Source organism: Sphingobacterium anhuiense (assembly GCF_042686355.1).
Taxonomy (GTDB): Bacteria; Bacteroidota; Bacteroidia; order Sphingobacteriales; family Sphingobacteriaceae; genus Sphingobacterium; species Sphingobacterium anhuiense.
Window position 1 is genome coordinate 1 of record NZ_JBHUPE010000003.1, and the last position, 57,671, is coordinate 57,671.

Sequence of the window (57,671 nt, forward strand, 5' to 3'; positions counted from 1 at the left end):
TGTTCTTTAGTTCTTTTTTCATAATAAGCTGAGTTAGATGTCAACTTATTTCAGGACGGGACATACCCATAAAAAAAGGCATCAATTCAAATTGATGCCTTTTTTATGGGTATTGAATGTGATTAATATACTTTCACCATGTAGATATAATCTTGCATTCTTTTTATTTGCTCTGTTCTTGAAAGACCAGAGAGCATATTTTTCTTATTTAATTTTACTTGCCCTTGCAATGAATCGGCAGGTATTTCATCTAATGCTTTCAATATCGATTTTGTTTTGATTGCAAAACCGGCACCATCAATCCCTCTTTGTTTACCGGAGATAATACCGATAACATTTCCTTTGGTGTCCATTACTGGACCACCGCTGTTTCCTGGGTTAACAGGGATTGAAATTTGATAAGCGATTGTATCACCCGCATATCCTGTCGATGAACTTAAATATCCTTGACCGTAAACAGCTTCATCTCTAGGGAAACCTATTGTATAAATATCTTCTCCTAAATCAGATGCCGTAGTTTTGAAAGTATATGGTAATGTTTTACCTCTTTTAAAATTCGTATCTTCAATTAACAATATCGCTAAATCATTGGCCGCGTCAGAATGAATTACTTGTGCTTTATAAGATTCACCTTTATTATTTTGCAAATAAATAGAATCGGCACCACTTACAACATGGTAGTTGGTCACGACATAACCATTATTTGAAACCATAAACCCTGTAGCTCCATATTGACTGACAGAAGATTCACTTGCTTTGGTTGATTTATTATTAATACTCTTCAGCGCAGCATTATGTTCGTTGACATCTTTCTTTACATTATTCATGTCACGCTTCAATGCACTGTAATCTGTATTTGCTTTATCAATATTCTTATAATATCCTGAAATCCATAAGGTGGAAAATACGGCAACTACGGCTACCGAAGCAGCTACTAATGAACTTGCTTTCAATTTTTCCCACAAAGAGATTACTTTTGTTTGCTTCATCGGAATCACTTTCGCCTGCTGATGCGATTGGTGATAACTTTTAGCGGACTGTGCGAGTTGCTGTTTGAAATCAATACGTGACTGTGTATCTTTAAGATTGTCAAGAAATTGACGGTGTTGTGTTAGCTGTGCCGAGAAAGAAGGGTTTTCTGCACAGAAAGATTCGAAAGAAGCACGCTCTTCTTTTATCATTTCATCCCTGAGATAGCGATCTGCTAATTCAAAAAACTCTTGTTGGCTCATCATACTCATTGTTTGTTATACTAATTTTTTTACTGCATGAAAAATAGTTTTTTCAATCTTTGCAGGCATTTGTATTTTTGAGTTTTGGCATTGTCTGTATTGGTATATCCAAACTTCTCGCAGATCTCCTGCATGGAATGGTTCTGGATATAGAAATCGTGGAGAATGGTTTTACAAGGTTCTCCTAAAAGAGACATTGCATGTTCCATTTGTTCAAATTTTTTGTCAAGCTCCTGATGTCGCTCGATATCATCGTTATCCGGCAACGAATCTTCATAACCGCGGATATCTACTGATCCAAAACCTGCACGATTTAACTGCTTAAGCCAAAGTCTTCTGCAAATCGAATATAGATAGGTTTTAAGTTTACTGCTTAATTCAAAATTACCTTTAGAAACCTTGTCATAAAGAACAATCACGGCCTCTTGGAAGATATCTTTTGCCTCATCTTCGCTTCCGTTATTTTGAGAAATCATATGGGCAATAGATGGATAGTATAATTCATATATTGCATCCAATGCAATACTACTACCCGATTTAATACCGGCTATGATTTGCTCATCATTCTCGAGCTTATTTGATTTACTGATCTTACTCACCTATTAATACCTTAATATAACTAATAGTAACCCAACGAGTTTAATATTTGTGTTGTTTGGTAGAAAAAACCATTCTACGTAGGGCCAAACCTACTCTTTTTTTTTGATAAGCGTAAATTTTTTAAACGAAAAAAATAGCTGTTTCGTGTGCATCAAGTTTATTTTTGATTTTGGCCACTCAGCCGTTTATGAAGCTTTCCTGATTAACTTTTTGAACAGAATGGAACTTATCCATCTTTATATATATAAATTTTACGCAATCGAATGATTAATTGTAGCTACTTGTATTTCATTATATTGCTTATATTTTTGTGGACAACCTCTATTTAATAAATGAATATGATCAAATCATTATCTATGCGAATAAGCTGTGTCATGGCAGTTTTATTAGCATCGGCCTTTCAGGCGAATGCACAAATCGGTGATCCGATTGCAGGCTTTCGTTATGGGGTCGAAACGATTCCAACAGGTAAAGAGTGGGAGTCTCCCCAAGACCTCGCGCTCAATAAGGAGCAACCCCATGCTTATTTTTTCTCTTTTAAAGATGCTGATAAGGCTCGTAAAGTATTACCGGAAAATAGTGAGTATTGGAAGTCTTTAAACGGTACCTGGAAATTTAATTGGGTAAAAACTCCTGATGAAAGACCGAAGAATTTTTTTGATCCTCAAGCAGATGTAACAGCGTGGGATAATGTTGGTGTTCCAATGAGCTGGAATATAGCGGGCATTCAAAAAGACGGTACGCTAAAATATGGTGTGCCGATTTATGTTAACCAACCTGTTATTTTTCAACATCAGGTAAAAGTGGATGACTGGCGCGGAGGTGTTATGCGTACCCCACCAAAGCATTGGACAACGTATATCTACCGAAATGAAGTTGGATCTTATAGACGCTCATTCGAAGTGCCAACTAATTGGGACGGCCGTGATATCTATATTAATTTTGATGGGGTAGATTCATTTTTTTATCTATGGATCAATGGGAAGTATGTTGGTTTCTCAAAAAATTCACGTAATGTCGCTTCTTTTAATATCACTGATTATTTGAATAAGAAAGGTGAAAATGTTGTCGCCGTAGAAGTGTACAGGAATTCAGATGCTTCTTTTATTGAGGCTCAGGATATGTTCCGTCTTCCGGGGATATTTAGAACTGTCGCTTTAACAGCAAAGCCGAAGGTTCAGATTCGTGATGTTGTCGCTATTCCAGATCTGGATGAAAAGTATCAAAATGGAACTTTAAGTATTAAAGCTGAAATCTTAAATAAAGATAAAAAAGTTGCTAAAGGTCATCAGATTAAATATAGTCTTTATGCGAATGAACTTTATAGCGATGTTAATACAGCTGTAAAATCTATTTTGGTATCGAGTGATGTGGTAGATGTTAATCCGAATACCTCATCTATCGTGAAAGCTTCTCTTCAAGTTGAAAACCCCAATAAATGGTCAGCAGAGCGTCCGTACCGGTACACACTTGTTGCTGAATTAAAAGATAGTAAAAACCGTACAATAGAAACATCTTCTCTTTATGTTGGTTTCCGTAAAGTGGAAATTAAAGATACAAAGGCTACTGATGATGAGTTTGGTTTGGCAGGACGTTATTTCTTTGTAAATGGCAAAACTGTAAAATTGAAAGGGGTAAATCGCCATGAATCAAATCCTGAGAAAGGAAAAGTGGTGACACATGAGCAGATGGAGCAAGAAATCATCTTGATGAAGAAAGCGAATATCAATCATGTTCGTAATTCACATTATCCAGATGATCCATATTGGTATTACTTATGTGATAAATACGGAATCTATTTAGAAGATGAGGCTAATATTGAAAGTCATGAATATTACTATGGCGATGCTTCTCTTTCACACCCTCCGGAATGGAAGAATGCACACGTAGCACGTAACTTGGAGATGGTTCATGCAAATGTAAATCATCCTGCTATTGTTCTCTGGTCATTGGGTAACGAGGCCGGCCCGGGAAACAACTTTGTAGCGGCATATGATGCGATTAAGAAATTTGATACCTCTCGTCCTGTTCAGTATGAACGTAATAATAATATCGTGGATATGGGGTCGAACCAATATCCTTCAATCGAATGGGTTCGTCAAGCTGTAAAAGGGCAGTTTAAGATGAAATACCCGTTCCATATTTCCGAATATGCACACTCTATGGGGAATGCATCAGGTAACCTGATTGACTATTGGGAAGCAATTGAATCGACAAATTTCTTTATGGGCGGAGCTACTTGGGATTGGATCGATCAGGCCATGTATTATTATGATAAACAGTCTGGTGAAAAGTTCTTTGCTTATGGAGGTGATTTTGGTGATAAACCTAATGATGGAACATTTGTTAATAATGGTTTGATTTTCGCAGATATGAAGCCAAAGCCACAATATTACGAGGTAAAGAAAGTTTACCAGAATGTGGGCGTTAAGGCTGTTGATATTGCACAGGGTAAAATAGAAATCTTTAATAAGAACTATTTTGTTTCTTTAGCGGATTACGATATCGTTTGGTCTCTATATGAAAATGGTGTGGAGATACAGAAGCCTGTCTCAGTAGTAAAGGGTGAAACAGTTGGAGCACGTGAGAAGAAAGTGGTTACATTACCTTTGGATTTTCAAAAATTAAATAAACAATCGGAATACTTTGTTAAAGTACAGTTCTTATTAGCTAAAGATCAATTATGGGCAGCTAAAGGATATTTACAGATGGAGGAACAGTTGTTTGTTAAAGCTGCAAGTGAAAAACCTACTATAGCTGCTGTTCAGACAAACGCTAAACTAAGCATCGTTGATGAACAAAAGTTAAAAGTAATTAAAGGTTCAGATTTCATTATTAAGTTTGATACGGAAAATGGTAGTATTTATAGCCTAAACTATGCTGGTAAACAGGTTATTCGTGACGGTGAGGGACCTAAATTAGATGCTTTCCGTGCACCAGTAGATAATGATAACTGGGCTTATCAGCAATGGTTTCAAAAGGGCTTACATAATCTGAAGCACAAAGCATTATCCAGCTCGATCTACACGAGACAAGATGGAGCAATCATTCTATCATTTATGGTCGAATCGCAAGCGCCTAATGCAGCGACTATTCATGGTGGTACTTCTGGAACATATACGATTGAAGAACATAAAGACAAACCTTTTGGCGCTAATGACTTCAAGTTTACAACAAATCAGGTCTGGACAGTGTACCAAGATGGTTCGCTCGAATTAGCCGCTAATGTAACATCTAATGATGAAACGTTAGCTTTAGCCCGATTAGGTTATGGTTTGCAGCTACCAGAACAATATACCAACTATACGTATTACGGAAGAGGACCGATCAATAACTATGCAGACCGTAAAACTGCACAGAATATAGAGTTACATACGAGTACGGTTAAAGACCAATTTGTTCCATGGCCCAATCCTCAAAGTATGAGTAATAATGAAGAGGTGCGTTGGACAGCTTTAACGGATGAGTTTGGGTCTGGTGTGGTCTTTATTGCCAAAGATCATATGTCGACATCTGCATTACCGTGGAGCGAGATGGAAGTTACCTTAGCAAGTCATCCCTATAAATTACCAAAAAGCTCAGGTACACATTTACATGTGGATGCGGCAGTTACCGGTTTGGGTGGAAATAGCTGTGGGCAAGGACCTCCATTGGAACAAGATCGTGTGAAAGCAAAATCAACTTCGTTTGGCTTTATTATCCGTCCTGTTGCTAATCAGGATTATCGTCAGAAGTCTCAGGTATCTCTAGCGGGTGATGTGCCGATCTCGGTGTCAAGAAGCCGTAACGGTGATGTGCATATCGCAAGTGAGCAGGTAGGTGCGGAACTATATTATACCATTGGTAAAGGAAAGCCACAAATATACAAAGCTCCTGTTAACTTACGTGAAGGTGGTATTGTGACAGCATGGGCAAAGGGCAATGAGAAATTGAAAGCTTCCTTCCAATTTCCTAAAATAGAAAGTATCCCGATGCAAGTTGTATTTGCTTCGAGTGAAGAAACAGGGGAAGGTGAAGCTTCTAATTTATTAGATGGTGATCCAAGTACAATTTGGCATTCGATGTATTCAGTTACTGTGGCACAATATCCGCATTGGGTAGATTTTGATGCGAATGCAATTAAAACCATTAAAGCTTTTACCTATACCCCACGTCAAGGTGGTGGTAATGGTACCATTAAAAGCTATAAATTGCAAGTGAGTACAGATGGTAAGAATTGGAGCGAGCCAGTTGCTGAAGGTAATTTCGAAAATAACGGAAAACCGAAGACAGTAACTTTGGCTAAGCCAGTAAAAGGTCGTTTTATTCGTTTTACAGCATTAAGTTCGCAAAATGGACAAGACTTTGCTGCAGCAGCGGAATTCTCTGTGAGCGCAGAATAATAGCTTTATAATAAAGCAAAAGAGAAGCCTTCGTATGCCTTGCATATTAAGGCTTCTTTTTTTTGTCAGTATCTATATATTGATCGGAATTTTAGATTGTACGTTTAATTTGGACAGTTAGCCAATGATAAGCTTGTCTTGCGCTATTATGAGTCAAAAATGATATTTAGGGACGAGTTACCACAATAATCTGCTAGATCTATCTCTGAGCTTGAAAAATAGATTAAAAGCGTTAAAATAATAGGGTATTTAGATGTTCAAGATGTTGAACATGTTTTGCGTTATGCATATTTCGTATAGCTATACTAAAAAGCTATCTATAGAAAATGTAATAAAAAAAGAACAGGTGAATTAGAGAGAAATCGTAATAAACAAAAAAAGCTTTCAATTTGCATTGAAAGCTTTTTTATTCCAGCGGTCCGGACGGGACTCGAACCCGCGACCCCATGCGTGACAGGCATGTATTCTAACCAGCTGAACTACCGGACCGTTTTTACTTTTTTTGGCGGTCTGGACGGGACTCGAACCCGCGACCCCATGCGTGACAGGCATGTATTCTAACCAGCTGAACTACCAGACCGAAAAATGTAAAATGTTATTTAAAATTGGCGGTCCGGACGGGACTCGAACCCGCGACCCCATGCGTGACAGGCATGTATTCTAACCAGCTGAACTACCGGACCAAATTTTAAATGTTGTTAAAGAACTATTCGAGATTACTCTCTTATTTCTGGCGGTCTGGACGGGACTCGAACCCGCGACCCCATGCGTGACAGGCATGTATTCTAACCAGCTGAACTACCAGACCGTTTACCTTCTCTCTTGAAGGTGTGCAAATATAGCGTTTATTTCTTTATTTGCTAATATTATTTTAAAAAAAACTAGTCTACGGCTCCGTCTTTCATCTTTTCTGCATTCTCAGCAAACTGTAATGCATCGATAATTGGCTGAATATCACCGTCCAAAATAGCTGGTAAATTGTATGTTGTCATTCCAATACGGTGCTCTGTAAATCTTCCCTGAGGGTAGTTATAAGTACGAATTTTTGCAGAACGGTCACCGGTTGAGACTAAAGTTTTTCTTTTTGCAGCAATATCGCCGTTCTTTTTGTTCAATTCGATCTCGTAAAGTTTAGTACGAAGCATTTCCATTGCCAATTCACGGTTCGCTAATTGAGAACGTTCTACTTGACATACCACTACAATACCAGAAGGTTTGTGAGTCAACTGTACTTTTGTTTCTACCTTATTGACGTTCTGACCACCGGCACCACCTGAACGTGACGTATGCATCTCAACATCTCCTGGGTTGATGTCAACATCCACTTCTTCAGCTTCTGGAAGAACAGCAACAGATGCCGCAGAAGTATGGACACGACCTTGCGTTTCTGTATCAGGAACACGTTGTACACGGTGTACACCTGATTCATATTTCAATTGCCCGTAAGTATCTTCACCCATTACTTTCAAGATTACTTCTTTATAGCCACCAGAAGTTCCTTCCGTCACATCCATAACCTCAACTTTCCAGCCTTTGGTTTCAAAGAAACGGGTATACATACGGTATAAATCTCCGGCAAATAATGCCGCTTCATCACCACCAGTACCACCACGAATCTCTAAAATTGCATTTTTGTCATCTTCCGGATCTTTCGGGATAAGCATCATGCGGATTTCATCTTCCTTCTCTTCTTTTGCAACTAATAATTCATCAAGTTCTTCTTTCGCCATATCGCGAAGTTCTTGATCTTTCTCATTGCTGATAATATCTTTATTGGTATCGATATTGCTTACCATATTTCTGTAAATATGGTACTGATCTACGATTTTGCCCAAATCTTTGTACTCTTTATTTAATTTGGCAAAACGCTTCATATCTTTGATGGTCTCTGGATTGCTTAATTCAGCCTCCACTTCTTCCCATCTTTCTTTTATCGCCTGTAATTTTTCTAACATAATTCACATTATTCAAACCCTGCGACATGCGCAAGAGCTTTTAAGCTTACAAAAGTAAAGAAATTTTGTCGATTTAATAATAGTTCTATTGCTTAATGTGAAGAAACTGCCTTCAAGCCTACAATAGATGCGATAAGAGTGAAAATGAAGAATATGCGCCAAAAATCTGCAGGTTCTTTAAAGAAGAAGATTCCGATCAAAACTGTTCCTACGGCACCAATTCCTGTCCAAACTGCATACGCAGTACCGAGCGGTAATGTTTGCGTTGCTTTGATTAGTAAACCCATGCTTAAAAACAGGGAAAGGACAAATCCGAAATACCAAAGATACATGGCAGAACCTTCGCTTTGTTTTGCCTTTCCTAAGCAGGTGGTAAATCCAATTTCAAATAACCCACCTAAAATTAATAATATCCAATTCATAGCCTTTTTTTGCAAAGATGGATACAATTAGCGTAATTATTTTTTACTAATGTTAAAAAATTACCGAATGTTGGCGCGGATACGGCTTAGGGTGACTTGGGAAATTCCTAAATAGGAGGCAATGTAACCTAATTTGATACGGTTGATATAAGTGGGGTATTTGTCTAGCAGATCCATATATCTACTTTGTGCAGTATTGAAAAGTTTGGACATCGCTCTCTGTTCAATTTTAATAAACTCGTACTCTGCAATTTTTCTACCTAAGTTAGCAATGCGAATATTTTCTTCATACAACCTGAAAAGGGCGGGAGAGTTTATTTTAAATAAAGTAGCATCTTCTACAATAGCAATGTTTTCATATCCAGGCTCATTTCGGGCGTAGGTATTGATCGACATCAGCATACAGCCTGCATCATTAAAATCAAGTGTGATTTCTCTATTAGGAACTTCATAATAGACGCGTGCTAATCCTGATGATAGTATGTAGATATCATGTTGCAGTTTGTCCTGTTGTATAATGATGGTATTCCGAGGGATATGGACTTCGGTCGTAATAGCTTCTATAGCCTCAATGTCATCTGCTTCTAAGGGGTAGTAACTCAAAAGGCAATCGCGTAAACTTTTTTTTATTTCGACCATTTTTCAAGTTTTAGTTTATGACCATCCCAGACTGCATAGGTCTGGTAATTCATCCATTCACCTAAGTTTATCACTCGGCTCTGATCCGAAAGTTTGATGTCATAAGGTAAATGACGATGTCCGAAAATGTAGAAATCATGGTGCTGCTTGGCTTCCATTTCTTTTGCATAACCAATGAGCCATTCCTGATCTTCACCTAAAAAATGCTCATCTTCATTATTAGCAAGTCGACTGTGTTTTGACCAGCGTGTGGCAATGCCGATTCCTAAATTTGGGTGCAATCTTGCAAATAGCCATTGACAGGTCTTACTTCGGAAGAATTTTTTTAAGATTTTATATTTACGATCTCCCGCACCTAAGCCATCACCATGATGGAGATAAAAAGATTTTTGATCTCGGTTTATGAGTAGTTCGTCATCGACAATAGTTGCTTGCAGTTCGTTTTTAAAATAATCGAACATCCACATGTCATGATTTCCTTTAAAGATGGTTAATTTGACTCCCTTATCCACCAATTCTGCCAGTTTTCCGAGAAAACGAATATATCCTTTTGGTACAACGGTACTGTATTCAAACCAAAAGTCAAAAATATCACCGACTAAATATAATTCAGCAACATCATCTTTAATATGATCAAGCCAAGATATAATTAGACGTTCCCTTTCTTTGGATTTACTTTGTGGATAAGATCCCAAATGAAAATCCGAAGCGAAATAGATATTTTTTCCTGTTGACATGTGGTCAAAACTACCTAAATCACTTCGGATTTCAAACTTCGATAAATTTGTTTTTCACAATTCTAATTTTTAATGGATATAACATCCATCAAAAATTACCATCAGCGTTTTTCTTTAAGCTGTTTGATGAATGGTGCTAAATATGCTTTTGCTTCGGAATCCAATGATTCAATTGATTTATTCAATTTTGAAGGAACGATTTTTTGTATGGCCAGCAATGATGCACTTAATACAGCATAGGATTGTTCTTTTAGACCTTTTTCAATAATAGGTAAGTATTTATGATTACCGCTATTTCCTAATGCGACCAATGCTGAAGCTCTTACTTTCGTTTTGGGATCCTGTTGCGCCATGGAGATAATTTTTGCTTCAACACTATTTTTAACGGATGGGTCTGTTAAATCCAATCCTTGAATTGCAGCAGCTCTAAGATCTTCTTCTTTGTCGTTTAATGCTTCTATTAACAATTTTGTTGTTTCCGTATTTTTATTGTGTAAGGCATATCCAATAGCTTTAATACGGTTATAATAGGTCGGTACATTTTGATATTGATACGTATAGTCGGACATTGTTTTATTATCGATAACCTCACCAACCAATATTTTAGCAGGATCAAAATCGATAAAATCAGGCTTTTGTTCAAAAGGAAAACTAAATTCCTGTGCTCGCTGATTAATAAGAATACTTTTAGTTTCTTTTCCATTTGCCGTATAAAAATCGATGCTTAAAGGTAAAGTGAACGTTTGTACGCTGACATCCTGCATCTGCTTAATGGCTAATTTCTGCGCTCCGTTTTCATAACTATATTGGATATTTAAAATAGGATGACCGCCTTGATAATACCATTGATTGAAATATGGACTCCAATCTTTACCTGTTATTTCTTCCATAGCAAGTCGAAGCTGGTGCGTTTCTCCTGTTTTATGGGCATTGTCTGTTAAATATTTTTGTAATGATTTATAGAAAGCGGCATCTCCCATCTGATTTTTTAATGCATAGAGAATGACCGATCCTTTTGAATAGGAGATATTATCAAACATATCTTCTTTATCGTTATAATGAAAGCGTGCTAAGGTAGGGCTTATTCCATTTTTGGTCGATCTTAAATAACTTTGCAGTTTTTCAAACCGAGATTTATCTTCTTTATCTTGTCCGCCATCATGACCGCGCCATATCACCTCTCCAAATGTTGCAAAAGATTCATTCATGGTCAGATTTGACCATGATTCGGCTGTTACTAAATCACCGAACCATTGATGAAATAGTTCATGGGCAATAGTTCCTTCCTCATTATCATCCAGTAATTCGCGTGTTGTCTTTTGTACCGGTTCACCATGTAAAGTTGCGGTTGTATTTTCCATAGCTCCCGATACATAGTCTCGCGCAACTACTTGGGCATATTTATTCCATGGATATTCTACGCCTAAAATTTGACTGTAGTAAGCCATCATTGCTGGTGTTTTGCCGAATATATCTTTCGCATATGGAGCGTATTTTGGTTCGAGGTAATAATCTACCGGAATGGATTTGTAGTGATCATTTGTTATTTTGAAATCACCAACGGCCATCATAAATAAGTATGGAGCATGAGCTTGGGTCATTTCCCAAGTATCTGTTCGGGTACCATCCGTATTTTTATGCTGTGTTGTTAACGCTCCATTAGAAAGTGTTGTATACTGGTCCTGGACCGTAATGGAAATTTCAGAAGTAGTTTTTTGATTTGGTTTATCTATGGTAGGAAACCAGGCCGAAGAGGCCTCCGTTTCACCCTGTGTCCATATCTGGATCGGTTTATTTGGAACTTTTCCATCCGGGTTGATAAAATACAATCCTTTTGCATCGGAAATTGCCGCACTGCCTTTGGCTTTTAATTCATCTGGTTTAGAAGTGTAGGCTATATAAATGGTGTATTTCTCGGTCCCTTGAAATGGTTTTCCTAAGTTAATGAATAGCGATTCGCCATCATAATCATATTTGAGTGGTGTTTTTTGATTACCTTCTTGTAATGCAATCTCTTTTATGTCCATCCCTTTGGCATCTAAGCGTAAAGAGTCGGTCGGATAGAAGTGAGGTTTTAGCGTCAACCATTCTTCTCCATATAGGTAGCGTTTACCGTAATCAAATTTTACATTCAGTTTAGTATGTACCAAATCATTGATTTTAGTTTCTGTGACCCGGTATTGATTGATCGGTAACGCTTGATTAGATTGTGCAAATACTGTTGTTAAGCTGGCAGCAGTTAGTACACTTAGCGTTAAAAATATTTTATGAATCATTGGATGTTAATTTATACTTAGGCAATTTGCGATATTTTCTGTAGTAAACGAATTTTGTTGAAAAAATGTTTGCCTAATCTAATTATTAAAGCGACGCTGAAACACGTTATAATTTATTAAATTTGTTTATAACCTCATTTGAAAAAAACATGAATAAAAAACTGAGTTTAATTTTAACAGTAATAGCTATGTCGTCCGTACATCTTGGAAACGCACAAGAATTGAAATATCCAGAAACAAAAAAAGGTCAGGTAGTTGATCAGTTCTTTGGCGAATCAGTGCCAGATCCTTACCGTTGGTTGGAAAATGACCTAGCAGCGGATACAAAATCTTGGGTTGTTGCGCAAAATAAAGTGACGTATGATTATTTATCTCAGATTCCATATCGCGATCAGCTGAAACAACAATTGACAGATATTTGGAATTATGAGAAAGTTGGAACTCCTTTTATAGAGGGTGCTTATACTTATTTTTATAAAAATGATGGTTTGCAGCAACACGCCGTTCTATATAGAAAATCAAATAAAGGTGGAAAGGAAGAGGTCTTTTTAGACCCAAATACGTTTTCTAAAGATGGATCAACTTCTTTGTCAGATGTAAGTTTTTCAAAAGACGGTAGTTTGATGGCTTATTCTATTTCAGAAGGTGGCTCGGATTGGAGAAAAGTAATTATCCTGAATACTGCTGATAAAAAACAAATTGGTGAGACGTTAATTGATATCAAATTCTCAGGTATTGCCTGGAAGGGGAATACTGGATTTTATTACTCCAGCTATGATAAACCGAAAGGTTCAGAATTATCGGAGAAAACAGATCAACATAAAGTTTATTTTCATCAACTAGGTACCGCTCAGGCAAAAGATAAAATGATTTTTGGTGGAGCTGCTGTTCAACGCCGTTATATCGGTGCCAACTTAACGGATGATGAGCGGTTTTTAATCATTTCTGCCGCAAATACAACGACCGGCAATGAATTGTATGTACAGGATTTATCTAAGCCTGGAAGTAAGATCATCAACATCTTAAGTGGATTTGACAGTAACACAAGTATCATTGATAATGATGGCGATACTTTTTATGTGCAAACAAATTTAAATGCACCAAATAATAAATTGGTGAAGATGAACATTCGTCAACCTGAATCGAAGAACTGGATTGATGTTATTCCTCAAACGGAAAATGTTCTTGAAGTTTCGACTGGTGGCGGTTATTTATTTGCTAATTATCTTAAAGATGCAATCTCAGTTATTGAGCAATACGATTATACAGGAAAAAAAATCCGTGAGATTAAATTACCGGGTGTAGGAACTGCTGCGGGTTTCTCCGGGAAGAAAAAGGAAAAAACAATCTATTACGGTTTTTCAAATTACATCACCCCATCTACAAGTTTTACATTTAATGTAGACAATGGACAATCTGAGGTTTATATTAAACCTAAAGTGAAGTTTAATTCAGATGAGTTTGAATCTAAACAGGTTTTCTACACATCAAAAGATGGAACAAAAGTTCCAATGATCATCACGCACAAAAAGGGATTGAAGCTGGATGGTAAAAATCCGACTATTGTTTATGGTTATGGTGGCTTTAATATCAGTTTGACTCCTGGTTTTAGTGTATCTACAGCCAATTGGATTCAAAATGGTGGCGTATATGCTGTCGCAAACTTAAGAGGTGGAGGCGAATATGGTCAAAAATGGCATGATGGTGGCCGTCAGTTTAATAAGCTGAATGTGTTTAACGATTTTATTGCCGCAGCAAAGTATTTACAGAGCAATGGCTATACTTCTCCTGATTATACTGCACTATCTGGAGGTTCAAATGGAGGATTGCTCGTTGGGGCAACCATTACGTTAGATCCAACTATTGCAAAAGTAGCTTTACCAGCAGTAGGAGTGCTGGATATGTTACGTTATCATACGTTTACAGCTGGAGCAGGTTGGGGATATGATTATGGTACTGCTAATGACAGCAAAGAGATGTTTGATTATCTGAAGGGATATTCACCTGTACATAATGTTAAAGAAGGTGTTTGCTATCCTGCGACTTTGGTTACCACCGGAGATCATGATGACCGTGTAGTGCCGGCACATTCTTATAAGTTTGTTTCAGAACTACAGGCAAAACAGAAGTGTGATCGTCCTGTTCTCATTCGGATTGAAACAAAAGCTGGTCATGGGGCAGGCCGTTCTACAGAAGTGGTGATTAATGAAACAGCTGATAAATATGCTTTTACCCTGTGGAATATGGGAATTAAAGCACTAAAATAAATATCATTTCAAAGTAAATCCACTCCCGACAAGAGTGGATTTTTTATTAAAAGAGCTACTTTTACTTAAAACAAACTAAGATGAGTACAAAAGCATATGCAGCCTTTTCGGAGGCCGAAGATTTAAAACCACATCAGATTCAACGCCGGGATTTGCAGGATAAGGATGTTTTTATTGATATTGAATATTGTGGTGTTTGCCATAGTGACATTCATACAGCAAGAGCAGAATGGGGACAGCCTCATTACCCCGTAGTTCCTGGTCATGAAATTATTGGACGTGTGTTGGCCGTAGGGCCAAATGTGACAAAGTATAAGGTCGGTGACCTTGTTGGTGTAGGCTGTATGGTCGAATCATGCAAGCACTGTAATCCTTGTGATGAAGGGTTGGAGCAGTACTGCGAAAGTGGGATGATCGGCACTTATAACAGTGCTAAATCTAAACATGGTGGTATTACTTATGGTGGCTACTCGGAGAATATCGTTGTAGAGGAAGATTTTGTCTTGAGTATCCCGACAACAATTGATGTGAAAGCAGCTGCTCCTTTATTGTGTGCCGGTATTACAACATGGTCGCCTTTGCGTCACTGGAATGTGAAAAAAGGTGATAAAGTTGGTGTTATTGGCCTTGGAGGATTAGGGCATATGGGTGTTAAATTTGCGAAAGCGATGGGTGCACATGTTGTCATGATTACAACTTCTCCAGAAAAGGGTGAAGATGCAAAGAAATTAGGTGCTGATGAAGTTTTGATTTCTAAAGATGCGTTACAATTGCAGGCACATGCAAATTCGTTTGATTTTTTATTGAATACGATTCCAGTAGGTCACGATGTTAATCCATATCTAAGTCTTTTAAAATTGGATAAAACAATGTGTATTGTAGGAGCTGTAGAGCCATTGCCTGGAGTTCATGGTGGTTTGCTGATCGGTAAGCGTAGACACTTAGCGGGATCGTTGATCGGTGGTATCAAAGAGACGCAAGAAATGTTAGATTTCTGTGGTGAACACCAGATCGTTTCAGATGTTGAGGTTATCAATATTCAAGATATCAATAATGCATACGAACGTATGATTAAATCAGACGTGAAGTACCGTTTTGTAATCGATATGAAATCATTGAAAAACAGTTAATAATTTCTGCGATATCGAAAAGGGTTGAAAATAAATAATTTTCAACCCTTTTTCTATTTAATAATTATGTTCAAGAGTATTATAAATTCCAGGTTGGGATATCGCTTTTCATTTTAGCTAGTGTATCCTGATAGTTATCTTGTTCGCCTTCTGTCGCCAGAGATAATGCTTCTTCTTGCCATTTTATAGCATTTATCTTATCTCCTTTTTTATACAATAAATTGGCATAAGTGTCTAAATATGCACTTTTTACATCTTGCTCTACAGCTCTTTTGCTCCATTTTAAAGCTGCGTCTAAACACGCCGCATCGGTACTATTTTCAAAAATTTCCCAAGCATAACTATTTAATTGATTTGAATTTAGATCTTCTGATGTTAAATAGCTGTCAACAATATTTGTTAAAGAAGACCAATTACGCGATTGTACATAATACTGTGCCTTCATCAATTTGAAGATTGGGTCAAAATTGATATTTGTGTATTTGTCGGAAATTTCTGATTTTAAAGCTTCCCAATTAGGTTCTGTATTGAAATCAATTTTAGTTCCTAATACTTCATTGATGGCCACAGTGGCAAGTACACGATTTGCTGCGCCATTTTTTTCTAATAAAGCATCAATTTTTTCAGGATTATCCCGTAGTAGCTCGAAAGCTTTAGATCGGGATGTGCGTGTGTTTGCCACGAGATAGGCTGCACATTCTTTCGTTAAATTTTCAGGTTTGGTATGGGAGATAATGATATCTTCAGCTTGTGTCACAGTAGCTTCATCATAAGCTGTGTTCGCAGCTCTAACCATACGGTGCGCTAAGGATAAATCTGTTGGATTCTCGTTAAACGCTTTTAACAGGGCGTAATACTGTGTTTCAGGTTTTAAAGCATCTTTACTCCGCTCAATAAATTCATCAGCATCGCCACCTCCGACCATACGGTGCACAAGTTCACCTTGAGGATTGAAAATTAAAAAGGTAGGATATGCGGCAATTTTGTAGTCTTTACCGAACCGTTCGGCTTCTTCATACCATGCTTTTACTTCTTCACTGTCCTTGTCCGTTTTATCCATTTGGATTTTAGTATTAACAAATTTAGAATTGAAGAAATCTCCCACTTTTGTTTGTGGAAATACAGTAGCACTCATGTATTTACAAGGACCGCACCAGGTAGTAAACAAATCCACAAAGATAAATTTGTTTTCTTTTTTTGCTTTTTCTTTAATTTGGCTCCAGTTCAATCCGTGCTCAAATGTTATTCCTTTTTCTTGACCTATAACGGCAAAGGGTAAAATAAGGAGGAATAATAATATCTTTTTCATAACCAGTCTCTAAGAAGTTGCTCACTTAATCATTTCTTGAAATTAAAGTTATGTAATAAAATTGTAAAAAAAATAGGTTACAGAAATTTATTTCTGTAACCTATTTGTAGAATGGTGCTTTTTATAAGCCTAGATCTTCATTTTGGACTTTAAACCTTTTTGAATTCCGTCTTTATGAACTAAAAGTGATGTTGTTTTGTAACGAACAAACTCTTTTGTTACATACAAGTAACCTTTATAATCGTTTGTAACACCCCAAGAGTTTTTAACGATATAATACTCTTTACCTGTTTGATCTTTGGCTAATCCAACGATGTGCATACCGTGATCATCAGTTGTTTGGTAGTTGTCGAAAGCAGTCTGTCTTTGTTCAGCTGTAATTTTAGCCTCAGGTTTTGGTCCAACAAACATTTCTTGTTGTTCTTGTGGAGTCATTTGCTCGAATGGTTTTGCAGGGACATAAGCCACACCATTTTTCCAACTAAAGCTTTTCTCAGAAACATCTGTTGCCCAAGCTACTGTATAACCATTATTCAATGCATTATCAATGATATCAGTTAGGTCATTGATTTGAACATTATAAAAATTATCAAATGACCAGTTATCAGGAATCAATAATACAAATTTATTGTAGTAAGGTTGATCTGTAACAGAGGCAATACCGACATATTCATCCGGGTTGATACCAATTACTTGATCAGCAAATGTACGTGGTGTATAGCTTTTACCTTTGTATTGGAAGTTTTTAGGGACTTCACCTAGGTACGAATCCATTGCTGCAGTGTATGCTTTTTCCCAGTTTGGAGTTAACGTTTTGCTTTTTACAAAAGTAGCTAACATGGCATCCAACATATTGGTCATTTCACCAAAGTTGTTTTTATCAGATCCATAGTGTAGGCCTGTGTACTCTGTTTGTGGCAAAGCACCATAGTGGCGGAACGCATTTAAAACATCATGAAATTGTCCACCTTCGCCTAAAGATAATCCGCCGTGTAAACGCACGTAGTTTTTTGCTTTTCCTAAATAAGTATTACGAGCAGAGAAAATCTGTGAAATTTCTACAGGTTCTTTTCCCATACGGATCATTTCAGACTCGAGGAATGAATTCCCAGAATATGACCAGCAAGTACCGGAAGAACCTTGGTTTTTGATCGAAGTATTTTTTAGATTAATGATTTCGGTAAAAGTGAAGCCAGCCTTACTGTTATCATTTTGATTTGTTTTTAAGGCATTGATTAAATTATCCTGAGCCTGTACTACTTGTAATGAAGCTGCAAATAGTGATGCTGCCAATACGAGTGATTTATTCCAATTCATTTTTTAAAAGTTAATGATTTTATGATGCTAAATTAAAAATAAATTCATTTACCATCATGACATTCTTACAATTTGATTGTAATAAAATTGTGCTTAACAAAAAAACGGGGCTTTTAAAGCCCCGTTTTTTATTATTTTTCTATTTTGAGATCTGGTTTTTTAGGAAATACCAATGACGCGACGACACTGATCACCAAAATACTGACGATAATAATCAATGAATGTGATGTTGAAAAACCAATTTGTACCAACCAGTGATGCAGTAACATTTTTAATCCAATGAAAATTAGTAAAAATGCTAATCCTACCTTCAAGTAATGGAATTTGTGAATGATATTAACCAATAAGAAGAACATAGAACGCAATCCTAATACCGCGAAGATATTTGAGAAAAATACGACGTATGCATCTTTTGTTACCGAGAAGATCGCTGGAATAGAATCTACAGCAAAAATTAAATCGGTAAATTCAATGACCAACAGAACCAAGAATAAAGGTGTCATATATTTGACACCATTTTCAATATGGAAAAAGTGACCACCATCTAATTTAGGCGTTACCTTAAAATATTTAGATGCAAATTTTACCACAGGATGGTTTTGTGGATCTACTTCTTCCTCTTGATTTCTATTTAAGAACATCTTAATACCGGTAATCAATAAGAATCCACCGAAGATGTATAAGATCCACCCGAATTTTGTAATCAATGCTGCTCCTAAGAAGATGAATATGAAACGCATTAATACAGCTCCAATTACGCCCCATACCAATACTTTATGGTAGTAACGTTCTGGAATACCAAAAGATGAAAATAAGAGCACCATAACGAAGATATTATCGACAGATAGGGCATATTCTACTACATAGCCTGTTATAAATTCTAGAGCTAGGTTATTATTGTATAACGCAATACTTCCTTCCAGATCTCCAGGTATGATTTTAACGTCATGCAGATGAGCTTTGATGACTTGTTGCAGATGATCTAGATCTTGAATGTTGTGTAATTCATGGCCATAGTGACGTAATACCCAGTAGAAGCCTAATGCTAATAATACCCAGATTATACTCATGATGGCGGCACTTTTTAGGGATACAGTTTTGTCTCCTTTTGAAAACACTCCTAAATCGATTGCTAACATTAAAATAATGAAGATTAAAAATCCTCCAAAAAACATGATCTCGTGACTCATTTTCTATTTTTTTCTTTCAGTTGTAAATTTGACAAGTTGTAGTAACCCTGTTTTATATTCATTATCAGGAAATTCATCTAATATTTTAAAAGCATCTTTTTGGTAATCCAACATTTTTTCTGTTGCATATTCCAATCCACCACTTTGTCTTACAAACGCGATGACTTCTGCTACTTTTTTATTGTCATCATTATGGTTTTTTACCAGATTGATGATTCTTCTTTTTTCTGATTTATCCGCTTGACTCAATGCATATATTAGTGGTAGAGTCATTTTTTTCTCTTTGATATCATTACCGAGTGGCTTGCCCACATCGTCGACTCCAAAATCAAATAAATCATCTTTTATCTGAAAAGCGATACCGATTTTTTCGCCAAATGCATGTAGTTTCTGAACGGTCGCCGCATCGGCACCCGAAGATGATGCTCCACAAGCACAACAGGAAGCAATCAATGAAGCTGTCTTCTGACGGATGACTTCAAAATAGATTGATTCTTCGATATCCAGTTTCCGCGCTTTTTCAATCTGTAATAATTCACCTTCACTCATTTGTTCAACGGCCTCTGAAACAATTTTCAGTAAGTCGTATTCATGATGCTTTACTGAAAGAAGTAATCCTTTGGAAAGTAAAAAATCTCCGACTAGAACGGATACTTTATTTTTCCAGAGTGCGTTCACAGAAAAGAAACCTCTTCGTTCATTTGCATTATCTACAACATCATCATGGACCAATGACGCTGTATGAAGCAACTCAACTAAGGAAGCGCCACGATAGGTGGATTCTTTTATACCGTTGCACAGGCCTGCCGAAAAGAAAACAAACATTGGACGCATCTGTTTTCCTTTGGTTTTCACAATATATCCTGTAATACGATCTAATAGAGGAATTGAGCTTTTCATTGAAGCTTTAAATTCAGTTTCAAAAGTTGCCAATTCCTTGAGGATGGGACGTTGTATTTCTTTTAATTTCAGCATGCAAGATGGTTAAAAACCACTATAATCTCCTTAAATGTCTATAAATATAAGCAATAGATTATAATGAATCTACCGCATTCTCTAATTTTTGGTACCATTCGTCACCATATTCCCGAATCAACGGGTCTTTTAGAAACTTGTATACGGGAACCTGTAGTTCTTTTCCAAAAGTACATGCATCTTTGCAGATGTGCCATCTGTCGTAATGAAGCACATCAAATTCAGGATAATTTGTCGTACGGATAGGGTATAGGTGACAGGAAATTGGCTTTTTCCAGTTGATATCTCCAAGCTCATATGCTTTCTCAATGGCACATTTTGTGATACCATTTTCCCAGGTAACATATGCACATTCTTTATTGCCATCGACACATGGGGTTGTTAAATCTCCGTCCATATCAATCACATGTGTACCTTGATCTTCTATGGCTTCTATACCCTTAGCTGTCATGTAAGGTTTCACTTTTGGATATATCTCCGCAAGTATGGCCAGCTCATTTTGTTTTAATGGAGCGCCGGAATCTCCTTCTATACAGCAAATGCCTTTGCATTTGGAAAGATTGCATACGAAATCATTGTTAATCAAATCTTCGTGCACTAATACATTTCCTACTTCTATCATGATATTTTTTTATTTTGAATAACTCGCACGCTGTCCGAGTTTATGTCTCAAGCCTTCGGCTTTTAAGAGTTCTAATGTCACAGAACCAATTAAAATGTCTACGTTAGCTTTTACTGGGATACGATTCCCATCATTGGTTACCCAAAGATATAACTTACTGTTTTTCTTGAAAATTCGACCTGGCTTTATTTCAGGACTGAATTTAAGACATTCTAAAGATCCTAAATCTGTTTTTATGGTTTCTACACCAATATATTTAATGCCTAATGTGGCGATTTCGTCGTTTAAGAAATAAGTCAATTTAAATGACTCTCCTGGCTTGACAGACGAAAGGTCCAAATTGCGCGCAAAATAGTATGCTGATAGTAAATCAAATGTTTGAGATACTACACTTTTAAAGTCTCCTTTGTTTCCGCTTACTGATCTTGTCTTTTGGTCGAAAGTAACCTTATCATTCCTTCTGTAGCCTCCTTCTCTGATGTTTTCAGTGTAATAATAAGGAAGATAAGTCTTACCATCTATATAGGAGTTGTATTCGTTCTTTACTGTATATAAAGCAAATGCTCCGGCAGTTTTCCCAGTTGCATATAACCGAAATGCAGGTGCCCCGCTACCTGATTTAGTATCTGTTACCGTCAATAGGCCAGTTGCCGCAGATAGAAAACCATACTTTAATTTGTACTCTAATTTTTCTCCGCCTTTAAAAGCGGATTCTTTCAAATGAGGAAGTTCTTGAGCAAATATCTGACCGCAGAAACTGAGCACTAAGAGTATTAACGAGACTAGCTTTTTCATATACGTAAGAATACAAAAATATTTTGAAATTACGAATACCGCTATTTACGTTTAAAGACAGGAACAGTAGAACAAGGTTCTCCATACATGATACTTTTCGCAACTTTTGCCAAGGCAGTTGTGAACTGAACGAAAGCCGATTCTGGAATTTTGATATCTCCACATCCTTTTACAACTACGCGTTGATCTGTATATTCAGACATGTCAATTTCGGCTATAGTTTGGGCGTATAGTATACGTTCTAGTTCAACAAGATCTCCAAATACAACAGTCTTTGCAAATGGTTCTAATTTGGTCGCTAAGAGCATATATGCCCATGTCTGGACAATAGCATCAGTCGAACATGTAATTGCGACATGTTTGCCCGCATATGCTGACCAGTCATGTGTTTTTATAAAATCTCTAAAGTCTTTCTCTTTCAAGATCAGGCCATGAAATAGATTGTCTTTAATATCATATTCAACAAGTTCACCTGTTGGCTTGAACTTCGCAAGATCTACAGTGATAATACCACTCTGAGTAACTTTATTTACAATGTCGGTTTGAATATCCATATCAAATAATAAAAAAGCCGGACGATATACTCGTCCGGCTACAAAGTTAATTAAAATTATCTTAAAAGAATTTCACGCGATTGTCAGTGATTTCTGATTTATCTTGTAAAGCTTTGAAAATTGAAGCCCAAGAACGTTGCAGTTTTCCGGCTAAAATTTGTTTTTTCTGAGCATTTAAATCAGGAATCGCAGCAGGGTTAACAAAGCCATTCACTTGAACAGCGTATACACCTTGTGCACCTTCAATTGCTTTAGATGGCTTGTTAGGTTGTAAACCAAATACAGTACCTACCACTTTGTTTTCTAAAGAAACTCCAGGGATAACTGGATTTGCCAATACGATATTTTCAACCGCTACTGGAGTTTTACCTAATTTCTGTCCTACCTGATCAAGAGATCCAGCACCGCTTAAAGCAGCATTCATTTTCTCTGTCAATAGTTTCGCTTTAACTGCATTTTTTACAGCAGGCTCAATATCTTTTTTCACAGTTGCTAAAGGCAGGATACCTTTAGGTTGTACATCTACAAGACGTGCTAATATATACGATTGTTCTGTTTCAAATACACGATCAGAAATATCATCTTTTTTAGCTTCGAATGCCCATTTGATCAATTCTCTTGGAGCTTCATTACCGTCCAATGTATTGTCCATTGCTAAAACACGAGTTGCTGTAGTTGCTTTCAATCCTAATTTTTGAGCTTCTTGAGCAAAGTTTTGTGCTGTAGCTGCAGTTAAGAAAGCATTTGCTTTGCTATGTGCCGTGTTTAGTGTTTCTTTACCACTGATTATCGCTTTATCTACGATGGCAGCTTTAACATATTTTGCAGAGCCAATTTGATTCTCGATTTTGATGATATGTACACCAAATTGTGATTCCACAATTTTAATATCACCTGTTTTTCCATTGAATACAGCGTTATCAAAAACAGGAACCATTTGTCCACGAGGGAATGTTCCAAGTTCGCCGCCATTTACTTTACTACCTTGGTCAGTACTGAATTGGACAGCTAGTGAAGAGAAGCTTTCTCCTTTCGCTAATAAACCTTTGATTGAGTCTGCTTTTGCTAATGCTTTCTGAACACCACCTTCAGCAGTTGCATTCAATAAAATGTGACTAGCTTTTACGGAGTCAGGTCCAACAGTAGTTTGTGCTACTTTAGCAATTTCAAATAAACCGTTAGATTCGTAAGGACCAACAATAGTTCCAGCCGGAACATTGAAAAGTACTGAATCCAATGCTGGGCTTAATTGACCTTTTTTAACAAAAGTGTAAGGGTATTTATTGTCGGAGTTGATCGAAGCAAATAAAGAATCGTTTGTTGAAGCTGCTAATTCAGTTTTCAATCTATTGATGGTCTCTTTTGCATAATCGATATCTTTTGCAGTAGGACGTGCATCTACAACAACATACTCGATAGAGCGAGTTTCTTCTTGATTTTTAAATGAGTTTTTATGCTCATCGTAATATGCTTGATAGTCAGCATCCGTGATTTTAATTTCACTATCCTTAACGCCAGCATAATCCAATAATACATATTTGAAATTTGCTAATTTATTGCGTTGTTGATATTCATCATTAGCTTCTAAAGATGTAACATAAACACTGTTGTTTAATAAGCTTGAGTATTTATTGTTCAAACGTTCTTCCTTTACAGCTGCTAATAACATTTCCCACTGTTGTGCCGCCTGAGGATTACCTGCAGTGTTTAATTGTGAAATGAATGTTAACAATTGGTTACGATTAAATTGACCTGTCTGTGGATCAGTAAAAGCTTGAACGATTTGATTAGAAGGGCGGTTACCAGTTACTAAATCATTTAATTCATTCTTACCAACCTCTAAGCCGATTTTTTCAATTTCGCTTTTTAGGATTTCTTTTTGCAACAATTGATTCCATACCTGTTGTACAGCATATGATTTCATTTGAGGAGTCAAGTTACCACCCATTTGTTGCTTAAACATTTCTGCTGTTTGATCAACTTGTTGGTTGAATTCTTGGAAATCGATTTTCTCTCCATTTATTTCTGCTACGCGATTTTGGTTTTTAGCCCAAAACGGAGTTCCAGATTTGACAACATCTCCTAATAAAAATGCTAGAATTGCCACAGCCATAGCTCCAGTTAAAATGAAACCAGCTCGGTTGCGCAAAAAGCTCATTAATCCCATAGTCTGTTTATTGTGTTTATTATTGTTTAAATACTTAAAATACCATTATTTAGGAAATAGTATGCCTAAATGCGGTGCAAGATACAATTTTTATAAAAAAAAGAGTAATTATTTCTGATTAAGGGAAACTTATTTCATTCAAATTTGTTTTGAACAAATTTTATTGGCCAAATGAAGGGAACATACTATTGTCTTTTACCAGCATGACACCTGTTGAATTTTGAATGTTTATTTTTTTAAAATCCTTATCAGAAGTAAAGGAAGATCCCTGCAGGTTACCTCTATTATCTTTGAAATAGGCCGTTATAGGCATATTATTATAGAAAGATTCTTTGCCTTCATCGTAGATGATTTCATCTGTTTTAATGATTGACCCGTCTGCCATCGTTACGACAACATTCTTTTTGAAAGTTGTTGTTTTAGCCGCTTCATGCTGAATGGCATAATCCGAGATAATACGTTGTGTTTCTTTAACATCTTTATCATAGAATATGATCTGGATGCCTTTAGGAAATTCATACACTTGCGTACTATCATGTTTAATGCGCATTTCAGGAGCTGTCATCCGTGCTTTTACGATCGTTGAATCGCTATAGATGACGTCCACGTGACGAGAGATATCAACGGCTTCTTCTTTTTTAAGATTAGCGATCCGATCTACTTCTTTTAAATCGGGTTCACAAGCTGTAAAGAAGATTGCCCCTACTGCAATGAGGAGCAGTAGAGGCAATGTATAATGCTTTTTTGAGGCAATTGTATATGTTGCCATATCAGTCTCTTGATTAATCAATGGAGTTTCTTCTAAACCAACGGTCATTTAAAGTAAAACCAACATTCAAGTTGACGTATCTCTCTCTGATCAGGCTATTGTTCATGGTTCCCATTTGTCCAAGTTCTGCAGAGATATTGATTTTAGAAAATGCACCTGAATAAGGATTTCTTGCTAATGGAAGGCCAACCCCAAAGGTAATAGCCATATCATTGATATCCTGTTTGTTGATGAAGTATTGCGTTCTGTTATAACGGAAGCCGATACGGTAATCCATTAAGCTTGTGTATTTAAAAGAAGTTGGATCTGGTGTGATTTGTCCACCGATTGCAAAACCATAATTTGTTTTTAAGTTTTCTTCGCCTTTTCTTACCTGAAATTTAGACCAGTCTGCATATTTAAATTCTGCACCTACCAACCAACGGTTTGTTCTGGCAAAAGTAATACCGACATTATGTTTTAATGGAAGGTTTAAATCTCTTCTTGTTCGGTCAGTTTGACTTACTGTATCCAAAGCGATGTTTGTGTCGTCACTATTGTTTGAGGGTAGCGTACGTGTCACAAATGATGTTGTACGGTCATGGATTGCATTATTCAATGATCCCGAATAACCAACTGTTATAGAATATTCTTTATTGATTGTTTTGTAATATTGAGCCCCGTAGTCAAAGCTTACGCCTTGGATTTCACGTTTATCTTGTTGTTGTACGTTCAGACCATAATTAAATGGTAATTCAAGTCGGCTAAAATCATTTAACGTACCAAATAAGTAAGAAATATTAGCTCCGACACTGAAATTCTTGGTGATATTGACACCGTATCCGAAATAAGCTTTTGTTAACCCACCTTCTCCAGTAAATGTTTTTCTGTAATTAACAGTATCTATTTTTTGTGTACTGTTTGAGTTGTAACCTAAATCTGAGTATGGTAAAAGACCGATACTGATACCCCCCGCTTTTTTCATTGGGAAAGTCATTGTGATATGACTGAAAGCAAAATCTGCTGTATTATCCGACTTATTTTTCGAACTCAATTGCGTGAAATTTCCATATAGACCAGCATCAAAAGTACTGAATTGAGCGGCAGAGTATGAAGCTGGATTACTAGGATTAGTATTATAAACTGAACCGAAGTAACGGACACCCGTGGATAAGCCACCCATCGCGCGATGTTGAGGTAGTAGATCTTCTCGCATTTGACCCAAGCCAAATTGTGAATAAGGTGATGCAGACGTCGACTTCTGCGCAAATGCTGCTGACGAGCTGTATAATAAGCCTAAAGTCAATAACACTTGAGGTACTTTACTTGTAATGGAGCTTAAAAAGCGTTTCTGCATGATTATAGATTAAAGTTGCGAAACTTTTATTTTATATAAATAATATATTAAAGTTTTGTGTTTCAAAGATTCTAAAAATATGCGAAAAGATCGGTATAACGGGTTAAAAATCTGTTCAAATTTATATTTTAAGATGATCCTATCAGCATACAAAACTATTTAATTTTTGCGACCTTGTAGAGTTGATTTTGTTAAAAAAGGTTAAACTCCTGATAGTTAAAATTTTAGAAAAACTGAAAATACAGTATTGTTAAAATAATGATTGCATATACACTCTCAAAAAGCCATTTTTTCTTTGCATGTGTGAAATAATAAGCCATATAAATTGCCAATGGAGGAGCGCATAGTAGAAAGTGCGTTTCGGTTATTTGCTTGTTCCAATAAAAGGAACCAACTGCTAATAACAACATGAAAAATAAGAGCTGAAATGATTTTCGAATATGTACTACGCTCTTAAAAAAATTATCTTTTAGAATGATGAGAAAAAGTATCAAATTAAATAAGATGGGTATAAGTACAAAGTAATCATGAATTTCCATCGTTACTGTCGTTGGAAATGTTTTCGTCAGCGGTAGCCAGATGCTATAGAAATCCTTAAATCTCCCTAACCAGAGGTAGATTACTGCAAGAATAAAATAGATGGTTGCAAAACCCAACAACGGTGAAATCCATTCTCTCCAGTTAAATGGTCTGAAAATAATAAGACTGATCCAAAGCAAAAGAAACATGATGATGAAAGGGAAGTAAATCAAGCTACCAATTGCTACGATCATGCCCAGGTCAAACATTAGCGCCTTGATATCTTGCTGGCGGTATAGGCTTAATAATTTGCTCAGCATCCAAACGGATATGAAATTACAGATCAGGGTAGGTGATATAACCAGAAATGGTAAAAACAAACTGGCTAAAGTCAAATACATCAATGCAACAAGAAAGCTTGGTTTACCCAATAAGTTGAAATGACCGATGATTCGATTTAGGATGGTCGCTTGAATAATGGTTAATCCTAATGTCACCAGCACATTCATTTGCGGTGATAAGGTATTGATACCGTCCTTTCCGAGTAAATTGCCCAGTGCGGGCTCAAATAGGATAGGAGTTAGGCTTTCGGGCAGATGAATGAATACACCAAAACATAAGAAAAATCCTATAAGTATAAGAAGAACGATATTAATGGGCGTGAATTTCCTAAATTGACTGATAATCATGTATGCCTTGTTACAAGTTGTTCTCTACAATATTACTATTTAATTCCGAATTAGGTTGATTAAAACCAACAATGCCATCACATTCTTGATATGATAGCATTGCCTTTTATAAGATTATTTTGTAAAATTATTTTTGATTTTGTTTCTTCTCTAATCTTGTTATTTTCCTATCCAGGATAAACAAATAACCAGCTATAGCTAAGAACAAAACAAGCATAACCAAAACAACCACATATATTTTACCTGAACTTCTTAGTCCAGTCGCCATATCAATTTCGCTTTGTGCAAAGATGTTTAATGTTGTCATGAAGACTAAAGCGATCGATAGTGATAACTTTTTCATATCAAGTGTAATAAGATTTTTCAAAAAATTAATTAATTTCATTTTGCTTCTGTTCGATGATACGTAAGCGATAGCGTAAGGTAAACATCCAAGTACCGATCAAAATCCAGCCAATGACAGCTGTATAAAATACCGGTCGTATTTGATTGTTCATATCCAGGCTACTGAATGCGTTATTTCCTCCGCTTCCTGGGTGCAGTGAATCAGTCAGTTTTGGTAAGATATAAAGCAAAACAATCATGATAGGAAAAGCAAAAATATTATATACCGCGGATATTTTAGCTCTTTTCTGTTCCTCTTCAAGCGCATTTCTTAAGACCAAGTAGGCCAAGTACATCAATGTCGCAATTGCAGATCCATTCAATTTAGGATCATTGGGCCATGCTTCTCCCCAGGTAATATTTGCCCATAGCATACCTGTCGCTAATCCCATAAAACAAAATGTAATTCCTGTGTTTACAGCTTCTACTGCCATTAAATCATACTCTTGCTTGCCCGTATTCAAGTACTTGATACTGTAGATAACAGATATTGTATAAAGGAATAGCATTGCAAACCACATCGGGACATGGAAATAAATATTTCGGATGGTTTCATGAAGAAGGAATAAAGCAGGTACTGGACCTAGTAGCCCTGCAATGATGACCAATGAAATTAAGACTACTGCCAAAATTTTCCACCAACTTTTTCTCATTTTTATGAATATTTAAAAACTGTAATTGTGCAATTAATCACGCCAAAGGTAAGGAAATAACAATAAAGAAACAGTGATTGTGATGATATTAATTGCAATTAAAACGACGATTTCATTCAAACTTTCTGCTCTATCCATGCCCTGCATTGCATTCTGTGACAGCTTAATCAGTACGATAAGCAACGGAATAATAACAGGAAAACTCAGGATAGCCATTAAGGTGCTGTTATTTCCAGCTTTTGAAGTAATACCCGAAACCATAGTGAAAACAGAAGCAAAGCTGACACTGCCCAAGATGACCGCAAAAAAGTATAAAGCGGGATCACCTAATGGGTTTTTGAAAATTACGGAGTAGGTTATATATGCAACAACGGCCAAGAATGCCATTAAACACATATTATAAAAAATTTTAGCGAGTATAACTGCTTTGGGATTTACGATGGAGTAGTAATAAAGTTGGCGTTGTTGGTTTTCTTGTGTGAAACTTTTATTGATGGCATTCACCGATGCGAAGAGCATGATAATCCAAAATAAAGCGTTCCATATCGTAGCATCTACAGATTTGAATGCTTGATAGCAAACAAATACTGTAGATATTACATATAGTAAAATGCTATTGATGGCATATTTGGATCGCCACTCTAGAATAGCATCTTTATAGACTAAAGTTTTTACTTGTTGTAGTAAATTCATACAGCGCAAAGATACAAATGAAATGTAATAAGCTGAATGAATAGTGCAACGAGGAAGTAAATTTTAAAAGGTTTTAGGCTTTATCAACTTTGCTTTTTGCTGTATCGACAGCATCGTCAACATGATCTGCTAATTTGTGAGCAGCGCTATTGGTATTATTCAATGCTTCTCTGCCTACTTCTTTTGCTTTATTTTTTAAAGCATCCACTTCATCAGAAGCTTTATCTTTCAATGATCCAAATCCTTCAGCAGCTTTATTTTTTAAAGCATGTAGTTCTTCGGAAGCCTGGTTTGCTAATTTCCGAGCTCTTTTTGCTTCTCTTTTTGATACATCTTTTAGAGAACGAGTCAGATCTTTAATTCCGTCATTAGCACGACTTAATTGTTTCTTGCCATCATCAGTACCTAATAAATACCATGCTGCAGCACCTGCTGCTAAACCTATTAACGCAAATGCAACTAATCCATTTTTATTTTTCATATCGCTCATATTTTTAATATACTTCTTTCAACTATGATACCAATTAAACAGTTGATACAGAGAAAAGTTTTAAATGGGTTTATGAATTAACATTTTTTTACACTTGAATCTTATGTTTGGATTGCAATGAGTACAGATGATGATATAGGCCGCTACCTTTGCTCATTAATTCGATATGATTTCCTGATTCGGACACCACGCCGTTTTCGATGACCATAATTTGATCGGAGTCTACAATAGTAGACAATCGATGTGCGATGATAATGGAAGTTCTTCCTTTCATTAATTCTTCAAGTGCTAATTGTACTTGTCTTTCTGATTCGGAATCCAATGAAGATGTTGCTTCATCCAAGATAAGGATCGCAGGATCTTTCAATAAAGCGCGCGCAATTGCGATACGTTGACGTTGACCTCCGGATAATTTAACACCTCGTTCACCTACCAGTGTATCATAGCCCTCAGGGAAATTCATAATAAAATCATGTGCATTTGCACGTTTTGAAGCTGTAATGATATGATCAGCATCAGCATCTAAGCGCCCATAAGCAATATTTTCACGGATAGTACCGCCAAAAAGTAAGACATCTTGTGGAACAATGGCGACTTGATTACGGATGTCAGACAATAAATACTCAGCGCTGCTCATCCCATCATATAGAATCTCTCCGCTGTCAGGTTTGTAAAATTGCAATACCAAAGAAGCAATAGTTGACTTACCAATGCCACTCGGACCTACGATCGCAATTTTTTGTCCAGCTTTCGCATGGAAGGTAATGTCTTTTAATATTTTAATATCAGGTCTGCTTGGATAAGAGAAAGATACATGGTTGAAAGTCAGATCACCATGAAAATGTTTACGGATCTCTTTAGAAGATTCATCGATTGTGATACTTTCCTGTTCTTCCTGCAAGATTTCAAGTACGCGTTCGCTTGCTCCCAGAGCTTTCTGAATATTGGCATAGAGTTCTGGAAAACTACCCATAGATCCAGCAACGAACATCGAATATAGAATGTAAGTGGTCAAATCTCCAACAGACATTTCTCCTAAAAACACTAGCGTAGAACCATACCAGATCACTGCAATGACAGCACCAAAGATACAGAAGATGATAAAGGAAGCAAATGCACCACGATATGTAGCACCTTTTACCGCTAAGCCTACAACAGCATCTAGTTTATTGGAATATCTGTTTGATTCATAATATTCATTGACAAAAGCTTTAACATTACTGATTCCCTGTAATGTCTCTTGAACGATGGTGTTAGATTCTGCCAATTTATCTTGAGCCTGACGTGATAGGTTTCTGATGAATTTACCAAATACAATAGCTGTTACAACGAGTACTGGCAAAATGCATAAGTTCATTAAAGCTAGCTTTGGTGATACAAAAACTAATAATGCAACACCAAATGCTAAGCTGATACACTGTCTCAAGATTTCAGCTAAAGTAGTTGTCATGGTGTCTTGTATCTGAGCTAAATCTGCAGATAACCTACTGTTGAGTTCACCAACGCGACGATTGGCAAAATACTCCATGGGAAGTGATATCAATTTCTGGTATGAATCTCGGCGAATTGATGCGAGAGATTTTTCTGCAATCTCCACAAATAAGCGAATTCTAAAAAAAGAGACAATGGAAGTAAAAGTGAGGATAACAAAAGCGATGGATCCTATTTCAAAAACATCGGCTGGGAGCCATGTGTACGTTTGTTTTCCTTCGGAAGCATCAATCATTGCACCTAAAAGTGCTGGGAAAGTCAGCATCGCCAAACTTGAAAGTATCAAGAAAAGCATTCCTAACAAAAACTTGGTTCTAAATGGTTTTAGATACGCTAGTATTTGTGCCGCTCTTTTTAATAATTCCTTATTAAGTTTCGGTTTTGGTAGTTCTTCTTCTTGCTTATTTCCGCTGTTAAATCCTCTTGCCATAGCACCAATCAATTTAATATTGAGACCTGCAAAAGTAACTACTCTTCATTAATCACTTATCATCCTTTAGTAATTTTTTGATTTCGGTATATTAAATAACTCAGAACAGCTATGATAGCGAGGGCGATATAAAGTAAAATATTTGAACTATTATCACTTCCTTCTAGGTTTTCTATGTCTTTTTTGAGTTTCTCATTCTCTTTTTGCAACTTATTGATGGTGCCCATGTAAGCAGAAACCTGTTTGTCATATTCCGAAGCTAGATTCTGGAACTTCTGTTTTTCATCATCTTTGATGCTGATGAGTCGACGCGTTTCCAAAAAAATATTGTTGTCGGTGATGACGATATTTTTTAAAATATCTATGGTGCGCTGCATATCGTCTTTCGATTTAAAAAGCCCAAAAATGGCTGATTTCTTTTCCAGACTTAGATCGTATTCTCCAAATTTTACTTTACGATCTTCAATAAGTTTATTGACACGCATACGTTGTGCCTCAAAGGAAGTTGAATCTGCATTTTGTGCGCTAACAGCAAAACCTGTCAGAAAGAATAGAAGAAAAGAAAGACTTTTTATAAACTGCATATTCAAATGATATTTTTTTTAAAATCTTGGATAAGACAAAAAAAAGGAATAAAAGTTTAATTGCTCGTTTTGTTATTAATTGTGGAATTCGATTCTGATGATATGAGATTCATCATCAAATAATCCTAAGAGCTGACTTGCGTTTGCTTTATTCATAGCGATCTCCAGATAATTACTGATTCCGAACAAACATAGTTTTTCTCCCTCCGTTACCTCATTGTAGTTCCATGATAAATTGGTGATGGTTTCATTTCTTTTAAAATAGAGTGTGAAGCTTCTACCTTTTTGTACACGGTTAAATAATTCCTTGGAGATATTGGTAATCGCATTTCCAAAAGCATCGACATAGACGACATTACCACGGATGGTATCATTGTCATATATAGGTTGTAACGTAACTTTTTCAACGGTTTGATCTATGGAATTGCCAATATCCGTTAATTTACCACCTTTCGCGATATGACAGGCCGATTTGGTCAAAATATCAGCAAGTGGAAAATGTAAGTATCGAAGATCCTGAATCAAATTAAGTTCAACAAGTTCTTGAGGTTTGTCACCATTTAAGAGTAAGCTAAAGATGCCATTGTCAGCACCTACAAAGAAGTGATCATTATACTTCATTGCCACGTAACGTGATCCTTCATGAAATAAGGTGTTGATTCCAATGATATGGACTGTTTTTTTTGGGAAATAATGATAAGCATTGGCCAGCACAAAAGCTGCTCTCGGAATATTGAAGGCAGGTATCTCGTGTGTAATATCAACAATTCGAACATCCGGAAGTTCCGATATCAAACTGCCTTTAAGTGCTGCTTGATAGAAATCTTTATGTCCTAAATCTGTTGTTAATGTAATAACTCCCATTCTTCTTAATTACCCTTTATGATATACCCTAGAATTCTTTTTGTTAAGGTTTTAATATATAAACTTAATCCTCAAAATTAAAGTAAAATTAACTCAAAAAAAAGAAAAGGTACGCAAAAGTACGTAATGTCTTCTGATAAAAATAAATAGAATGTACATATTCGATCCGATCGATTTGAGTTGGATGTTTTTAATCTTGATATCCACCAATATAAAAATAAAAAATGAACTCTTTTTTTTATTTTTGTTGCATATTCTGATGCTAAAATTGATATTAATACTGTATTTTTGGATATTGGTTGATGTTTGTAGGTAACAGGCCAATATGGAAATAATTCACCTTAAATTGAATGATTTGAACGAATTACAAATTACATTGGATGCTATCAATTTAGCGATACTTTGGGGCGCTCAGAATGAGCACTTTGACTACATAAAAAAACAGTATCCAAAATTGAGAATTGTAGCTAGGGGTAATGAGATGAAGGTATTGGGTGATGAAAAGCAACTTGAATCTTTCAAAAATTCCTTTGACGATGTTATCAACCATTTGGAAAAGTACAATAAACTTTCTTTAATGGATTTGGAAAACCTGATGCAGACAACTTCGGGATCTGCTGTACTGGAAGAAAAAATGCTTGCTGATAAAGCTGCAAGTGTCGGTTCCGAGCCTATCGTTTTTGGGCCTAATGGCATTATTGTGCGTGCACGTACACCGAATCAAAGAAAGATGGTGGATAGCATCACGAACAATGACATCCTTTTCGCTATAGGTCCTGCAGGTACAGGTAAAACCTACACCGCCGTTGCCTTAGCGGTCCGTGCATTACGCAATAAAGAAATCAAACGTATCATCTTAACACGGCCGGCTGTTGAAGCTGGAGAAAATTTGGGCTTTCTTCCGGGAGATCTAAAAGAAAAAGTTGACCCTTACTTACGCCCTTTATACGATGCGCTTGATGATATGATTCCAGCAGAAAAACTTAAAGGATATCTCGAGAATAGAACCATTGAGGTCGCTCCTTTAGCTTTTATGCGTGGACGTACTTTAGATAATTGTTTCGTGATTTTGGATGAAGCACAGAATGCAACCGATATGCAATTGAAAATGTTTTTAACCCGGATGGGACCGACAGCAAAATTCATTGTTACGGGTGACGTGACGCAGATTGATTTACCAAGAAAGAATCAGTCGGGACTAGCAACTGCTGTACGATTGCTGGATAATATTGAGGGTATCGATATTATACATTTAAATGGTTCAGATGTTGTGAGGCACAAACTAGTGAAACGCATTCTAGAGGCTTACGGAGATATTTAATAGTCAATAATAAATTTGAGATAGAGAGATACTATCCATTCATCAATATATGAACGCAATACAAGAAACAAATTTCAATTTCGAAAATCAAACCTCTTTTTACAGAGGTAAAGTACGTGATGTATATACCATTGCTCATGAATATTTAGCTATGGTGGCTTCAGATCGTATTTCGGCATTCGATGTGGTATTACCAAAACCTATCCCTTATAAAGGACAGGTATTGAATCAGATCGCTGCAAAATTTTTGAAAGCAACGGAAGATATTCTGCCAAACTGGGTAGTTTCTGTTCCGGACCCAAGTGTTACGATTGGTAAAATGTGTGAGCCTTTTAAAGTAGAAATGGTGATCCGTGGGTATTTATCTGGTCACGCTTGGAGAGAGTATAGTGCAGGAAAACGTTCGGTATGTGGCGAAGCGCTGCCAGAGGGGTTGAAGGAAAATGATAAATTACCTGAACCTATTATTACTCCCACGACAAAAGCAGCAGTAGGTCACGATGAGGATATTTCTAGAGATGCTATTTTAGCAAGAGGAATCGTGAGTGAAGAAGATTATATCCAGTTGGAGAAATATACAAAAGCATTATTTCAACGAGGTACTGAAATCGCAGCTGAAAGAGGATTGATCTTGGTGGATACCAAATATGAATTTGGCAAAAAAGATGGTCAGATTATTTTGATCGATGAAATTCATACACCAGATTCTTCCCGTTATTTTTATGCGGAAGGTTATGCTGAACGTCAGGCAAGTGGTGAAGCACAAAAGCAATTGTCGAAAGAGTTTGTACGCAAATGGTTAATTGAAAACGGATTTCAAGGTAAAGATGGACAGCAGGTTCCGGAAATGACAGATGAAATAATAAAATCAATTTCTGAGCGATATATCGAACTTTATGAGCATATTGTAGGCGAGAAGTTTGTTTATCCAAATCAAGAAGATGTTTTGGAACGTGTAGAACGGAATGTGACTCAAGCTTTAAAACAACTAAAATATTAAGAGAAAGGATCTAGATTATGAAATATACGATTGATAAGCATGACCGCTATATTGTAATAGAACCGCTTTGTGATAGCTTAGATGCGGAAAAAGCGATTAAATTAAAAGGTGAGTTTTTGTTGAGAAACACGGTTGGTCAACGTAATATTATTTTAGATTTATCTAATGTGCGTAAAATAGACGAAAGCAGTATTCGCTTGGCACTATTGGCAAATCGTCTTTGTGATTCAAGTGGTGGGCTATTCATTTTAGCAAACTTGGATTCTGAAGTCCTTGAGGTATTGGAAATGTCCCACCTACAGACCAACTTTACGATCGTAAACTCTGTTAAAGATGCTGAAGACCGTGTTTTTGCACACGAAATTGAATTAGATTATAGAGGAGAGAAAGAAAAATAATATGCGATTTGAAGTTTTGATTTTAGGGAATAGTTCCGCAACGCCTATGTACGATAGGCATCCAACTAGTCAAGTCGTAAACTTCAATGAGCAATTGTTCTTAATTGATTGTGGAGAAGGTACACAAATGCAGCTTAGCCGTTATGGCATTAAAAGCAATAAAATAAATCATATTTTTATCAGTCATCTGCATGGAGATCATTACCTCGGTTTAGTTGGGTTATTGTCCTCCATGCACCTGATTGGGCGTAAAAGTGATTTACACCTTTATGGACCAAAGGGACTTGATGAAATATTAGCTGTTCAGTTTAAATATTCAGAGACATTACTTCGCTACGATCTTATTTTCCATGAAACTTCTGCCGACGAACCGCAGGTTATTTTTGAAAATAGAACCATTAAAGTAAGTACATTTCCTTTGACTCACCGAATTCCCTGTACGGGCTTTCGTTTTGATGAGGGACAGCGTTCACGACACCTACTTGTAGAAGATATTGAGGAGGCCGGTATACCTGTTGCTTATTATCAATTATTGAAAAATGGGGTGGACTATGTTCGTGAAGATGGACAAGTGTTCAGCGCATCAGATTATACTTTGCCTGCACCATTATCCCGCAGTTATGTGTATTGTTCAGATACCATTCGTACAGCAAACTACTTACCTTATATTCAACATGCAACATTAATCTACCACGAATCTACTTTTCTCCATGAGATGGTCGATCGTGCAAAGGAAACTTTTCATACTACAGCCCTGGAGGCTGCAGAGATAGCCAAGGAATCGCATGCAGATAAATTACTATTAGGTCATTATTCTGCACGATATAAAGATTTACAGCCTTTATTACTTGAGGCGCAGTCTGTTTTCCCGAAAGCGATGCTATCGCAAGAGGGAAAATGGTTTTCGGTATAATGTTATTTGTAAAATCTCCCTGTTATATTAAATTACGCCAAAAATTCTCAGAAGGGAGCAATAAAGTTATATTTGAGCCGCATGCGTCAATACCTATGAACTAACAATAAATAAGGCTAAATTTCTATTGATCTGTAATTATATTGTGGATGTAAGCAAATTTATCTAAGTTTACGATTTAAAATTTAATAATTTAATGGACACTCCATTCAACTTAACGAAACTTTTACGGGAAAATATTAAAAATCTCGTACCTTATTCTTCTGCTAGAGATGAATTCAAGGGGGAAGCATCTATCTTAATTGATGCCAATGAAAACGCTTTTGGTTCTCCTTTAGCGCATAACTATAACCGTTATCCAGATCCTCTGCAACATCAACTTAAGCATAAGCTAGCACATATTAAAGGAGTGCCTGCAGAGAATATGTTCTTAGGTAATGGAAGTGACGAAGCTATTGATATCTTATTTCGTGCATTTTGTCGTCCAGGTGTTGATAATGTAATTTTAGTCCCACCTACATACGGCATGTATGAGGTTTCAGCCAACATAAACGATGTTGCTTTTCGGAAGGTAAATTTAACAAAGGAGTATCAATTGGACTTAGAGGGCATTGAAAATGCTGTCGATGAGCATACTAAATTGATCTTCATTTGTTCACCGAATAATCCAACCGGTAATACGATAAATCGTCATGATATCGAAACCATTTTGAACAACTTTGATGGTCTGGTTGTGGTGGATGAAGCTTATATTAATTTTTCACAAACTAAATCCTTTACTCAGGAATTGGCCGAATACCAAAATTTAGTTGTTTTACAGACGCTTTCAAAAGCATGGGGCTTAGCAGCTTTACGTTTAGGGATGGCCTTTGCAAGTACCGAAATTATTTCGGTGTTCAATAAGATAAAACCACCGTATAACATTAACCAAGCGACACAGGATATTGTTCTGGAAGCATTAGATCAAGTTGATCAGGTTAATGGCTGGATCAAACAAACTGTGGTGGAACGTGAAAAGTTAGTGCAGGGATTGTACAAACTGGATATGGTCCAACACATTACTCCTTCTGACGCCAACTTTATTTTGGTAAAAATGAATGATCCAAGAGCAGTATATGCCTATTTGGTATCACACGGCATCATTGTACGTGACCGCTCGAAAGTTGAACTTTGTGAAGGCTGTCTTCGAATTACAATCGGTACACCAGAAGAGAATCGTATATTATTGGAAAAATTAACCACAATCAACATATAAAATAATGCCTAATCAGCTAAAACGTGTATTGTTTATCGACCGTGATGGTACTTTAATTTTGGAGCCTGAGGATCAACAAATTGATTCTTTTGCTAAACTTAAATTTTACCCAGGTGCATTGCAATACCTTCCACGCATCGCGAAAGAATTAGATTTCGACTTAGTATTAGTTTCTAACCAAGATGGTCTGGGTACAGATGTTCATCCAGAAGAAAACTTTTGGCCTGTCCATCAATTTATACTGGATACATTTGCGGCTGAAGGTGTAGTTTTTTCTAAAGAACATATCGACCGTACGTTTCCTCATGAAAATGCGGCTACACGCAAGCCAGGTATTGGTATGCTATTGGATTATTTCGATCCTTCACAATATAATCTAGCACAGTCTTTTGTTATCGGAGATCGTGTCAATGATGTAAAGCTGGCTCAAAATCTAGGTGCTAAAGCTATTTGGCTACGTAATAATGATGACTTAGGGGCTTTGGAAAATGTACAGATTGATGCAGAAACAATTGGTCTTGAAACAACCGACTGGAAGTCTATTTATGAATACCTGAAGTTAGGAACACGCACCGGTGAACATCATCGTAAAACGAATGAAACGGATATCTATATCAAATTGAATTTAGATGGTTCAGGAAAAGGTGATATTGAAACAGGTTTGCCATTTTTTGACCATATGCTGGATCAGATTGCCCGTCATGGTGCAATCGATTTGACAGTTAAAGCAAAGGGTGATTTACATATTGATGAACATCATACGATAGAAGATACTGGTATTGCGCTGGGAGAAGTATTCTTAAAGGTTTTGGGTGATAAACGTGGTATTGAACGTTATTCATATACATTACCTATGGATGATTGCTTAGCGCAGGTTGCTTTGGATTTTGGTGGCCGTAATTGGATTGTTTGGGAAGCTGATTTTAAGCGTGAGAAAATTGGTGATATGCCTACAGAGATGTTTTTCCACTTTTTCAAATCATTTTCGGATGCATCTAAGTCTAATTTAAATATCAAAGCTGAAGGTGACAATGAGCACCATAAGATCGAAGCAATATTTAAGGCCTTTGCCAAATCAATAAAGAAAGCTGTACGTCGTGATGCTGATAATATGGAGCTCCCGAGTACGAAAGGAGTTTTGTAATCGATAGATTAGAGATATTAGATTAGAGACGATAGATAATAGATTGGAGACCGTATATCGTTTCCTAATTTCTAAAAAAATAGAATATAAGAAAATCAGATATCTTCAATCTCATGTCTGATATTTATTATCTGACATCTAAAAAGACAAAAATGATAGGAATTATAAATTACGGAGCCGGTAATATATTTTCATTGACAGCAGCTTTAGATCGTGTTGGACTAGCCTATGGCATGGTCAACAAGGAAGAAGAGCTGGAACAATATGATCGTATTATCATTCCTGGAGTAGGGCATGCAGGTGCAGCGATGCAAAAACTGCGTGACTCAGGTTTAGCTTCATGTATCCATAACATTGATAAGCCTGTTCTGGGTATTTGTGTGGGCATGCAGTTGCTAACGGATTTCTCAGAAGAAGGAAATGCCTCTTTATTATCCATTATACCTTTGAAGACCTTACACTTTGATAAAAAAATCAAGGAAAAAGTTCCGCATATGGGTTGGAATAGTGTATCGATCAGAAATGACAATCCATTATTCAGCAATATAGAAGATAATGCTTATTTTTACTTTGTACATTCGTATTTCATTGAGTATGATGCGAAATACACGGCAGCAATGTGTGCTTATGGATTGCCATTTTCGGCAGCTATAGCAAAAGATAATTTTTATGGTGTGCAGTTTCATCCTGAAAAATCAGGAAAGGCTGGCGAGCAATTATTAGTGAATTTTTCAAAATTAAGTTAGAAAATAAAAAACAGTTTACAATGTATATTATACCCGCAATTGATGTATTAGATAAGAAAGTTGTTCGTCTAAGAGAAGGAAATTATGACGATGTTACTACTTATGAAATCAGTTTAGAAGAGCAGATTGAGAAGTATCATGCAAATGGTACAGAATTGGTACATATCATTGATTTAAATGGTGCAAAAGGTGATTTTAGTAATCAAGAATATTTATTTGATATCATTCAAAAAACAGAAATGAAAATTCAATATGGCGGCGGTGTTCGCAGTATTGAAAAAGTTAAGGAATTGGTTGATGCTGGTATTTACCGTGTTATTGTTGGTACACAGGCAATCACTAATCCATCATTTTTGGAAGAATTAAGTACCTTGAATGAAGGTAAAGTTAAATATGCCGATCATATCGTTATTGCAATTGATGTATTGGACGAGGTAATTAAATATTCAGGCTGGTTGGAATCTTCTCCAATCAAGTTAATTGCATATATCGATAAGTGTTTAGCTTTAGGTTTTTACCGTTTCTTATGTACGGATATCAGCAAAGATGGTAAATTAGGCGGTGCTGGTGTTGAATTATATAAGAAACTCTTAGATCATTCTCCTATAATTAAATTAATCGGATCTGGTGGTATCAGTTCAATGGAAGACATCAGCAACTTAAAAGCATTGGGAAGAATGGAATCTGTTGTTGTTGGTAAAGCGATCTATGAGAATAGAATTTCAATTGAAGAGATTAAAGATTGGAATTTGAAATCGTTAATTAACTTCTAAGGATGTTAGCAAAACGTATAATTCCTTGTCTTGATGTTAAAGATGGCCGCACAGTAAAGGGAGTTAATTTTGTTGATTTACGTGATGCCGGTGACCCAGTTGAATTGGCATGGCAGTATTCTGAACAGGGAGCCGATGAATTGGTCTTTTTAGATATTGCAGCCACGCATGAAGGGCGTAAAACAACTATTGACCTGGTTAAGGCTGTTGCGCGTCAGGTTAATATTCCATTTACAATCGGAGGTGGAATTAACGAAATGAAAGATGCTGAGATTTTGTTGAATGCTGGAGCGGATAAGATTTCGATCAACTCTGCTGCTGTTCGTAATCCACAATTGATCAATGATCTAGCGGCGGCCTTTGGTGCACAATTTGTTGTGGTTGCGATTGATACACGTTTTCTAGAAGGTCAAAACTTTGTCCACTTAAGTGGAGGTCGTATCAAGACTGATATCAAAACGGAGGATTGGGTACACGAAGCTCAAGAAAGAGGGGCAGGTGAGATTTTGCTGACATCTATGGACCATGATGGAACGAAGAATGGATTTGATAATGGGTTATTGAAAAAAATCAATGATGCTATTACTATTCCGTTAATTGCATCCGGTGGTGCGGGTAATCAGCAACATTTTGTCGATGTATTTCAACAAGCAAATGTAGATGCCGCTTTGGCAGCATCAGTGTTTCATTACGGTGAAATCCTTATCCCAGAATTAAAGAATACTTTAAGGAGTAATGCCATTGTAGTACGTTAAATTTGCTTACTATAGCAACTGTAATGACTTCATACCATGTACTCGATACTAATTAAAAGAAATGTTAGATTTTTCAAAAAGTGACGGACTTGTCCCTGTAATTGTACAAGACGCCCAAACATTGGAAGTGTTAATGCTCGGTTATATGAACGAAGAAGCATGGCAAAAAACACAAGCCGAGAAGCGTGTTACTTTTTTTTCAAGAAGTAAAAACCGCTTATGGACTAAGGGTGAAGAAAGTGGGAACTTTTTAGAGGTTGTCGGCTTACATATTGACTGCGATAAAGATACGGTGTTAATTAAAGCGAGACCTGCAGGCCCTACTTGCCATACAGGTAGCCGCAGTTGTTTTAATACTGATTTTAATCAAAATTTCTTGCTGGAGCTAGAGCGAATCATCAAACATCGCTATGAATTCCCTTCCGATGAATCATATGTTAATCGTTTGCGTTCAAAAGGAATCAATAAGATTGCTCAAAAGGTAGGTGAAGAAGCCGTAGAAACTGTTATCGCTGCATTGACAGAAACAGAGCATGATTTTATTAATGAAACTTCTGATCTATTGTTTCACCTTCTCGTATTATTACGCGAAAAAGGAATTTCATTAGAGACAATTGCTAAGAATCTCGAAGGTAGACATCAATAGTATTGTTCTACGTTATTAAGATGTATAAAATTTGTTAAAAGGCACCTATTGGTGCCTTTTAAGATTAATAATACGCTGTAAATTTACTGATATAGCTTCTTGTTGATGTAAATTTAGCTAAGTTTGTATAGGGTAATATGATTATGGATACATTAGAAATGGAATTAGCAGCAACATTAACTGGACATCAAAATCCTATCTTCGCTTTGGAGAGAGGATATTTTACCAATACGTTCTTTTCTGGAGGAAATGATAAAGGTGTAGTGGAATGGGATTTGCAAACGAAGTCATTCAAGCGCATTCTTTGTGCGGTAAGTTCTTCAATTTACGCCTTACATCTTATCCCTAATACCTCTTTTTTGGCAATCGCACTTCGTGAGGGTAAGGTGATGATTGTTGATGTTGAAAATCAAAAATTAATAGCGAGCATTCAAGTTTCTAAGAAAGCAATTTTTGCCCTTCAGAGTATTCCGACCAAGAATGAGCTTGTTGTCGTAGGGGAGGACGGTGTTGCTAGTGTATGGTGTTTGACAGATTACAAGAAAATATATGAATTTGCTATTTCCTCAAACACAATCCGTACGATTGCGCTTTCTCATGATCAAAAGAAAATCGCATTTGGAGATAAGAACGGAGATATATTTTTGTTCTCTGCAGAAGATTTTCATTTTCTATTAGCGAACCAGAAACATACTATGCCGATTACGAGCCTGATCTTCTCTCGTAGCGGACTTGAGCTCTTGAGTGGAGCTAGAGATGCTGCATTGAAAATATCCGACGTAGCAACTTTAAAAGAACAGCATGGGTTTGTTCCGCATATGTTTACCGTATATGGTATTTATCCACATCCCAGTTATCCTGTATTTGCTACGGTTAGCCGGGACAAATCTTTCAAAATTTGGGATGAGGAAACCTATGCTTTACGCAAAACAGTCAGTCGTGATAAATTTTATGACTCGCATACTTTATCGATCAACACCGGACTTTGGACTACTTCTGGGAAATACTTTCTCACTGCAGGTGATGATAAATTAATCAAAGTCTGGGAGATGAAATTGTCTTAGGCAGTCTTAAGAAAGCAAAGCTACTATTTCAGTTAAATATTGCTCATCTACAGCATCGAAATCGTTAAGTTCGCTACTATCTACATCTAGAATACCGATGATGTTGTTGCCCTTGTAAACAGGGATAACAATTTCTGATTTTGAAAGTGAGCTGCAAGCGATATGCCCAGGAAATTCATCTACATTGGGTACGATAATTGTTCTGTTTTCTTTCCAACAAGTTCCGCAAACGCCACGACCATACTGGATCCGTGTGCAGGCTACAGGTCCCTGAAAAGGTGCAAGTACAAGTTGCTCACCCTCAATTAAGTAAAAACCTACCCAGAAAAAATTGAACTGTTCCTTCAGTGCTGCAGCAATATTTGCCAGGTTAGCGATTTGATTCGTTTCACCGGTGATCAAGCCTTTTATCTGAGGAAGAAGAGCAATATATTGTTCTTCCTTTGTTCCTTTTTTAATTTTTAAATCTTCTGCCATAAAAAAAGCGCTATTATGCTGTTCAAAGTTAACAGAATAATAGCGCTTGTTAAAAATAAATAATCTTTCTTTACAACTTTTTCAAAGCTAATTTGATCATTCCTTCGACGGTCAGATTTGGATCCGTTTGGATGACAGTATTTAAAACTTTTTCTGAGGTAGCTTTATTGAATCCTAACATGACCAAAGCGGATAATGCTTCGTCTGGTACAGATTGCGCCATTGGAATCGTTGACAAGGATTCTACGCCCTGTTTTTTTAGCTTATCTTGCAATTCTAAAATCAAACGTTGTGCTGTTTTAGGACCAATACCTTTTATTTGCTGAATCAGTGTAACCTGACCATTTACAATAGCAGATTGTATTTCTTCCGGTGTATTGGATGAAAGAATCATACGCCCTGTATTTGGACCAATACCTGATACTGAAATCAGATTTTCAAATAGTTTTTTTTCACCTTCTGTTGCAAATCCGTACAAGGTATGCGCATCCTCCCTAACCTGAAAAGAAATGAATAGCTTACATTGCTCCTGGTCTTTAATCAAGGAAAAAGTATTGAGGGAAATATGGATATAATAGCCAATCCCACCCACGTCGAGAACAACATGGGTAGGTGCTTTATGTGCTAATTTCCCGTTAAAATATGCATACATAGCGATACGGAATTAATTACCTTGTTTTTCGTGAGATTGTACATCGACAACAGCGATCGTTACCATATTCACGATTTCGCGAACTGAACTATCCAATTGTAATACGTGAACTGGTTTGTTCATACCCAATAAGATTGGACCAACGGCCTCTGCGTTGCCTACTTCCTGTAATAATTTGTATGCAATATTTCCAGATTCCAAATTCGGGAATACCAACGTATTTGCTGGTTGTCCTTTCAATGTACTGAATGGAAAGTTTGCTTCTAATAGCTCACTGTTTAATGCGAAGTTTGCTTGTAAATCACCGTCTGCAACAATTTCAGGATGCTCCTGGTGTACGATTTTAATTGCCTCACGTACTTTTGTCGGTGTGTTACCTTCGTTAGAACCGAAATTAGAATAAGAAAGTAATGCAATACGAGGGCTTACATTCATTTTTCTAACTGCTTTATCTAACAATACGGTGATGTCTGCCAACTCTTTTGCTGAAGGCTCTTTGTTAACAGTGGTATCTCCTAAGAAGATAGGACCTTTTTTTGTTAACATCATATACATACCTGCAATACGGCTACCTTCTTTTGCTCCAATAACATGGATTGCTGGCTTGATCGTATTTGCATAGTTTTTTGTTAATCCAGAAATTAAGGTATCTGCATCGCCAAACTGTACCATGCTTGCTCCGAAGTAGTTGCGGTCAATTAAAAGCTTTTTAGCATCTAATTTTGAAAGACCGCGACGCTGTCTTTTTACAAACAAATGTTCAACATATTGGTTGACACGCTCTGTTTCCATTTCTTCAAATGGATCAATGATCTGTACGCCAGCTAATTCAAAACCGTACTCATTAATTAATGCATTGATTTTTCCTTTTTTGCCTAACAAAATAGGAACTGCAATACCTTCTTCTTTTACGATCTGTGCCGCACGAAGTGTTTTGTAGTTATCTGCTTCAGCAAAGACAACACGTTTAGGATTACGTTTTGCTGCCATTGTCAAGTTGCGCATAATAGCATCATCTTGACCTAATCTTTTACGAAGAGTTTCTCTGTATTTATCCCAATCTTCAATGGTATGTTTGGCAACTCCTGATTCAATCGCTGCTTTTGCTACTGCTACCGAAACTTCAGTGATCAAACGTGGATCATTAGGTTTTGGGATGATATAATCTGCTGAGAATTTTAGATTATTGGTGTTATATGCCAAGTTTACTTCTTCTGGAACTGGTTGTTTAGCTAGATCAGCAATCGCCTTTGTAGCCGCCACTTTCATCTCTTCGTTAATCGCTGTAGCACGTACGTCTAATGCACCACGGAAGATGTAAGGAAAACCTAACACATTGTTAACTTGGTTTGGATAATCTGAACGTCCTGTACCCATAATGACATCGTTACGTGTCGCAATTGCTAGGTCGTAAGCGATCTCCGGGTTAGGATTTGCCATTGCTAATACAATCGGCTGATTAGCCATTGTCAATAACATTTCTGGAGTCAACACATCTGCTGCAGAAAGTCCGATGAAAACATCAGATCCGTTTACCGCATCAGCAAGCGTATGGATATCACGGTCAGTAGCGTAAGTCGCTTTCATCGCATCTAACGTTTCACGGTCACGACGGATGACACCTTTACTGTCTAACATAACAATATTTTCTTTTCTTGCACCAGCAGATACATACATACCTGTACAAGAAATAGCGGCAGCACCTGCGCCGTTTACGACGATTTTAACATCCTCGATCTTTTTTCCGATCAGTTCACACGCATTGATCAAAGCTGCACAAGAAATAATTGCTGTACCATGCTGATCATCATGCATAACCGGAATATTCATTTCCGCTTTTAGGCGTCTTTCGATCTCAAAACATTCTGGAGCTTTAATATCTTCCAGGTTGATACCGCCAAACGTAGGTTCCATTGCTTTTACGATATTAACAAACTCATCTACATTTTTAGTATCAAGTTCAATATCAAAAACATCGATATCAGCGAAGATTTTAAATAATAAACCTTTACCTTCCATAACTGGCTTACCGGCTACAGCACCGATATCTCCAAGACCTAAAACGGCCGTACCATTACTAATAACTGCAACTAAATTACCTTTTGCAGTATATTTGTAAGCATCTTCATTATTTGCAGCGATAGCTAAACAAGGCTCAGCAACCCCTGGCGAATAAGCTAGCGATAAGTCTCTTTGAGAATTTGTTGGCTTGGTTGGCACAACAGCTATTTTACCAGGTCTACCCATTGAGTGGTAGTCTAATGCCGCTTGTTTACGATTTACATTACTCATTTTAATTCTTTTATATAGTGCTAGTTTGTTAAACTAAGGTTACAAATGTATCATTCTTTTTTTGAGAAAGAAATGATAAATAGTCAAAAATTTATTCTGAAGTGTCAATTTATTTTAAGGCATCAAGAAGTGTGAACATTCGTTTGCGCATTGCGCTAGTCGATCCCGTGTAATTATTCACTAACAAGGTGAAGGTAAATTTCTCTCCTGTGCTATTATTTTGGATACCGGTATAGCCCAAAGCACCTCCAATTGTACCGCTTTTCATCTTCATATTATTGTATTCGGGCAGACTTTTATAGAATTCCGGAAACCAGGATTGTGATTGTGCATATTGCATAATTTTGGTCATGGCAGCGGTTGTCACTCTATTTTGTGGAGAAAGACCAGATCCATCCTGATTGTTGAGTTCACTGCTGTTGATCTGCAATTTATTTTCCCAATATTTTTGAATAAAGGATGCTCCCTCACTCGTTTCAGTCTTTTGTGCCGTTTGGTATGCAATTGCTTTCAATAATGCTTCACCGTATAAGTTGATACTTTTTTGGTTAAACCAGTAGATAATCGAAGCAAGATCGGGTGATTCATGGGTGTCCAGAAGATGTCTTGAGATTTCTGTTGTCGAAATCGCTTTGCTGTTACTTGGTGATTCAGCGGTTTTAATGCCGACATTCTTAAGTGCTTTTGTTAATTGAAAGGCAACATCATAAGCGGGATCCGGTACGGAGATTTCAATTGTTTTTTTGAGATCTGAACCATAAGTGCCCCTGATGTAAATATTTGTAGCGTAAGGACCTGAATAGGCATATACATTGTCGCCCGAGCCGTTTTTTCCGGTAGTCACTTCGTTCGTGATTTTTACATAGGAAAGATCCGCAGTGAGCTTTTGTATTGTTGCTGGTTTTCCAAGCGCATCGTTAGGTGTGAAAACTACTCCTACGGCATTTTCTCTCCAGTTTAGTGAAGACACCCCTGCACCGTAATAGTTTCCAATATCGGACCAGATCCAGCCACCAGGGACTTTATATCCTTGATAGCGGCTATCATCACCGATGATACGGCCTTTTATTTCCTTAATACCAGCATTCTGGATTGCGTAGATCCATTTGTTGAGTATTTGTTCTTCACTGGTTTCAGGATAACGGTTACTTCCCAGCGTGGGATCCCCGCTACCCTCAATAATAATATCACCATGGAGTACGCCGTCTGTCTGTATCGTTCCAGTATATGATAGATTGGTTTTAAATTTGAAATCCTTGCCTAGAATATCAAATGCTGTGCTCGCGGTGATAATCTTCATCGTAGAAGCTGTTGCTAATCCTATCTCTTGATTGTGCTGAAAAATAGGAGTTCCTGTGCTTGCATCAAATACGGATAGCGATGCTGTACCATTTTTTAATGAAGGGTCTTTTTCAAATTGACGGTAAGCTTCTTCAATTTTGGTTTTTGTTGCTGACTGTGAAAAAGTAGGAATACTGTATAACGGGGATAAGCAGATACTGAGAAGGGTAAGGGATATACTGGTTTTCATTAATATTAAATCTTTCTGTTTTCATAAAGATACTATTGTTTGATCAAAAGTGTTTAATATGAAAGTCAAAAGTTACCCTTGAAAAGGTGTTTACTTCTTGAAATTTTATAACTTGCATGATCAAATTAAAGAAACAATGACGCATTCAGAAAAATTGACGGCAATTAGAAGTCTGATGAAAGAGCAAGGTGTTGATGGTTATATCATTCCTTCTTCTGATCCGCATATAAGTGAATATTTACCAGATCGTTATAAGTGTATCGCTTGGACATCAGGGTTTACAGGTTCAGCAGGTACTTTAGTTATTACACAGGATTTTGCAGGTCTGTGGACAGACACCCGTTATTTTGTTCAGGCAAATGAACAGTTGGCAGGAAGCGGTTTCGAACTTGTGAAATTAAAAGTTCAAGGGAATGCGGAGTATGCAGATTGGTTAGGTGAGCATTTAACAAAAGGTGCCAAAGTTGCTTTTGATGGTAATTTAGCTTCTTTGTTAGTTGCACAATCTGTTCAACAAATCTTAAAACCTCTTGATATTGTAGTTGACGGTCATGTGGATCTATTGTCTCCATTGTGGGAGGGTAGGCCGGCTTTGCCTTTAGCAAAAGCATATTTATTGGCCGATACGACAACAGGTCAATCTACAAAATCTAAATTGGCGGCTGTGCGCACTGTATTGGCCAAAAATAGAGCACAGGCACATCTGGTTTCTTCTTTAGATGATCTGGCTTGGTTGCTTAATATCCGCGGACGTGACGTACCATGTAATCCTGTTGTTTTAGGATTCGTTTATGTAACAGCAGATGAAGCTATTTTATATATTGAAACAGCTAAATTGGATTCGGAAACGGTTATCAGTTTAGAAGCTTCCGGTGTAACTGTTAAGCCTTATGAGGAAGTGTATGCACAAGTGAGCAATCTAGCTGTAGAATCTATTTTGATTGATCCAAAAAGAACTTGTTTTGCTATTTATGATTCTATTCCCTCTGGCGTAAAAATCATTGAGAAAATCAATCCTTCAGCTTCTCTGAAAGCAATTAAAAATGAAGTAGAGATTGGACATACGCGCGAAACAATGATCAATGATGGTGTTGCGATGACTAAATTCTTTAAATGGCTGGAATCGGCAGTACCTGCCGGTGGTGAGTCTGAGATTTCTATAGCCGAACGATTACAAGAGTTTAGAGAGGAGCAACCTGGTTTTAATGATATTAGTTTTGGTACCATTGCCGGCTATTTAGACCACGGTGCATTGCCACATTATTCCGCTAGTAAAGAAAGCAATTACGATTTAAAAACGTCAGGACTGTTATTGGTCGATTCGGGAGGTCAATATCAGACAGGAACAACAGATATTACGCGTGTGGTTTCGTTGGGAAATATTACGCAGGAAGAGAAGGAAGATTATACAACTGTATTGAAGGGTACGATAGAAGGTAGCCAGGCTATTTATCCGCAAGGATCTAAAGGTTATCAGATTGATGCGATTACACGTCGTCCGATTTGGGCTACATTACGTAATTATGGACATGGTACTGGTCATGGTGTTGGTTTCTTTTTGAATGTGCACGAAGGTCCACAAACATTTAATGCTGCAAATATTGATGTTGCAATTGAAGCGGGAATGATCAGTTCGATTGAACCGGGTTTATACCGTGAGGGAAAACATGGTATCCGTATTGAAAATCTTGTCTTATCAAAACATGCTGATTCTTCCATATTCGGAGAGTTTATGGATTTTGAAACATTAACAATCTGCTATATTGCAACAGATCTAGTTGATAAAACCTTACTGGATCAGCAACATATAAACTGGTTGAATCAGTATAACCAATGGGTTTATGATAAACTGGAAGGCAGATTGAATGATGATGAAAAGGCTTGGTTGAAAACCAAAACGCAAGCAATTTAAGATTATTTAAAATGTAATATAATAGGAAAAGGAGATCAGATGATCTCCTTTTTTAGTTTAATGTAACGGGCATGCTATAACGTTTTAATTTTTTAAAATTAATACTACTTTTGTTGAAAGACCAAATCACTATCATGCGTAAAATCCTATTTTTAAGTTTTATTTTTTTCTATTCTTCTGTCTTATTCGCACAAAAGAACCTCATACCAATGCCTCAGCATTTGGAGATATCAAAGCAAGGTTCCTTTCCTTTAAAAGGAAATCTAGCCGTTGGAGCAGGGGTATTTGAGACCCAAGCAAAATATTTGGCTAATCAATTAGAAAGCTTGTTACAGACGAAAGTTACTCTTAAGAAATCGGGACCAATCCGATTTCAGAAAATTAACAATACTGCCGCAGAAAAGCATGATTATTATGAATTAAAGATAGATCCTAGCGGTGTCTTCATAGCCGCTTCTACAGAAAGTGCCGCTTTTTATGCTGTTCAAACTTTGTTGCAGCTTGTGGAGGAGAACCAAGCTAGTGGAAGTATTCCTGCTTTGGAAATTAAGGATTATGCGAAGTTCACTTATCGTGGTGCACATCTTGACGTGAGCAGACACTTCTTTACTGCCGATGAAGTGAAATTATTTTTAGATTACTTATCGCGTTATAAAATGAATAAATTTCACTGGCATCTTACAGATGACCAAGGATGGCGTATTGAAATCAAAAGTCATCCGAAACTTACTGCTATTGGAGCATACCGTACAGTGACAGATGATGTGAAAGATTCTAAATTAACAAAAGATGGCCGTTACGGTGGTTTTTATACACAGGAGCAGATTAAAGATGTTGTTGCCTATGCAAATAAACTACATATTGAAATAATCCCTGAAATTGAAATGCCAGGTCATGCTCAAGCTGCATTGGCTGCATATCCTGAACTTTCTTGCACTGGGGGTCCTTTTCAGGTAGGTACAACTTGGGGTGTTATGGATGATATCTATTGTCCTAAGGAGGAAACTTTTGCTTTATTGGAAGATGTGATCGATGAAGTTGTTACACTTTTTCCAAGTCATTATATTCATATCGGTGGCGACGAGGCGCCTAAAACAAGATGGAAAACCTGTGCACACTGTCAGGAGCTGATTAAAAAAGAAGGATTAAAAGATGAGTTCGAATTGCAATCTTATTTCATCAAACGGATGGAAAAATACATCAATGCAAAGGGAAAAGATATTATCGGTTGGGATGAAATTTTAGAAGGCGGTCTGGCTCCAAATGCCACAGTTATGAGCTGGACAGGTATTGAAGGTGGTATTCATGCCGCAAAGACAGGACACGATGCCATCATGACTCCCGTAAGTCACATGTATCTGGATTATTATCAAGGGAATCCGCAATCTGAACCGTTGGCTTTTAATGCTGAACTACGCTTGGATAAAGTGTATAGCTTCAACCCCATACCCAAAGAGTTGAATGCGCAAGAAGCAAAGCATATCTTGGGACCACAGGCCAATATGTGGACGGAGTATATTACAAATTTTAAACATGTTGAATATATGTTATTTCCTCGATTGCTGGCTTTGTCTGAAGTGGCATGGGGAACATCAAAACCGGAAGCGTATAAATCTTTCGAAAACAGGGTGATTCATGAGTTTACTTATCTGGACAGAAAAAAGATCAATTATAGTAAAGCTATTTTTGAATTGAATGCTAATATCGTTTCCAGAGAAGGAAAGATGTATTATGAATTATCAACAATCAAAAATGACAATACGATTCGCTATACTACAGATGGAACAGCACCGACTGTTCAAAGTGCCGTTTATAAGGAGCCTGTTGTAGTGGATAGAACAATGACCATCCATGCCGCAAATTTTAGTGCTGCACGTATGGTCGGTTCAGTATTGAAGCAGGATTTTGTAATCAGTAAATCTACTGGGAAATCTGTTCAACTGTTGCATGAGCCAAATGAAGCATATCAAGCGAACGGTGAAGCAACATTGGTTGATGGTGTTTATGGCAATAAGCAGTATTTTAAGAAAAACTGGTTAGGATTTAATGGTAAAGATTTAGTGGCTACGATTGATATGGCTGAACCAGTTTCATTTTCAAATGTGGAACTGAATGTCGTTGATCAAAATTCGAGTTGGATATACTATCCGCAAGCTGTTAAAGTTTATATTTCTCAGGATAATCAAAATTTCACTTTAGTAAAAGAGGTGGGAAAAGAAGTGATCGCCACATCTAAAGGGACCATCAGATTGTCGTTTGAAAAGCAGACTGCTAAATTTGTTAAAGTTGAAGTGCAACATCTGAATAAGATTCCTGCAGGATCTGGTGGTGCGGGTTCTCCGGCTTGGTTATTTGTGGATGAGCTGTCGGTATATTAGTATTTATCATACCCGATAAGCGATAATAAAGCGCTACTTAAGGATCTGGATACAGATTTATAAAGTAGCGCTTTTTAATTTGTCGGAAGTATGGTTAAATAAATAGCATCATGTTATGCTTCATTATTCAGTTTGCGGATCAGTTCATACAATTTAAGTTTGTCTATAGGTTTCAATATGTACCCATTAATGAATGGGTAGTCTTGAATTTGTTCCCTATCGCTTTTACTAGTGGATGAACTTATGATATAAATGTTCAAAAGATTTAAAAAGTCAGGACCAAACTCTTCTAATTTATCCATCATTTCCCAACCTGTCATAAAGGGCATATTAATATCGACAAATATTATTTCTGAAGAAGGGTCGAGATTTTCCTTTTTATTTTCAAAATACTCTAATGCATCTAGCGCATTTTCAAATAAGTTGATCTGTAGCGGAAAGTCTGGAAAACTCTTGATCATGTTACTGAAAATAACGCGTAAAATAGCATTATCATCGACAAGGGTGACAGTTCTTATTTTTATAGTATTGGTTGATCCCATTTAGTTGTTTTCTAAAAAATTTACTAAAAAAGTAGTGCCATTGTTTGGCTTGCTAATAACATCGATCTTACCTCCTAAAGATTCAATCTGATAGCGTGTGATGAATAAACCTAGGCCTTTGCTATCAAAGCCACGATGAAAAACTTTTCTAAACATAAAGATTTGCGATTTGAATTTAGGTAGGTCAATACCTATTCCATTATCTTGGATGCTCAGTAAGGTTGAATTATTTTGTTGAAATGTTCTGATATGAATTTTTGGTTGAACACGGGGAACGGTGTATTTTAGTGCGTTGCTAAGCAGATTATAAATAATACTTTCGAGATATATTCTAGGGTATTGTAAATACTCAATCTCAAAATCTGTTGTCAGGATTACTTTTTTACTATATATCTCTGCTAAAAATTGATCATATACCTTTTTAAAAATTGTAGGGAAATGACAGTTCACCTTTTCTATGTTTCTATTTTGACTAATTTCTAATATCTCCGATAGTTCTTGTAAAGTATCTGTTAAACTGTTGTTACTACTTTTCAGTAGTCTAAAATATTCTTTGTTAACTTCCTTTCTGTTTTCATCTTTCAGCTCATCGATGAGCATATGGATATTGCTTACAGGCTCCCTTAAATTATGGGCTACAATATGGTTAAACTCTTCCAACTGGCGCACTTTCGTTTCCAGATCGATTTTGACAATTTCGATTTCCTTCTTTTGCCTTTCTAGGATTTCAAGATTCTTTTTACATTCCGATATGTCCTGTAGCTGAACAATAAAGAAAGATACTTCATTGGATTGGTTATGTACGACCGAGGTGGTCACTGAACACCATACATAGTGGCCGAGTTGATGGCGATACCGTTTTTCTAATGTGAAACTGTCCATTTCTCCCTTTAACAATCGTTGACGTTGTTGATAATCATTATTGATATCGTCAGGGTGTATATAATCAAAGAAATTTGTGCAGGATAGTTCTTCTTGCGAAAAGCCTAAAATTTTACTGAGCATATTATTTGCATCCAGGCAGTAACCTTGTGTGTCGGTCAAGGATATTCCTAACCCGGAGAAATGAAAAGCTTGATTGAATTTATGTTGATTATATCTAATTTTTTCAAGCGATTTAATTTTTTGGGAAATATCGGAGACAACAACTGCTACACGATCTTTTGTACTGTGTATGGGTTTAATTTTTAATTTGAACCATCTACCTTTATGCGTATCAAAAGGAGAAGGAAATTCCATATGATAAACCTTGTTATAGGTTAACGCCTTATTGATCAATGGTAATGTTTTTTCGGTCATTTCCGAAGGAAATAGATCTACAATATTTTTGTTCAAAAATTCCTCTGGTTCATAAAATAATAAATCCGGTTCGCTGGTCCAATAGTTTTTGAAAACTCCTTCTTTGGTTACTTCAAATACAATATCGTCGAGCGATGTTATTAGAAGTTGTAGTTCTTGTTTGCTATCTAGTAATTTTTTGTTTTCATTGACGAGTGGGGAAACATCCTGAATGCTGATGAGCATGTGGATATCAGGTCTATCTGCTATTAATTTAGAACTAAAAGAAAGCCAGATCAACGTGTTATCTTCTGTTGTGATACCATAGATTATATCACGCTTTACCGCACCAGTCTCCAATGTCTTATTAAATGATAATTCATTGGGATGTATCGGATGTTGACCTTCTTTGCTGTAGAAGATCAACGCCTCATGCAATTTTTTATGTGCTATTTTGTCAAAAGGTAATAGGGATTTAGCCTGATTATTTAATGCCAAAATATGCCCTTCATAATCAAGCGCAACTAATCCTTCAAAACCTAAAGTTTCTAGAAGTATGTTTTGTTTGTCCAATGCTTGATTGTGAAATTCCATTCGCAATTCTAGTTGAGAAAACCTGTTTTTCTAATGTTAATGCATGCAAATGTGCACATTTTCTTGAAATTTAATGGCAACACTACCTATTCACATGTATATTAATCGTCTGATAAGCTATGCATAACCTAAATTTATTTAATTTTTTCTAACCAAATACTGTTAAGCCAAAGTTGTTGATTTCCAGTTGTCTGGAACGTAATTTTTTGTTTTCCTGTTTGATTAATATGAATTCTACCTATGGAAGTATTCACAAACTCATCGGTGTAATTATTCTCGTTCGGTTCTACTACCATTTTTCCATTTGGTGTTAGTTTTCCTGAAGCTGTTTCGTTAGTGGTGTGAACCTTAATTTCTATAGGATCTCTATTTGGATTATGTGCAGATACATCTATTTTATAAGTTCCTGCTTCAGGAAAATCTACCTCCCAGGCAATGGTTTCTCCAGCTGTTTGAATATGGTTAGGTTTTTTTCCGTCATAGCGAATTACTTTTAATTGTTCTCTGTTTTGTGCATTAGTACTATTTAAAGCAAAACCACCAAAAGTGGACTCAGCAACGATATCTTTATCCAGTTGCAATGGTTCATTGTAATGGATTACTATGGTAGATACATAGTTGTCTGTTTGCTTATTAGGAAGATGCACATGCAGGATGCTGCCAATCTGTTCAAATTTTAAGTTCTGATGATCTGTCGTACCTTGAATGGATATCTGTTCCGGTTTAGTTTTAATTCCTGATATCCGCAACACGCGATCCAGTGGCCAATTAAACACCTGAGCATATACATTTGTTTGTTTTCCTGTAGTTTTGGTTGTTAAATACCCCCAATCATGCTGGTTGGCTCTTAGATCTAGACCAGTTGTCCCATAAATACTTTCTCCATGTTTATTGAGCCATTTACCGATATCTTCCAGTCTTGTTACGCTTTCATAAGGTACTGTACCGTCTGCACGAGGTCCAATATTTAAGGTAAATCCACCGTTTAGGCTAACATTTGAAATCAGCGAATTGAAGATTTGACTGGTTGATTTCCATTCATTTTCTTGACCGTTGTAGCCCCACGAATGTGCAATAGTACCTGGTGTTTCCCACGGATGTTGAATGTATGAGGTTCCAAATTGATTATCGCCGAAGGTTTCAAAATCAATATTTTTCTCATCTGTAGGTAAACCTAGTCTTGAATTGATCAGGCAATTTGGCTGTAAGGTATGAATAAGCTCCACAACCTGTTCAAGCTGTTCTTTTTTAATTATTGATTTTTGATATGGAATCCACATATCAAACCACATCAGTGCGATATCGCCATAGTTTGTTAAAAGTTCACGTAATTGTGGCATTACTTTTTCCTGCCAATACTGATTGTACTGGGTGTCGGTGACATGTCCTGTGAGTTCCTGATTATGATCCCAGGCATATGGGTGTTCCCAGTCAATCCAATGTGAATAATAAAAACCTAGCTTCATGTTATGCTTTTTACATGCCGCAGCTAATTCTTTTATGATATCCCGATTGCTCCCACTTAATTTGCTAAGGCTATAGTTTCCAATTTTGGTATCCCAAATGGCTACACCGTCATGATGCTTAGTGGTCATGATAATGTATTTCATACCTGCTTTTTTAGCGAGCAATACCCATTCTTCTGGATTGATCTGATCCCATACGAAGCGCTTCGCTAACTCACCGTATTCATCTTTAGAAACCCGGTTTCGATAGCGGAGCCATTCTGCGTAATTGTTGATATAGCGTAGTTTTTCGCCTTTCCACAATCCTTCTGCACCACTGTATAGCCCCCAGTGTATAAACATCCCGAAACGATCGTGACTAAACCATTTGGTTTTAGGATTTTCCTGGGCAAAAACCGTGAATGTTAACGTTAATAATAAAGAAAAAGTAATTGAAATTCTTTTCACATTGTGTAGCATAAAGGTTCTAGTTCTTATGTCTTACTAATATAGTGAAAAAAATCTTACGTAGGGCTAGTGATAGATGATTTTGGCTACTGTTCTATGGGCATTTAGGAATAAAGATTTGCTTTTTTTGTTCCTTACTTCTTGTCTAATAGGATAATAACTATTTCCGATTTTTACCTGAGCACATTTTATTTAAATTGAAAACGCACCGTTACACAAACGTAGGTTCCTCTCTTTTAATTTTTAGGGAGCAAACGAAGATCAGATGATTACCAGATTATGTCTTTTAACATTACTTGTTCAGTGTTTGTTCAGTGCTTGCTCAGTGATCACTCAGTGTAGACTGTATGAATAATGACTGATTACTGTCTAAAATTTGGTTAAAAATTGATATTAGTTATCCTATAGTATTAGTATGTTCCCGTTCTAATGTTTATTTTGATTATCTATAAAACTAATCAGGTAATTCAGACAATCTTTTGTCATCCTACATCGCTTTTAGCACATCAAATTCGTGGAACGGTATAGTGAGTTGTTCATCTTTATCCAAGAAGAGCTCCGGATCAAGTTATAAGTAGTCTTCCAAATGATTTTTTTCATTGAATTGAAATCCAAC

49 protein-coding genes and 4 tRNA genes (1 of these 53 running past the window's edge) are annotated in these 57,671 nt (G+C 36.7%); 16 read left to right on the top strand and 37 right to left on the bottom strand.

Annotated elements, in window-relative coordinates; translation table 11 throughout:
* Positions 1–122: 122 nt before the first annotated feature.
* Positions 123–1,235 (bottom strand): trypsin-like peptidase domain-containing protein, encoded by a 1,113-nt coding sequence (locus ACFS6I_RS04405; protein ID WP_380918436.1) that lies wholly within the window; start codon positions 1,233–1,235, stop codon positions 123–125.
* 26 nt (positions 1,236–1,261) lie between these two features.
* Positions 1,262–1,831: an RNA polymerase sigma factor gene (locus tag ACFS6I_RS04410; protein ID WP_183916147.1), complete on the bottom strand. Its 570-nt coding sequence runs from the start codon at positions 1,829–1,831 to the stop codon at positions 1,262–1,264.
* A 339-nt stretch (positions 1,832–2,170) separates the two neighbouring features.
* On the opposite strand from ACFS6I_RS04410, the gene ACFS6I_RS04415 reads away from it, so the two are divergent.
* Positions 2,171–6,214 (top strand): glycoside hydrolase family 2 TIM barrel-domain containing protein, encoded by a 4,044-nt coding sequence (locus ACFS6I_RS04415; RefSeq protein ID WP_380918438.1) that lies wholly within the window; start codon positions 2,171–2,173, stop codon positions 6,212–6,214.
* 415 nt (positions 6,215–6,629) lie between these two features.
* On the opposite strand, the gene ACFS6I_RS04420 is transcribed toward ACFS6I_RS04415, so the two are convergent.
* The 9 genes from ACFS6I_RS04420 to ACFS6I_RS04460 all read right to left on the bottom strand — a co-directional run bounded on the left by ACFS6I_RS04420 (position 6,630) and on the right by ACFS6I_RS04460 (position 12,243).
* A tRNA-Asp gene (locus tag ACFS6I_RS04420) sits at positions 6,630–6,703 on the bottom strand.
* Between the two features lie 14 nt (positions 6,704–6,717).
* Positions 6,718–6,794: transfer RNA gene (locus ACFS6I_RS04425), tRNA-Asp, on the bottom strand.
* Positions 6,795–6,820: 26 nt separating this feature from the next.
* Positions 6,821–6,897, bottom strand: a tRNA-Asp gene (locus ACFS6I_RS04430).
* 48 nt (positions 6,898–6,945) lie between these two features.
* Positions 6,946–7,022 (bottom strand) — tRNA-Asp (locus tag ACFS6I_RS04435).
* A 73-nt stretch (positions 7,023–7,095) separates the two neighbouring features.
* Positions 7,096–8,169: a peptide chain release factor 1 gene (prfA, locus tag ACFS6I_RS04440; protein WP_132772513.1), complete on the bottom strand. Its 1,074-nt coding sequence runs from the start codon at positions 8,167–8,169 to the stop codon at positions 7,096–7,098.
* 92 nt (positions 8,170–8,261) lie between these two features.
* Entirely contained in the window at positions 8,262–8,591 is a 330-nt protein-coding gene (locus ACFS6I_RS04445) for a DMT family transporter (RefSeq protein WP_021189301.1), read from the bottom strand.
* A gap of 60 nt (positions 8,592–8,651) precedes the next feature.
* Positions 8,652–9,230 carry a Crp/Fnr family transcriptional regulator gene (locus ACFS6I_RS04450; protein ID WP_132772511.1) on the bottom strand — a complete coding sequence of 193 codons (579 nt, stop codon included), beginning with the start codon at positions 9,228–9,230 and terminating at the stop codon, positions 8,652–8,654.
* The gene (locus ACFS6I_RS04455; RefSeq protein ID WP_132772509.1) at positions 9,218–9,967 is read right to left on the bottom strand and encodes a UDP-2,3-diacylglucosamine diphosphatase; all 750 of its coding nucleotides are present in this window, start codon (positions 9,965–9,967) and stop codon (positions 9,218–9,220) included. Before ACFS6I_RS04455 ends, ACFS6I_RS04450 begins: the two co-directional genes overlap by 13 nt.
* 101 nt (positions 9,968–10,068) lie before the next feature.
* Positions 10,069–12,243 (bottom strand): M1 family aminopeptidase, encoded by a 2,175-nt coding sequence (locus tag ACFS6I_RS04460; protein ID WP_380918441.1) that lies wholly within the window; start codon positions 12,241–12,243, stop codon positions 10,069–10,071.
* Between the two features lie 149 nt (positions 12,244–12,392).
* Between ACFS6I_RS04460 and ACFS6I_RS04465 the strand changes: the two genes are divergently transcribed.
* Positions 12,393–14,510, top strand: a complete 2,118-nt coding sequence (locus ACFS6I_RS04465; RefSeq protein WP_380918443.1) for a prolyl oligopeptidase family serine peptidase — start codon at positions 12,393–12,395, stop codon at positions 14,508–14,510.
* An 80-nt stretch (positions 14,511–14,590) separates the two neighbouring features.
* A complete protein-coding gene (locus tag ACFS6I_RS04470) occupies positions 14,591–15,640 on the top strand; it encodes an NAD(P)-dependent alcohol dehydrogenase (protein ID WP_380918445.1) in 1,050 nt (349 codons plus the stop codon).
* A gap of 79 nt (positions 15,641–15,719) precedes the next feature.
* Here the strand turns inward: ACFS6I_RS04470 and ACFS6I_RS04475 are convergent, their stop codons facing one another.
* The 18 genes from ACFS6I_RS04475 to ACFS6I_RS04560 form a co-directional block, all read right to left on the bottom strand.
* Positions 15,720–16,949 carry a thioredoxin family protein gene (locus ACFS6I_RS04475; protein ID WP_380918447.1) on the bottom strand — a complete coding sequence of 410 codons (1,230 nt, stop codon included), beginning with the start codon at positions 16,947–16,949 and terminating at the stop codon, positions 15,720–15,722.
* Positions 16,950–17,078: 129 nt separating this feature from the next.
* Complete coding sequence (locus ACFS6I_RS04480; RefSeq protein ID WP_132772500.1) at positions 17,079–18,266, bottom strand: C1 family peptidase; 1,188 nt, start codon at positions 18,264–18,266, stop codon at positions 17,079–17,081.
* Positions 18,267–18,397: 131 nt separating this feature from the next.
* Positions 18,398–19,456 carry a TerC/Alx family metal homeostasis membrane protein gene (locus ACFS6I_RS04485; protein ID WP_380918449.1) on the bottom strand — a complete coding sequence of 353 codons (1,059 nt, stop codon included), beginning with the start codon at positions 19,454–19,456 and terminating at the stop codon, positions 18,398–18,400.
* A gap of 3 nt (positions 19,457–19,459) precedes the next feature.
* On the bottom strand, positions 19,460–20,431 hold the full coding sequence (locus ACFS6I_RS04490; RefSeq protein WP_132772498.1) for a polyprenyl synthetase family protein: 972 nt from the start codon (positions 20,429–20,431) through the stop codon (positions 19,460–19,462).
* A gap of 58 nt (positions 20,432–20,489) precedes the next feature.
* Positions 20,490–21,053 (bottom strand): DUF3109 family protein, encoded by a 564-nt coding sequence (locus tag ACFS6I_RS04495; RefSeq protein ID WP_132772496.1) that lies wholly within the window; start codon positions 21,051–21,053, stop codon positions 20,490–20,492.
* Between the two features lie 9 nt (positions 21,054–21,062).
* Positions 21,063–21,848 (bottom strand): DUF3108 domain-containing protein, encoded by a 786-nt coding sequence (locus ACFS6I_RS04500; RefSeq protein ID WP_380918452.1) that lies wholly within the window; start codon positions 21,846–21,848, stop codon positions 21,063–21,065.
* Between the two features lie 41 nt (positions 21,849–21,889).
* Complete coding sequence (locus ACFS6I_RS04505; protein WP_380918454.1) at positions 21,890–22,402, bottom strand: DUF2480 family protein; 513 nt, start codon at positions 22,400–22,402, stop codon at positions 21,890–21,892.
* A 61-nt stretch (positions 22,403–22,463) separates the two neighbouring features.
* On the bottom strand, positions 22,464–24,569 hold the full coding sequence (locus ACFS6I_RS04510; RefSeq protein ID WP_380918456.1) for a peptidylprolyl isomerase: 2,106 nt from the start codon (positions 24,567–24,569) through the stop codon (positions 22,464–22,466).
* Positions 24,570–24,729: 160 nt separating this feature from the next.
* Entirely contained in the window at positions 24,730–25,338 is a 609-nt protein-coding gene (lptC, locus tag ACFS6I_RS04515) for an LPS export ABC transporter periplasmic protein LptC (protein WP_183916131.1), read from the bottom strand.
* Between the two features lie 13 nt (positions 25,339–25,351).
* On the bottom strand, positions 25,352–26,674 hold the full coding sequence (locus ACFS6I_RS04520; RefSeq protein WP_183916129.1) for a hypothetical protein: 1,323 nt from the start codon (positions 26,672–26,674) through the stop codon (positions 25,352–25,354).
* Positions 26,675–26,898: 224 nt separating this feature from the next.
* Entirely contained in the window at positions 26,899–27,882 is a 984-nt protein-coding gene (locus ACFS6I_RS04525) for a DUF6427 family protein (RefSeq protein WP_380918459.1), read from the bottom strand.
* 127 nt (positions 27,883–28,009) lie between these two features.
* Positions 28,010–28,267 carry a CcmD family protein gene (locus ACFS6I_RS04530; RefSeq protein WP_380918461.1) on the bottom strand — a complete coding sequence of 86 codons (258 nt, stop codon included), beginning with the start codon at positions 28,265–28,267 and terminating at the stop codon, positions 28,010–28,012.
* Positions 28,254–28,919, bottom strand: coding sequence for a cytochrome c biogenesis protein (gene ccsA, locus ACFS6I_RS04535; protein ID WP_183916124.1), 666 nt, complete (start codon positions 28,917–28,919; stop codon positions 28,254–28,256). The genes ACFS6I_RS04530 and ccsA overlap by 14 nt, the downstream gene beginning before the upstream one ends.
* Positions 28,920–28,952: 33 nt before the next feature.
* Positions 28,953–29,612 (bottom strand): heme exporter protein CcmB, encoded by a 660-nt coding sequence (locus ACFS6I_RS04540; protein WP_183916122.1) that lies wholly within the window; start codon positions 29,610–29,612, stop codon positions 28,953–28,955.
* Positions 29,613–29,685: 73 nt separating this feature from the next.
* Entirely contained in the window at positions 29,686–30,093 is a 408-nt protein-coding gene (locus ACFS6I_RS04545; protein ID WP_031287862.1) for a hypothetical protein, read from the bottom strand.
* 97 nt (positions 30,094–30,190) lie between these two features.
* A complete protein-coding gene (locus tag ACFS6I_RS04550) occupies positions 30,191–32,023 on the bottom strand; it encodes an ABC transporter ATP-binding protein (protein ID WP_380918463.1) in 1,833 nt (610 codons plus the stop codon).
* A 59-nt stretch (positions 32,024–32,082) separates the two neighbouring features.
* The gene (locus tag ACFS6I_RS04555) at positions 32,083–32,607 is read right to left on the bottom strand and encodes a hypothetical protein (RefSeq protein ID WP_380918465.1); all 525 of its coding nucleotides are present in this window, start codon (positions 32,605–32,607) and stop codon (positions 32,083–32,085) included.
* A gap of 75 nt (positions 32,608–32,682) precedes the next feature.
* Entirely contained in the window at positions 32,683–33,471 is a 789-nt protein-coding gene (locus tag ACFS6I_RS04560; RefSeq protein ID WP_380918467.1) for an SAM hydrolase/SAM-dependent halogenase family protein, read from the bottom strand.
* A 355-nt stretch (positions 33,472–33,826) separates the two neighbouring features.
* Between ACFS6I_RS04560 and ACFS6I_RS04565 the strand changes: the two genes are divergently transcribed.
* From ACFS6I_RS04565 to ACFS6I_RS04615, 11 genes are all read left to right on the top strand, one after another.
* A complete protein-coding gene (locus ACFS6I_RS04565) occupies positions 33,827–34,792 on the top strand; it encodes a PhoH family protein (protein WP_132772558.1) in 966 nt (321 codons plus the stop codon).
* Between the two features lie 49 nt (positions 34,793–34,841).
* The gene (locus ACFS6I_RS04570) at positions 34,842–35,792 is read left to right on the top strand and encodes a phosphoribosylaminoimidazolesuccinocarboxamide synthase (protein WP_021189321.1); all 951 of its coding nucleotides are present in this window, start codon (positions 34,842–34,844) and stop codon (positions 35,790–35,792) included.
* Between the two features lie 17 nt (positions 35,793–35,809).
* Positions 35,810–36,190 (top strand): STAS domain-containing protein, encoded by a 381-nt coding sequence (locus ACFS6I_RS04575; RefSeq protein ID WP_132772477.1) that lies wholly within the window; start codon positions 35,810–35,812, stop codon positions 36,188–36,190.
* A 1-nt stretch (position 36,191) separates the two neighbouring features.
* The gene (locus ACFS6I_RS04580; RefSeq protein ID WP_380918470.1) at positions 36,192–37,103 is read left to right on the top strand and encodes a ribonuclease Z; all 912 of its coding nucleotides are present in this window, start codon (positions 36,192–36,194) and stop codon (positions 37,101–37,103) included.
* Between the two features lie 196 nt (positions 37,104–37,299).
* Complete coding sequence (gene hisC, locus ACFS6I_RS04585) at positions 37,300–38,358, top strand: histidinol-phosphate transaminase (protein ID WP_380918472.1); 1,059 nt, start codon at positions 37,300–37,302, stop codon at positions 38,356–38,358.
* A 4-nt stretch (positions 38,359–38,362) separates the two neighbouring features.
* Positions 38,363–39,502 carry a bifunctional histidinol-phosphatase/imidazoleglycerol-phosphate dehydratase HisB gene (gene hisB / locus ACFS6I_RS04590; protein WP_132772472.1) on the top strand — a complete coding sequence of 380 codons (1,140 nt, stop codon included), beginning with the start codon at positions 38,363–38,365 and terminating at the stop codon, positions 39,500–39,502.
* Between the two features lie 152 nt (positions 39,503–39,654).
* A complete protein-coding gene (gene hisH / locus ACFS6I_RS04595; RefSeq protein WP_132843858.1) occupies positions 39,655–40,248 on the top strand; it encodes an imidazole glycerol phosphate synthase subunit HisH in 594 nt (197 codons plus the stop codon).
* Between the two features lie 20 nt (positions 40,249–40,268).
* Positions 40,269–41,021, top strand: a complete 753-nt coding sequence (locus ACFS6I_RS04600) for a 1-(5-phosphoribosyl)-5-[(5-phosphoribosylamino)methylideneamino]imidazole-4-carboxamide isomerase (RefSeq protein ID WP_132843857.1) — start codon at positions 40,269–40,271, stop codon at positions 41,019–41,021.
* Positions 41,022–41,023: 2 nt separating this feature from the next.
* Complete coding sequence (gene hisF, locus ACFS6I_RS04605; RefSeq protein ID WP_380918475.1) at positions 41,024–41,776, top strand: imidazole glycerol phosphate synthase subunit HisF; 753 nt, start codon at positions 41,024–41,026, stop codon at positions 41,774–41,776.
* A gap of 61 nt (positions 41,777–41,837) precedes the next feature.
* Positions 41,838–42,422: a bifunctional phosphoribosyl-AMP cyclohydrolase/phosphoribosyl-ATP diphosphatase HisIE gene (gene hisIE / locus ACFS6I_RS04610; RefSeq protein ID WP_132772467.1), complete on the top strand. Its 585-nt coding sequence runs from the start codon at positions 41,838–41,840 to the stop codon at positions 42,420–42,422.
* Between the two features lie 143 nt (positions 42,423–42,565).
* Entirely contained in the window at positions 42,566–43,486 is a 921-nt protein-coding gene (locus tag ACFS6I_RS04615) for a WD40 domain-containing protein (RefSeq protein WP_380918478.1), read from the top strand.
* Positions 43,487–43,492: 6 nt separating this feature from the next.
* Here ACFS6I_RS04615 and ACFS6I_RS04620 read toward each other — a convergent pair whose 3' ends face one another.
* From ACFS6I_RS04620 to dacB, 4 genes are all read right to left on the bottom strand, one after another.
* Positions 43,493–43,963 (bottom strand): GAF domain-containing protein, encoded by a 471-nt coding sequence (locus ACFS6I_RS04620; RefSeq protein ID WP_380918480.1) that lies wholly within the window; start codon positions 43,961–43,963, stop codon positions 43,493–43,495.
* A gap of 70 nt (positions 43,964–44,033) precedes the next feature.
* The gene (ruvA, locus tag ACFS6I_RS04625) at positions 44,034–44,615 is read right to left on the bottom strand and encodes a Holliday junction branch migration protein RuvA (RefSeq protein ID WP_021189326.1); all 582 of its coding nucleotides are present in this window, start codon (positions 44,613–44,615) and stop codon (positions 44,034–44,036) included.
* Positions 44,616–44,627: 12 nt separating this feature from the next.
* Entirely contained in the window at positions 44,628–46,907 is a 2,280-nt protein-coding gene (locus tag ACFS6I_RS04630; RefSeq protein ID WP_380918482.1) for an NADP-dependent malic enzyme, read from the bottom strand.
* Between the two features lie 109 nt (positions 46,908–47,016).
* Positions 47,017–48,438, bottom strand: a complete 1,422-nt coding sequence (gene dacB / locus ACFS6I_RS04635) for a D-alanyl-D-alanine carboxypeptidase/D-alanyl-D-alanine endopeptidase (RefSeq protein WP_380918484.1) — start codon at positions 48,436–48,438, stop codon at positions 47,017–47,019.
* Positions 48,439–48,574: 136 nt separating this feature from the next.
* On the opposite strand from dacB, the gene ACFS6I_RS04640 reads away from it, so the two are divergent.
* Positions 48,575–50,350 carry an aminopeptidase P family protein gene (locus tag ACFS6I_RS04640; RefSeq protein WP_380918486.1) on the top strand — a complete coding sequence of 592 codons (1,776 nt, stop codon included), beginning with the start codon at positions 48,575–48,577 and terminating at the stop codon, positions 50,348–50,350.
* A 134-nt stretch (positions 50,351–50,484) separates the two neighbouring features.
* Positions 50,485–52,728 (top strand): glycoside hydrolase family 20 protein, encoded by a 2,244-nt coding sequence (locus tag ACFS6I_RS04645; RefSeq protein WP_380918488.1) that lies wholly within the window; start codon positions 50,485–50,487, stop codon positions 52,726–52,728.
* A gap of 113 nt (positions 52,729–52,841) precedes the next feature.
* Here the strand turns inward: ACFS6I_RS04645 and ACFS6I_RS04650 are convergent, their stop codons facing one another.
* The 4 genes from ACFS6I_RS04650 to ACFS6I_RS04665 form a co-directional block, all read right to left on the bottom strand.
* Positions 52,842–53,270, bottom strand: coding sequence for a response regulator (locus ACFS6I_RS04650; protein WP_380918490.1), 429 nt, complete (start codon positions 53,268–53,270; stop codon positions 52,842–52,844).
* Entirely contained in the window at positions 53,271–55,142 is a 1,872-nt protein-coding gene (locus ACFS6I_RS04655; protein ID WP_380918492.1) for a PAS domain S-box protein, read from the bottom strand.
* A gap of 134 nt (positions 55,143–55,276) precedes the next feature.
* Positions 55,277–57,055, bottom strand: a complete 1,779-nt coding sequence (locus tag ACFS6I_RS04660) for an alpha-L-fucosidase (protein WP_380918494.1) — start codon at positions 57,053–57,055, stop codon at positions 55,277–55,279.
* Between the two features lie 568 nt (positions 57,056–57,623).
* Positions 57,624–57,671, bottom strand: partial view of a hypothetical protein gene (locus ACFS6I_RS04665; RefSeq protein ID WP_168128289.1) — the end only. 102 nt of this gene lie beyond the right edge of the window; the window shows 48 of its 150 coding nt (coding positions 103–150); its start codon lies off the right edge, out of view — the gene reads right to left on this strand; its stop codon occupies positions 57,624–57,626.

Excerpts from the sequence above, each read along its gene's own strand:
- ACFS6I_RS04405 (WP_380918436.1), bottom strand. The coding sequence starts at position 1,235 with ATGATGAGCCAACAAGAGTTTTTTGAATTAGCAGATCGCTATCTCAGG.
- ACFS6I_RS04415 (WP_380918438.1), top strand. The coding sequence starts at position 2,171 with ATGATCAAATCATTATCTATGCGAATAAGCTGTGTCATGGCAGTTTTA.
- prfA (WP_132772513.1), bottom strand. The coding sequence starts at position 8,169 with ATGTTAGAAAAATTACAGGCGATAAAAGAAAGATGGGAAGAAGTGGAG.
- ACFS6I_RS04445 (WP_021189301.1), bottom strand. The coding sequence starts at position 8,591 with ATGAATTGGATATTATTAATTTTAGGTGGGTTATTTGAAATTGGATTT.
- ACFS6I_RS04450 (WP_132772511.1), bottom strand. The coding sequence starts at position 9,230 with ATGGTCGAAATAAAAAAAAGTTTACGCGATTGCCTTTTGAGTTACTAC.
- ACFS6I_RS04455 (WP_132772509.1), bottom strand. The coding sequence starts at position 9,967 with ATGTCAACAGGAAAAAATATCTATTTCGCTTCGGATTTTCATTTGGGA.
- ACFS6I_RS04460 (WP_380918441.1), bottom strand. The coding sequence starts at position 12,243 with ATGATTCATAAAATATTTTTAACGCTAAGTGTACTAACTGCTGCCAGC.
- ACFS6I_RS04465 (WP_380918443.1), top strand. The coding sequence starts at position 12,393 with ATGAATAAAAAACTGAGTTTAATTTTAACAGTAATAGCTATGTCGTCC.
- ACFS6I_RS04470 (WP_380918445.1), top strand. The coding sequence starts at position 14,591 with ATGAGTACAAAAGCATATGCAGCCTTTTCGGAGGCCGAAGATTTAAAA.
- ACFS6I_RS04475 (WP_380918447.1), bottom strand. The coding sequence starts at position 16,949 with ATGAAAAAGATATTATTATTCCTCCTTATTTTACCCTTTGCCGTTATA.
- ACFS6I_RS04480 (WP_132772500.1), bottom strand. The coding sequence starts at position 18,266 with ATGAATTGGAATAAATCACTCGTATTGGCAGCATCACTATTTGCAGCT.
- ACFS6I_RS04485 (WP_380918449.1), bottom strand. The coding sequence starts at position 19,456 with ATGAGTCACGAGATCATGTTTTTTGGAGGATTTTTAATCTTCATTATT.
- ACFS6I_RS04490 (WP_132772498.1), bottom strand. The coding sequence starts at position 20,431 with ATGCTGAAATTAAAAGAAATACAACGTCCCATCCTCAAGGAATTGGCA.
- ACFS6I_RS04495 (WP_132772496.1), bottom strand. The coding sequence starts at position 21,053 with ATGATAGAAGTAGGAAATGTATTAGTGCACGAAGATTTGATTAACAAT.
- ACFS6I_RS04500 (WP_380918452.1), bottom strand. The coding sequence starts at position 21,848 with ATGAAAAAGCTAGTCTCGTTAATACTCTTAGTGCTCAGTTTCTGCGGT.
- ACFS6I_RS04505 (WP_380918454.1), bottom strand. The coding sequence starts at position 22,402 with ATGGATATTCAAACCGACATTGTAAATAAAGTTACTCAGAGTGGTATT.
- ACFS6I_RS04510 (WP_380918456.1), bottom strand. The coding sequence starts at position 24,569 with ATGGGATTAATGAGCTTTTTGCGCAACCGAGCTGGTTTCATTTTAACT.
- lptC (WP_183916131.1), bottom strand. The coding sequence starts at position 25,338 with ATGGCAACATATACAATTGCCTCAAAAAAGCATTATACATTGCCTCTA.
- ACFS6I_RS04520 (WP_183916129.1), bottom strand. The coding sequence starts at position 26,674 with ATGCAGAAACGCTTTTTAAGCTCCATTACAAGTAAAGTACCTCAAGTG.
- ACFS6I_RS04525 (WP_380918459.1), bottom strand. The coding sequence starts at position 27,882 with ATGATTATCAGTCAATTTAGGAAATTCACGCCCATTAATATCGTTCTT.
- ACFS6I_RS04530 (WP_380918461.1), bottom strand. The coding sequence starts at position 28,267 with ATGAAATTAATTAATTTTTTGAAAAATCTTATTACACTTGATATGAAA.
- ccsA (WP_183916124.1), bottom strand. The coding sequence starts at position 28,919 with ATGAGAAAAAGTTGGTGGAAAATTTTGGCAGTAGTCTTAATTTCATTG.
- ACFS6I_RS04540 (WP_183916122.1), bottom strand. The coding sequence starts at position 29,612 with ATGAATTTACTACAACAAGTAAAAACTTTAGTCTATAAAGATGCTATT.
- ACFS6I_RS04545 (WP_031287862.1), bottom strand. The coding sequence starts at position 30,093 with ATGAAAAATAAAAATGGATTAGTTGCATTTGCGTTAATAGGTTTAGCA.
- ACFS6I_RS04550 (WP_380918463.1), bottom strand. The coding sequence starts at position 32,023 with ATGGCAAGAGGATTTAACAGCGGAAATAAGCAAGAAGAAGAACTACCA.
- ACFS6I_RS04555 (WP_380918465.1), bottom strand. The coding sequence starts at position 32,607 with ATGCAGTTTATAAAAAGTCTTTCTTTTCTTCTATTCTTTCTGACAGGT.
- ACFS6I_RS04560 (WP_380918467.1), bottom strand. The coding sequence starts at position 33,471 with ATGGGAGTTATTACATTAACAACAGATTTAGGACATAAAGATTTCTAT.
- ACFS6I_RS04570 (WP_021189321.1), top strand. The coding sequence starts at position 34,842 with ATGAACGCAATACAAGAAACAAATTTCAATTTCGAAAATCAAACCTCT.
- ACFS6I_RS04575 (WP_132772477.1), top strand. The coding sequence starts at position 35,810 with ATGAAATATACGATTGATAAGCATGACCGCTATATTGTAATAGAACCG.
- ACFS6I_RS04580 (WP_380918470.1), top strand. The coding sequence starts at position 36,192 with ATGCGATTTGAAGTTTTGATTTTAGGGAATAGTTCCGCAACGCCTATG.
- hisC (WP_380918472.1), top strand. The coding sequence starts at position 37,300 with ATGGACACTCCATTCAACTTAACGAAACTTTTACGGGAAAATATTAAA.
- hisB (WP_132772472.1), top strand. The coding sequence starts at position 38,363 with ATGCCTAATCAGCTAAAACGTGTATTGTTTATCGACCGTGATGGTACT.
- hisH (WP_132843858.1), top strand. The coding sequence starts at position 39,655 with ATGATAGGAATTATAAATTACGGAGCCGGTAATATATTTTCATTGACA.
- ACFS6I_RS04600 (WP_132843857.1), top strand. The coding sequence starts at position 40,269 with ATGTATATTATACCCGCAATTGATGTATTAGATAAGAAAGTTGTTCGT.
- hisF (WP_380918475.1), top strand. The coding sequence starts at position 41,024 with ATGTTAGCAAAACGTATAATTCCTTGTCTTGATGTTAAAGATGGCCGC.
- hisIE (WP_132772467.1), top strand. The coding sequence starts at position 41,838 with ATGTTAGATTTTTCAAAAAGTGACGGACTTGTCCCTGTAATTGTACAA.
- ACFS6I_RS04615 (WP_380918478.1), top strand. The coding sequence starts at position 42,566 with ATGGATACATTAGAAATGGAATTAGCAGCAACATTAACTGGACATCAA.
- ACFS6I_RS04620 (WP_380918480.1), bottom strand. The coding sequence starts at position 43,963 with ATGGCAGAAGATTTAAAAATTAAAAAAGGAACAAAGGAAGAACAATAT.
- ruvA (WP_021189326.1), bottom strand. The coding sequence starts at position 44,615 with ATGTATGCATATTTTAACGGGAAATTAGCACATAAAGCACCTACCCAT.
- ACFS6I_RS04630 (WP_380918482.1), bottom strand. The coding sequence starts at position 46,907 with ATGAGTAATGTAAATCGTAAACAAGCGGCATTAGACTACCACTCAATG.
- dacB (WP_380918484.1), bottom strand. The coding sequence starts at position 48,438 with ATGAAAACCAGTATATCCCTTACCCTTCTCAGTATCTGCTTATCCCCG.
- ACFS6I_RS04640 (WP_380918486.1), top strand. The coding sequence starts at position 48,575 with ATGACGCATTCAGAAAAATTGACGGCAATTAGAAGTCTGATGAAAGAG.
- ACFS6I_RS04645 (WP_380918488.1), top strand. The coding sequence starts at position 50,485 with ATGCGTAAAATCCTATTTTTAAGTTTTATTTTTTTCTATTCTTCTGTC.
- ACFS6I_RS04650 (WP_380918490.1), bottom strand. The coding sequence starts at position 53,270 with ATGGGATCAACCAATACTATAAAAATAAGAACTGTCACCCTTGTCGAT.
- ACFS6I_RS04655 (WP_380918492.1), bottom strand. The coding sequence starts at position 55,142 with ATGGAATTTCACAATCAAGCATTGGACAAACAAAACATACTTCTAGAA.